This window comes from Sphingomonas sp. RS2018 (assembly GCF_054489605.1).
In genome coordinates, this window is the sequence record NZ_JBTMWL010000002.1 from 786,099 (window position 1) to 842,304 (window position 56,206).

Sequence of the window (56,206 nt, forward strand, 5' to 3'; positions counted from 1 at the left end):
CGCACGCGCACCTTCTCGGCATTGGCGAGATAGCCGCGCAGCACGTTGCTGCCGCTGACGTTGCTGATGACGCTGGCCTGAAAATCCTTGATCTCGGTCCAGTAGCCGCTGAGGTTGAAGGTCGCGCGACGGTCCCAGAATTGCGTCTTCAGCCCGGCCTCGAAATGATCGACCTTCTCCGGGCGGATCTGCGCCACGTCGAGCGACGGCGTGCCGTCCGCCCGGCTGGGTACGCCGTTCAGGTTGATGCCGCCCGTCTTGAACGACCGCGCATAGGTCGCATAGCCGAGCACGTCGCGCGCGATCTTGTATGAGAGGTTGAGATCGTAGGAGAGGTTCCAGCCGCTGAACTTCGGCTCGAAGAACTGTGACGCCTGCACCCCGCGCTGCGCCGCCGTCCACGGATCGTTATACGAGGCGCTGGTCGGGTCGGAACTGACGATCTGGCGCGTGCCGTTCGACGCCGTGCCGGTGACGACCGAGTTGTAGAGCCCGTCCTTGCGATCATAGTTGACGCGGATGCCGGGCGAGATCGTCAGCGCATCGGTGACGCGCCAGTTGAGCTTGCCGAAGGTCGCGAGGCTGAGGTTGTCGAGGCGGATGTCGTTTTCGGCGAGCACACCGTTCAGCACGGCCGGGTTGCGTGAGAGCGCACTGCTCGGCGCCAGCAGCCAGGCGCTCGCGGCGGTCCCGGTCTCCTGCACGCCGGTGGTGTGGATCTTCTGATAGAAGGCGAAGCCGCCGAGCACGAAATCGAAGCGGTTCGCCTCGTACGCGTAGCGAAGCTCCTGCGTATACTGGTTCTGCTTCGTCGGATTGTTGACGCGGGTATAGACTGGCAGGCCGGTGAAATCGCGATCGTTCTTCGGGCCCCAGTCCCAATAGCGCCACGCGGTAACCGAGGTCAGCGTACCGCCGCCGACATCCCATTCGGCGCGTAGCGAGGCGCCGCCGATCTCGTTACGCGCCGCGAGCGCGGCGTCGAGGTCGGTCAGGCGATCGAACGGATCGGTGCTGGGCACGCGATAGCCGGGGAAGAGGGCAGTGAGCGCGGCATATTGCCGGTTGGCGGCGCGCTGGGTCGTGCCGACGCGGGCATAGATCTGGCCGCAGCAGATCGGGTCCTGCAGGTTCCAGTCACCCGACAGCGTCAGCCGAAGGCCGTCGAGCGGCTTCCACAGCAAGGCGCCGCGCAGACCGAGATTGTCCTGCGAGTTGATCCACGTGCTGGTCTTCACGTTATAGACCGTGCCGCGCCGATCGGTGCTCGAGACGCTGATCCGCGCGGCGAGCTTGTCGGTCAGCGGTCCGGATACCGAAGCCTTCGCCTGCTTGAAATTATAGTTGCCGACCGAAACCTCCGCCCGCCCCTCGAAATCGAACGACGGCGCACGGGTGGTGACGTTGATCGCGCCGGCGGTGGTGTTCTTGCCGTACAGGGTCCCCTGCGGCCCGCGCAGCACCTCGACCTGTTCGACATCGACGAAGTCGAGCGTCGCGGCAGCGATGCGGTTGTAATAGACCTGATCGATGTAGAGGCCGACGCCCTGTTCGAACCCGTCGTTGGTCAGGCCGAATGGCGCACCGATACCGCGGATGTTGATGAAGGTGTTGCGCGGATTGGTCGAGAAGAACTGTAGTGTCGGCTGCAGCTGCGTCAGGCGGTTGAGATTATAGGCGCCCGTCGCTTCGATTTGGCCGGCATCGACCACCGAGATGGCGACGGGCACATCCTGCACATTCTCTTCACGGCGGCGCGCGGTGACGGTGATCGTGCCGGCATCGGCGCTGCCCTGCGCGAGATTGCGGGCGGCCTGGGTATCATCGGCGGCGACCGGCGTAGTGGGATCGGGAACGGCTGGCAGGGCGGTCGTCGTCTGGAGCAGGATGGCAAGCGGCAGCAATGGCGTCATCGAGAAATCTCTCCTTCGCCATCATATTCCTACTCAATTACTCTGTTTTGGTAGCAAGAAGCACTTTCGTTGCGAGAAGCGCCGCTTCGTATCGTGCGTTTGCAGGGACTTGGCCCCTTGACAGCCGGGTGAGCCGTTCCAAAATCGAGGCCACGCGGCGCCATATGGGCCGCGATGATCCGCCATCGCCCGCGTCGTCGGCCGGGGCGGATCGCCGTGACGAAACGCTCAAACAAGAGGCTTTGACATGCGACAGATCGACTTCACCCCATACCGCCGTTCGACCATTGGCTTCGACCGGTTGTTCGACCTGCTGGAACAGGGCACGCGCGGCCCCGCCCCCGACAATTTCCCGCCGTTCAATCTCGAGCGGCTGAGCGAGGATCGCTATCGTATCACGCTCGCCGTGGCGGGCTTCCGTCAGGACGAGATCGACATTACCGCCCAGCAGAACCTGCTGACGGTCGCCGCCCGCAAGGCGGAGACGCAGGACAATGCCGCGCAGATGCTGCACCTCGGCATCGCCAACCGCGGGTTCGAACGGCGCTTCGAATTGGCCGACTTCATCCGGGTCGAGGACGCGAACCTGTCGGACGGCCTGCTGGTCGTGACGCTGGTGCGCGAAATCCCCGAGGCGATGAAGCCAAAGAAGATCGCGGTCGGCGGTGCCACTCCCGCCACCCCCGCGGTCGAGCACCGCGACGCCGCATAAGCGGCCCGCCCGAGCTGACGACGGCGGTTATTCCCTTTCTCGCCGTCGTTGGAGGGGCGCCCGGACCTGTGGTTCGGGCGCCCTTTCTATATCTTAATCAGACCAGCCGGCTCTTCTTCACCGCCGCCTCGATAAAGCTCGCGAACAACGGGTGCGGCTCGAAGGGCTTGGACTTGAGTTCCGGATGGAACTGCACACCGACGAACCATGGGTGTTCGGGCCGTTCGACGATCTCGGGCAGCGTGCCGTCCGGCGACATGCCCGAGAACAACAGCCCGCCAGCCTCCAGCCGGTCGCGATAATGGACGTTCACCTCGTAGCGGTGGCGGTGGCGCTCGCTGATGTCGGTCGTGCCGTAGATGGCCGCGACGCGGCTGTTCCCGGCCAGGGTCGCGTCATAGGCGCCGAGTCGCATCGTGCCGCCCATGTCGCCGCCCGCCTCGCGCTTCTGGAGCCCCTCGGCGGTCATCCATTCGGTGATGAGGCCGACGACCGGTTCGTCGGTCGGGCCGAACTCAGTGGTCGAGGCGCCTGCGATCCCGGCGGTGTTCCGCGCCCCCTCGATGCAGGCCATCTGCATGCCGAGACAGATGCCGAAATAGGGCACCCCGCGTTCGCGCGCGAAGCGGACGGCAGCGATCTTCCCTTCCGATCCGCGCTCGCCGAAGCCACCGGGAACGAGGATCGCGTGGCACGGCTCCAGCTGGGCGGCGACGTCGTCGGGGTCTTGTTCGAACAGTTCGGCGTCCAGCCAACGGATGGTGACTTTCACCCGGTTCGCGAGGCCGCCGTGGACCAGCGCCTCGTGCAGCGACTTGTACGCATCCTGCAGGCCGACATACTTGCCGACCACGCCGATCGTCACCTCGCCCTCGATATTGGTCAGGCGGTCGATGATGTCGTCCCAGCGACCGAGATCGGGTGAGCCGTCGACATCGATGCCGAACGATTTCAGCACCGCGGTGTCGAGCCCTTCGGCATGATATTGCAGCGGCACGCCGTAGATCGACTTCGCGTCGAGCGCGGGGATCACCGCCTCCTTCGCGACGTTGCAGAACAGCGCGATCTTCGCACGGTCGCTGTCGGGCAGCGGGCGTTCGCAGCGGCAGACCAGCACGTCGGGCTGGATACCGAGCGCGGTCATGTCGCGCACGCTGTGCTGCGTCGGCTTGGTCTTCAATTCGCCGGCCGCGGCGATGTACGGCACCAGCGTCAGATGGACGAAGCAGGTGTTGGCGCGGCCGATGTCGTTCCGCAGCTGGCGGATCGCCTCCATGAACGGCAGCGATTCGATGTCGCCGACGGTCCCGCCGATCTCGCACAGCACGAAATCGAGGTCGTCGGTCTGGTTCCGGGCGAATTCCTTGATGGCATCGGTAACGTGCGGAATGACCTGCACCGTCGCGCCCAGATAATCGCCGCGACGTTCCTTGGCGATGATGGTCTGGTAGATGCGACCCGAGGTGACGTTGTCGCTCTGCCGCCCCGCCACGCCGGTGAAGCGCTCGTAATGGCCGAGGTCGAGATCGGTTTCCGCCCCGTCGTCGGTCACATAGACCTCACCGTGCTGATACGGCGACATCGTGCCCGGATCGACGTTCAGATACGGATCGAACTTGCGGATACGGACCCGATAGCCGCGCGCCTGAAGCAGCGCGGCGAGCGATGCGGCCATGAGGCCCTTGCCAAGCGACGAGACCACGCCGCCGGTGATAAATATATACCGCGCCATGGGAGAAGACGCCTAACCTTGAACATGCGGGAAGGGCAAGCGCGGATGTGTCCGCGCCTGTGTGAACAGCCAGCCGAACCGGCCGAAGCTTACTGCTGGAGCGGAACGCCCGACTGGTTGGCGGGGGCAGCAGCGTTGCCGCCCTGCGCCGCCGCGGCAGCCGCCGCCTTCAGCGCATCGTCATTCACGGGTGCGCCCTGCTGCGTCGCCGGGACCGGTGCGGTGCGGGCGAGCGAGGTGTCGATCGTCGTCGAGCGGTGAGTCGCGGCGATGAACGCCAGCGTGATCGACATCAGGACGAAGGCGGTCGCCAGCACCGCGGTCGCGCGCGTCAGGAAGTCAGCGGCGCCGCGCGCCGACATCAGGCCGGACGGGCTGCCGCCCGTCGTCAGGCCGCCGCCCTCCGAGCGCTGCATCAGGATGACGGTGACCAGCAGCGCGGCGATGATCGCCTGAACGACGAGGAGGAAGGTGAACATGGGCGGGCACATAGGCGACGCCGTGCCCGCGATCAACCGCCGGCCGCGCGCATGTCTGCCGGACATTTCGCAACCGCACTGAAACCCCGGGCGTGCGGAGGCGTTAATGATTTCAACAGCTCCGGTCCCCCGCCGGTGCCCGAATGTGCAAGTGGACACCGGACAGTGAATGCAATTCCGGAAAAGAAATCCCTCTTCTCGTGGATGCACACGCTCGTCGATTACGTGCGGTCCGGCGAGCCCGACCTGACCAACCGGCAGATGGCGCTGCTGATGCTGGTCTACCTCGATCCCGGCCCCCATACGGTGCGCGGTCTGGCCCGCGCGCTCAATGTCTCGAAACCGGTCGTCACTCGCGCCTTGAACAGGCTGGGGGCGCTGGGCTATCTGCGGCGCCAACGCGACGATGCCGACAAACGCAATATCTTCGTCGCCCGTACGCCTAAGGGGGCAGATTTTCTTGACGAGTTCGGGCAGTTCCTCTCCGGTGACGGACCACCGGCCAACGCCGGTGCCGGCGCGCGCCACGCCATCGCGTAAGCGGTTCGCGCTCACCGGGCGCAGCCTCGATTTCGATCCGCGCGTCACGGCGGCGCGCGGGGACCTGGCGGACCTGCGGCTGGCCGACCGTATCTTCGCCCCCCATTATGCTGCCGCCGTCGCCCGCACCGCAATCGAGCGTACGCCGCTGCTGGCGCAGCATGGCGGCGAGCCAGTGTCCGAACTGTTGCGCGGTGAACGGTTCGATGTGCTCGAACTGTCGCATGGCTATGCCTGGGGCATCGCCGCGGTGGACGGCGCGGTCGGATTCGTCGCGATGGATGCGCTCGGCGCGCCGCGCGAGATGACGCATGTCGTGTGTGCGAATGGAGGCGAGGCCCCGGTCGGCACGTGCCTGACCGCGGACGAGGCGCAAGCCGGTGATTCGGCGACGATGCGGCCGCTCGACAAGCCGGCGGGCGATTTCGTGGCGCTGGCGGAAGGGCTGGTCGGCACTTCCACCGTCGCCGGCGGGCGGTCCAGCGGCGGTGTGGATTCGGGCGGGCTCGTGTCGCTTACCCTTTCGCTCGCGGGAATCCGCAGCCCGCGCTACCCCGATCTTCAGGCGCAGTCGCTGGGGCACGAAGTGTCGAACGACGCGCCGGTCCTGCGCGGAGACCTGTTCTTCACCGACGACGGCAACGTCGCGATCGCCACCGGCGACGGGTCGGCGATCCGGGTCGGCGCGACGGCGGTCGAGCGGGTCGGCGTCGATGCGATCGGCCCGGTCGCGATCCGGCGGCGGCTGCCATGAAGCGTAGCGTCTTCATCGACGGCGGCGCCGGCACCACCGGTCTGGAAATCCGCGAGCGGCTGTCCGGGCGAGACGAGATCGAACTTGTCACGCTCGACGGCCACCGGCGCAAGGATCCTGCCGCGCGCCGTGCCGCGCTGAACGACGCCGATTTCGTCGTGCTGTGCCTGCCCGACGATGCGGCGCGGGAGAGCGTGTCGCTGATCGACAATCCGCGCACCCGCATCATCGACGCCTCCACCGCGCATCGCACGGCGGAGGGCTGGACTTACGGCTTCCCTGAACTCGAGCCGGCGCAGGCGGCGGCGATCGCCGAATCGGCGCGCGTCACCAATCCGGGGTGCTACCCCACCGGTTTCCTGGCGCTCGTCCGCCCGCTGGTGCGCAGCGGTCTGATTCCGGTCGACCTGACGCTGAGCATCAACGCGGTGTCGGGCTATTCGGGCGGTGGCCGCTCGATGATCGAGACGTTCGAGGGCAGCGGGAAGCCGACCGTGTGGCAGGGTTACGCGCTGTCGCTGGCGCACAAGCATGTGCCGGAGATGCAGCGTCACGCCCGGCTGGAGCATCCGCCGATCTTCCTCCCTTCCGTCGCGAACACCTATCGCGGCATGGTGGTGCAGGTGCCCCTGCCCGTCGCCGCACTACCGCGATCGGTGACGGCGGAAGGAATCGCGGACGTCTGGGCCGGCGCGTATCGCGACAGCCGCATCGTCACCGTCGGCTCGCCCGACACCGCGACGATCGAGATCGAGGCGGATGCCGGCACCGATCGGCTGACGCTGCGCGCCTTCGGCAACGCCGCGCGCGGGCACGTCCTGCTCGTCGCGACGCTGGACAATCTGGGCAAGGGTGCGGCGGGGGCAGCGGTGCAGAACCTGAACGTAATGGCGGGGTTCGATCCTGCCGCCGGGTTGGTGCTGTAGGGCGCATCGAAGTCCACCGCCCGATCGACACCGTGCTCCCGCGCAGGCGGGAGTCCAGGGTAACACGCGGCGCCCTGCGCGGCTCTGGACTCCCGCCTGCGCGGGAACAACGGTCGTAGGCACGCCCGCCGCCCCCCACCATTTTCGCCCCGCCGCCTTGCCCCCCGCCCCTCAGTCGCTAGGAAGCGGCGGACGCCGAGTGCCCGAGGGAATGCAATGACCGACGCCGTTGGCAAGCTGCTGCTGTTCGGAGCGACCGGGGATCTGGCGCAGCGGATGCTGATCCCTTCGCTCTATGGCCTGCATGCAGATGGCTTGCTGCCGACCGGCCTGACGATCACCGGCACCGCGCGGTCCGAACATGACGACGCCGGCTATCGCGACTTCGCCCGCGCCGCGCTCGATGAATTCCTGCCCGAGGATCGCAAGGACGCGGGCGCTATCGCCAGCTTCCTCGACCGGGTGTTCTATCAGGCGCTCGACGCCTCGACGCTCGACGGATTTCCGGCACTGGCGGAGAAGGTCGGCGATGTGGCTGGCGGGCTCGCCATCTTCCTGTCGACCGCGCCGTCGCTGTTCGAACCGACGATCAAGGGGTTGCAGTCGGTCGGACTGGCGGGATCGACGGTGCGCATCGGGTTGGAGAAGCCGCTCGGCCACGACCTCGCCTCCAGCCGCGAGATCAATGACGCCGTCGCCGCCGCCTTCCCCGAGGAACGGACGTTTCGCATCGACCATTATCTGGGCAAGGAAACCGTCCAGAACATCCTCGCGCTGCGCTTCGGCAACTCGCTGTTCGAGCCGGTCTGGAATGCGCGCGGGATCGACCACGTCCAGATCACCATCGCCGAGACGGTCGGCTTGGAGGATCGCGCCGGCTATTACGAGGGCGCGGGCGCGCTGCGCGACATGGTGCAGAACCATATCCTGCAACTCGTCGCGCTGATCGCGATGGAGCCGCCGGCCCGGTTCGACGGCACCTCGATCCGCGACGAAAAGGTGAAGGTACTGCGCTCGCTGCGCCGGATCGAGGCGAAGGACACTGACCAGTTGACCGTCACCGGTCAATATGGCGCGGGAGCGGTGGGCGAGAAGGTTGTGAAGAGCTATGCCGACGAGCTCGGCAAGCCATCAACGACCGAGACCTTCGTCGCGATCAAGGCGCATGTCGACAACTGGCGGTGGCAGGGCGTGCCCTTCTACCTGCGCACCGGCAAGCGGCTGCCCGCGCGTCAGAGCGAGATCGCCATCCAGTTCAAGCCGGTGCCGCATTCGATCTTCGCCGATCGCGGTGGGAAGCTGCAGCCGAACACGCTCGTGATCCGGCTCCAGCCGGAGGAATATGTCCGCCTGCTGGTCATGGCCAAGCAACCGGGCCTCGATCGCGACGGCGTGCGCCTGCGCGAGGTGCCGCTGAACCTCAGCCTGGAGCATGAGTTTGCGGGTGCCAGGCGGCGGATCGCCTACGAACGGCTGCTGCTCGACCTGATCGAAGGCGATCCGACGCTGTTCGTCCGCCGCGACGAGGTCGAGGCGCAGTGGCAGTGGATCGATTCGATCCGCGCCGGCTGGAGCGCGAACGACGTGAAGCCGAAGCCTTATCCGAGCGGCAGCTGGGGGCCGTCGGCGGGCATCGCGCTGACCGAGCGTGACGGGGTGACGTGGACGGAGTGATCGCAACCGGAGCCTTACATTCCCCGTTCGTGCTGAGTAGAGACTGAGCGAAGTCGAAGGCTCGTATCGAAGTACCGCGAGCCACCTGTCCTTCGATACGCCGCTTCGACTTCGCTCAGCGGCTACTCAGGACGAACGAATAGAAAGCAGCTCATGACGACCGAAATCGAATGGTGGGATTACGACGACGCGGCCGAGATGGCGCAGGCGGTGGCCGGCGACATCGGCTTCATCATCGAAAGCGCGATCGACGCACGCGGCGGGGCGGTGATAGCGCTAGCCGGCGGGCGCACGCCGCTGCCGATCTACGAACACCTCGCCAAGACGAAGCTCGACTGGAAGCGCGTGACGATCGTGCCGGGCGACGAGCGCATCGTTCCGCTGGGCGATCCGCTGTCGAACGTCACTGCGATCGGCAAGGCGTTCCTGCCGAAGGGCGCGCGGGTGATCCCGCTCGTCTCGGCGACCGCGCCCGATCACAAGGCGGCGGGCCGCGCGGCGGATGCGCTGTTGCAGGACCTGCACTGGCCGCTGGACCTGTGCCTGCTGGGCGTGGGCGATGACGGCCATGCCGCCTCGATCTTCCCCGGCCCCGATTTCGACGAGGCGCTGAACGGCCCGCGCGAACGCCGCGCGCTCGGCGTGCTGCCTGAACCGATGCCCAAGGATGCGCCGGTCGCGCGCGTGACGCTCAGCAAGGCCGCGATCGCCTCGGCCCGCGCGCTCATGATCGCGGTGACGGGCGATGCCAAGCGTGCGGTGATCGAGGAAGCGGTGAAGGCGGGCCAGTCCTCGCCCTATCCGATCGGGCGCATTCTGGCGGACGTCGAATTACCGGTCGATATCCACTGGGCGCCTTGAGCACGATCACCCTCACCCTTCCCACCGGCTGCGCCGGCGGGCACCTTCCCTCTCCCATCGGGAGAGGGAGGGAGGCGCGAAGCGCCGGAAGGGTGAGGGTGACAAACTGGATCTGATGATGACCAACATGCACCCCGACGTCGCCGCCGTCACCGACCGCATCATCGAACGGTCGCGGGAGAAGCGCGCCGCCTATCTCGCGCTGATCGCCGCGGAACGGGAGGGCGGGGTCGATCGGCCGATGCTGGGCTGCGCGAACCTCGCCCACGGTTACGCCGGGACCGACGAGGACCGCGAGACGATGCGGCGCGGGGGTCGCATGAACATTGGCATCGTCAGCGCGTACAACGACATGCTGTCGGCCCACGCGCCCTACTATCGCTACCCCGAGCAGATGAAGGTCTGGGCGCGCGAGGCGGGGGTGACCGCGCAGGTGGCGGGCGGCGTGCCGGCGATGTGCGACGGCATCACGCAGGGCTATCCCGGCATGGAGCTGTCGCTGTTCAGCCGCGACACCATCGCGCTGTCGACCGCGGTGTCGCTGAGCCACGGCATGTTCGAGGGCGCGGCGCTGCTCGGCATCTGCGACAAGATCGTGCCGGGCCTGCTGATCGGCGCGCTGCGGTTCGGGCATCTGCCGATGGTGCTGATCCCAGGCGGGCCGATGCGGTCGGGCCTGCCCAACAAGGACAAGGCGCGCGTCCGCGAACTCTATGCCGAGGGCAAGGTCGGCCGCGAGGAACTGCTCGATGCGGAGATTGCCGCCTATCACGGCAAGGGCACCTGCACCTTTTACGGCACCGCCAATTCCAACCAGATGATGGTCGAGGCGATGGGCCTGCACATGCCCGCCGCCGCCTTCGCCAACCCGGGCACGAAGCTGCGCCAGGAACTGACCCGCGCCGCCGTCCACCGGCTGGCGAAGATCGGCTGGGACGGCGACGACTATCGCCCGATCGGGGCGTGCGTGGACGAGAAGGCGGTGGTCAACGCCGCCGTCGCGCTGCTCGCCACGGGCGGGTCGACCAATCACCTGATCCACCTGCCCGCCATCGCGCGGTCGGCCGGCATCCTGATCGACTGGGAGGATTTCGACCGGCTGTCGCGCGTCGTGCCGCTGGTCGCACGGGTCTATCCCAACGGTTCGGCCGACGTGAACGCGTTCGAGGATGCCGGCGGCACCGCCTTCGTGATCCGCGAGATGCTGCGCGGCGGGCTGATGCACGGCGACATCCTGACGGTCGCGGGCGAGTTCGCCGATTACGGCCGCAAGCCCGAGATGGACGGCGACGCGCTAGTATGGCGCGAGGTGGCAGAGGCGCCGGGCGACGACACCATCCTGCGCCCGGTCGGCACGCCCTTTTCAGACGAGGGTGGCTTCCGCATCCTCGCCGGCAATCTCGGTCGCGCCTGCATCAAGGTGTCGGCGGTCGAGCGCGACCGCTGGATCATCCAGGCGCCGGCGCGCATCTTCTCCGACCAAGCATCGGTGCAGGCGGCGTTCCAGGCGGGCGAGCTGGACCGCGACGTCGTCGTCGTCGTCCGGTTCCAGGGACCGCGTGCCAACGGCATGCCCGAACTGCACAAGCTGACCCCGCCGCTGGGCGTGCTCCAGAACCGGGGCTTCCGCGTGGCGCTGGTCACTGATGGGCGCATGTCGGGCGCCAGCGGCAAGGTGCCGTGCGCGATCCACCTGTCGCCCGAGGCGCTGCACGACGGCCCGATCGGCAAGCTGCGCGATGGCGACATCGTGCGGCTGGATGCCGAAGCCGGCGTGCTCGCCGCGCTGGTCGATCCGGCCGAATGGGACGCGCGCGTCCCCTTCGACGCACCGCCGCCGGCGCAGGGCACCGGCCGCGAGCTGTTCGCGATGATGCGCGCCGGCTGTTCGACCGCGGAGAAAGGCGCATCGGCAATGCTCGCGGCGGCCGGGCTGTGACCGCGGTCGTTGCCGTCGATATCGGCGGCACCCACGCCCGCTTCGCCATCGCCGAGGTCGAGGGTGGCCGCGTCGTGACGCTGGGCGAACCGGTGACGCTAAAGACCGCCGAACACGGCAGCCTGCAACTGGCGTGGGAAGCGTTCGCCGAGACGCAGGGCGGCACCCTGCCCCGCGCCGCCGGCATCGCGGTCGCATCGCCGATCGGCGGCGAGCTCATCAAGCTGACCAACAATCCATGGATCATCCGGCCCGCGCTCATCAGCGACCGGCTGCGCGTCGATCGCTGGACGCTGGTCAATGATTTCGGTGCGGTGGCGCATGCCGTCGCGCAGGTGCCCGACAGCGACTTCGTCCATCTGTGCGGGCCCGACGGCCCCCTGCCCACGTCGGGCATGCTGACCGTCTGCGGACCCGGCACGGGCCTCGGCGTCGCGGGCGTGCTGCGGCTGGCGAGCGGCGGCTATCACGTCGTCGAATGCGAGGGCGGCCACACCGATTTCGCACCGCTCGACCGGATCGAGGACGCGCTGCTCCAGCATCTGCGCCAGACCTACAACCGCGTGTCGGTGGAGCGCATCGTCGCCGGCCCCGGCATCGTCGCGATCTACGAGACGCTCGCGGCCATCGAAGGACGCGCGGTGGCGCGGCTCGACGACAAGGCGATCTGGACCTTGGCGCTGGATGGCAGCGACAGTCTGGCGATGGCGGCGCTCGACCGCTTCTGCCTGTCGCTGGGCGCGGTCGCGGGCGATCTCGCGCTGTGTCACGGGCCGAAGGGGGTCGTGATCGCAGGCGGCCTCGGCCTGCGCCTGAAGGATCATCTGCTGCGCTCCGGCTTCGGCGAGCGCTTCGTTGCCAAGGGCCGCTTCCGCTCGCTGATGGCGAGCATCCCCGTCAAGCTCATCACCCATCCCCAGCCCGGCCTCTACGGCGCCGCGGCCGCCTTCGCGCAGGAGAATCCTTCATGACCGACATCGAAACCATCATGCGCACCAGCGCGGTCATCCCCGTGCTCGTCATCGACGACGCCGCGACCGCACGACCGCTGGCCGAGGCGCTGGTGGCAGGCGGGCTGAAGGTGCTGGAAGTGACGATGCGCACCCCGGCCGCGCTCGACGCGATCCGCGAGATGAAGCAGGTGACCGGCGCCATCGTCGGCGCGGGCACGGTGGTATCGACCGAACAGTTCGCACAAGTGATGGATGCGGGCGCCGAATTCATCGTCTCGCCGGGCCTTACCGAAACGCTGGGCCGTGCGATCGTGGACAGCGGCGTGCCCTTCCTGCCCGGCATCGCAAATGCGGGCGACATCATGCGCGGCTATGAGCTGGGTCTCCGCCACTTCAAGTTCTTCCCCGCCGAAGCGAACGGCGGCCTGCCCGCGCTGAAGGCGCTGGCGGCGCCATTCTACGAGGCGAAGTTCTGCCCGACCGGCGGTATCACCGCCGACAGCGCGCCGACCTATCTCGGCTTCGATCCCGTGCTGTGCGTCGGCGGCAGCTGGGTAACGCCCAAGGGTGCTTCGATGGCTGAGGTCGAGCAGCTCGCTCGCGCCGCCGCCGCGCTGGCCCGATGACCCACGCCCCCCTGCATGTCGCGGGCGACCGCGCGCAGGGGGACGGCAATTTCGACGCCACGCTGGGAAGCGATGGCATAATGGAGATCGTCATTCGCGGAGTCTGGAGCACGGCGCAGGCCGACCGTTTCTTCATCGCGCTGATGCCGCTCTACCTGACCTGCCGCACCCACCATGGCACCGTCCGCGCGCTGATCCGCGTCGAGAGCGTGCAGATCCCGACCGTTGCGATGCACGTGCGCGAACGCATCCTGGCGATGAAGATGGCGGGCGACCGCAACGCCATCGTCGTCGCGAGCTTTCTGTCCCGATTGCAGATCAACCGGTTGGCGAGCAACGACAATTTCGGCCTGTTCACGGACGCCGCGACCGCGCGGGCGTGGTTGCTGGGGTAACGCAACGCCTCCTCCGTTAGCCCCGAGCGAAGTCGAAGGGTCGGTCGGCGAACTCTACATCTCACCCCGCGCCCGCCGCAGCGCATACCATTTCGCGACGTTGGCGTTGTGCTGCTCCAGCGTGTCCGCGAACACGTGTCCGCCGCTACCGTCCGCGACGAAGTACAGCGCGTTCGACTGCGCCGGATCGAGCACTGCATCGATCGATGCCCGCCCCGGATTGGCGATCGGCCCGACCGGCAGGCCGGGCATAGCATAGGTGTTGTAACCGTTCTTCGCCTGCAGTTCGGACCGCAGGATGCGCCGGCCGAGCGGGCGGCCCTTGGTGATCGGATAGATCGTCGTCGGATCGGCCTGCAACGGCATGCCGCGGCGGATGCGGTTGGAATAGACCGCGGCGACGGTGCGACGTTCGGCGGGCTTGCCGGTTTCCTTCTCGACGATCGACGCGAGGATGATAGCCTCCTGCGGCGTCTTCGCGACCGTCGTCGACTTACGGCGCGCCCAAGCCTGCGCGAGATACGTCTTCATCGCCGCCTCCATCCGCGCCAGCACCGCCGCGCGCGGTTCGTCGCGATCATAGCTGTAGCTGTCGGGCAGGACGCTGCCTTCGGCCGGCACTGCCACTGTGCCCGTCAGCTGCGGTGCGGCCATCAGCAGGTCGTGGACGACGACGGCGGGGCGCCCCTCTGGCACCGTAACGAAGCGCTGCAAGGTCCGGCCGCTCTGAAGCATCTTGAGAATATCGGACTGGCTGGCCCCCGCCGGGATGCGATATTCGCCGGCATGAATGGCGGCGCCATCGCCCAGGAACTTGGCGAGTAGCAGGAAGCGCGACGACGATCCGATCGCTCCCGCCTTCTCCAGCTCGCCCGCCGCCGCGGTCAGCGTCGCCCCCTCCGGGACGACGAGGCTGACGGTACGCGTCGCCGGCCCCGCTCCGCTCCAGCTCTGCGCGACGAGGAACACGCCCGCGATCGCCAGCAGCGCCGCGACCAGTCCGAGACATCCGAGCTTACGCATGACCTTTTCGTTCCTCGCCGTGCTCCCGCGCAAGCGGGAGCCTAGAGCCAAATGCGCTGTGCCCGGCAACCTGGGCTCCCGCCTGCGCGGGGGCACGATGCCTCAAACCGGCTTCATCACCAGCGACGCATTCGTGCCGCCGAAGCCGAACGAGTTGTTCAGCACCGCCTTGATCTTCCGCTCCTTGGCGACGTGCGGCACCAGGTCGACGCCCGCGCAGCCCTCGCTGGGATTGTCGAGGTTGAGCGTCGGCGGGGCGATCTGGTCGCGCATCGCGAGGATGCAGAAGATCGACTCGACCGCGCCCGCGCCGCCCAGCAGGTGGCCGATCGCCGACTTGGTCGATGACATCGACAGCGTGTCGATGTTGCTGCCGAACAGCCGCCGCACCGCGCCCAGTTCCAGCTCGTCACCGAGTGGGGTCGAGGTGCCATGCGCGTTGATGTAGTCGATGTCGGACAGGTCGAGGCCCGACTTGCGCACCGCCATCTGCATGGAGCGGAACGCGCCCGATCCTTCGGGGTGCGGCGCGGTGACGTGATAGGCGTCGCCCGACAGACCGTAGCCGATGACCTCGGCATAGATCTTCGCGCCACGCTTCTTCGCGCGCTCATATTCCTCGAGCACGACGACACCGGCGCCCTCGCCCATCACGAAGCCGTCGCGGGCGATGTCATAGGGGCGGCTCGCCTTTTCGGGCGTGTCGTTGAACGCGGTCGACAGCGCGCGCGCCTGTGCGAAGCCGGCGATGCCGATCGGGCACACCGTGCTTTCCGAACCGCCGGCCAGCATCACGTCGGCATCGTCCATCGCGATCATCCGCGCGGCGTCGCCGATCGAATGCGCGCCGGTCGAGCATGCCGTGACGACCGCGTGGTTCGGCCCCATCAGGCCGTATTTGATGCTGACCTGACCCGAGATCAGGTTGATGAGCCGGCCGTGGACGAAGTGCGGCGACACGCGGCGCGGGCCCTTCTCGGCCAGCACCAGCGATTCGCTCTCGATACCCGGCAGGCCGCCGATGCCCGACCCGATCGAACAGCCGGCGCGAAACCGCTCCTCCTCGGTCATGTCGGTCAGGCCGGCATCCTCAATCGCCTGCCCCGCCGCGTCGATGCCATAGACAATGAACGGATCGACTTGCCGCTGCACCTTATGATCGACACGCTTGGAGGGGTCGAAACCATAGGGGTGATCGGCCGGCTTCACTTCGCAGGCGATGCGGCAGACATAGTCGCTAGCGTCGAAGCGCGTGATGTGCCCCGCTCCGGACTTGCCGGCGATGATGTTCTGCCACGCGGTTTCGACCTCCGCGCCCAGCGGGGACACGATGCCAAGACCGGTTACGACGACGCGGCGCATATCACTCTCCGTTACTCAAAGGCGGCCTTCGCTCGACAGAGGACCACATATGAAAGCGGCTCCCGGCCCCGGAGCCGGGACGGGGAGCCGCTGTCACCGGCCGCCCGCGGATGCAGGCGGCGACGGCATGGGGCGTATCAGCCCTTGTGCTCGTCGATGTAGGTGATCGCGTCCTTGACGGTCGTGATCTTCTCGGCGGCATCGTCCGGGATCTCGACGCCGAATTCCTCTTCGAACGCCATGACGAGTTCGACGATGTCGAGGCTGTCCGCGCCCAGATCGTCGATGAAGCTCGCATCCTCGGTCACCTTGTCGGCTTCGACGCCCAGATGCTCGACGACGATCTTCTTAACGCGGTCGGCGGTCTCGCTCATACCATATTCCTTCCAGGTGAACCGTGAATTCCTGAACGCACCTATAACGGCCCTCGCCGGTGCGCAAGGGCGCCCGACACCTCATCCGCGTCAGCGCGGCGCGGTAGAGGCGAAGAGCTTGGCCAGCCGCACCACATTGAATGCATAGGCGCCGAGCAGGCGCGAGCCCGCCTGATCGGTAGTCGGGATCTTGGCCATCGCCAGCAGTTCCTTGCCCATCGCATCGGTCTGCGCGTTCCGCTTCTGCGCGAGCAGCGCATCGAGCGTCGTCGGGGGCGTCCTCGCTATCTTCGCGTTGATGGCGGGCGTGTTGACGCCCTTCGCCTGCAGCGCCGTCGACAGCGATTCGACCGCGACGCTGGTGATGGCGATGTCGGCGGCGCGCAGATCGCTTTGCCCCCCGCCGGGGTTGCACGATGCCGCGCCGTTGCGCAGCACGTTCAGCAGCCGCTCGGTCGCCGGCGTCGGCTTCGTCCCCGCGGCGACGCCTGCCACCATCTGCCGTTGCAACGCGGTCACATCCGCGCGCGGCATCTTGCTGATCGCGCAGCGCACCATCGCGCCGTCGCTCTGCGGACTGGAGGTCTGGGCGGCGAGCGCCGCCAGCATCAAAATCATGGTCATAGCATCGCCATCCCGCCGTTTACGTGAACCGTCTGGCCGGTGACGTACCCGGCCTCCTTCGAGGCCAGATAGACGACCGCGGCGCCGATGTCCTCCCCAGTACCGAGATCGCCCGCCGGGATGCGTCCGAGCAGCGCCGATTTCTGCGCCTCGGACAGCACATCGGTCATCGCCGAACGGATGAAGCCCGGCGCCACGCAGTTCACGGTGATGTTGCGGCTGGCCAGTTCCTGCGCCAGCGCCTTCGACATGCCGACGAGGCCTGCCTTGGACGCGGCATAGTTCGCCTGCCCCGGGTTGCCGGTCGCGCCGACGACGGAGGTGATCGACACGATCCGGCCGAACCGCGCCTTCATCATCGGACGCGCCGCGGCGCGGCAGAGGCGGAATGCGGCCTCCAGATTGACGCGGATCACGTCGCTCCACTCCTCGTCCTTCATCCGCATGGCGAGGTTGTCGCGGGTCACGCCGGCGTTGTTGACGAGGATATCGAGCCGCCCGCCCAAAGCCTCCATGGCCTGCGGCACCAGCGCATCGACGGCGGCGGCATCGGACAGGTTGGCGGGTACGGCGACGTGATCCCCGCCCAGCGACGCACGAAACGCCTCGAGCTTCTCCGCATTCGAGCCGCTCACTGCCAGCCGCGCACCCTGCGCCGCCAGCGCCTGCGCAATGGCGGACCCGATGCCCCCCGAAGCGCCGGTCACCAGCGCGGTCATGCCTGTCAGGTCGAACATGTCAGTCTCCAGAAGATTGTTGGTTCACGCGGAGACGCGGCGACGCGGAGGGGCGATGGTCGTTTACGACCCGTCTTATCCCCTCCTTCAGCGTAGCCCCGCCAAAATTGATGAGCAGCCCAACGGGCTGCCGCGAAAGTCTCAGATATGTCAGCAATTGCTTGGCGTGGACGACGGTAAGCCGCTCGACCGATTTGATCTCCACGATCAGGCGATCTTCCACCAGCAGGTCGATCCGAAATGCGGCCTCGAAGCGAAGTCCGTCGAACTCGATATCGATTGGACGCTGGCGCGCAACAACGTATCCAAGTTCGACGAGTTTCGCGGCAAGTACCGCCTCGTAGACGCTTTCCAGCAGGCCCGGTCCCAATTCGCGATGCAATCGCAACGCTACATCGAGAACGTCACCGCTGATCTCGTCGATGTCCTTCACATCTTCTCCGCGTCTCCGCGCCTCCGCGCGAAAAGATATCTTCCTAAAACCCCTTCAGCACCGCCTCGATGTGGTCCATCGTTACCACGCTGGTCGTCGTCGAATCGGGAGCGGAGCGTTTCACCATCGGGCCGAGCAACTTGCCGCCCAGTTCGACATAGTCGTGCACCCCCGCGTCCCACATCGCGATCACCGATTCGCGCCAGCGGACCATGCCGGTGACCTGTTCGACCAGCAGCGCGCGGATGACGGCGGGGTCGGTGGCGGGGGCGGCGGTGACGTTGGCGTAGACGGGGACCAGCGGCGCGCGCAGGTCGGCATCGGCGAGTGCTGCCTCCATCGCGTCGGCGGCGGGCTGCATCAGCGGGCAGTGGAAGGGCGCCGACACCGGCAACAGGATGGCGCGCTTCGCTCCCATCTCCTTGGCGAGCGGCAGCGCACGCTCGACCGCGGCCTTCGCGCCCGAGATCACGACTTGCGACGGGTCGTTATCGTTGGCGACGGTGCACACACCACCCTCGGCCGCGGCGTCGGCGATCGCCTGCGCCTTCTGGCGGTCCGCGCCCAGAATTGCCGCCATCGCGCCCTCGCCGACCGGCACCGCGGCCTGCATCGCCCGACCGCGCAGTTTCAGCAGACGCGCGGTCGTCGCCAGATCGAGCGCACCCGCCGCACACAGCGCCGTGTATTCGCCGAGCGAGTGCCCCGCGACGAAATGGGCCTTGTCGGCCAGGCGGATATTCCCCTCCCGCTCCAGCACGCGCAGCACCGCGATCGCGTTCGCCATGATCGCTGGTTGCGCGTTCTCGGTCAGCAACAACTCCGTATCCGGGCCCTCCGCCATCAGCACCGACAGCTTCTGGCCGAGCGCGTCGTCGACCTCCTGGAACACCTCGCGCGCATGCACGCTGGCGGCGGCGAGGGCGCTGCCCATGCCGACCGATTGGCTGCCCTGTCCGGGAAAGATGAATGCGCGCATCGGCCAAACCCCTGATCTGATAAGGCGCGCGGCCTAGCGCCGGGCGGACCGGTCGCGCAAGCTTCCCCGCTCACTGACATTGGTGTAAGCAGACATGCGTGATCGACCTGCCGAACCCCGTCACCATCGCGATCCCCGCCTTCATCGCGCTGATCCTGGCGGAGATGGTCTTGGCGCGGATGCGGGACCGGCAGCGTTACTGTCCGCACGATACGCTGACGTCGATGACGCTCGGGCTGGGCAGCACGATCGCGGCGGTGCTGTCGGGCGGCGCGGTGCTGGCGCTGGCGATGTGGATCTGGCGGTTCCGCCTGTTCGACATCGGCTATGCGTGGTGGGCGTTCGCGCTCGCCTTCGTGCTCGACGACCTGGCCTATTACTGGTTCCACCGCACCGCGCACCGCGTCCGCTGGTTCTGGGCGAGCCATGTCGTCCATCATTCGAGCCAGCACTATAATCTGTCGACTGCACTCCGGCAGACGTGGACGAGCTTCTTCAGCCTCGCCTTCCTGTTCCGCCTGCCGCTGTTCCTGATCGGTTTTCCGCCGCCGATGGTCTTCTTCGTGGCGGGACTGAACCTCGTCTATCAATTCTGGATCCATACCGAGGCGGTACGCCAGCTGCCCCGCTGGGTGGAGGCGGTGATGAACACGCCGAGCCACCACCGCGTCCACCACGCGACCAACCCGCGCTATCTCGACCGCAACTATGCCGGGGTGTTCATCGTTTGGGACCGGCTGTTCGGCACCTATGAGGCCGAGCGCGACGACGAGCGCCCGCGCTACGGCATCGTGCGCGATCTCGGCAGCTTCAACATCATCTGGGCGGCGTGCCACGAATGGGTCGGCATCGCGAAGGACGTGTGGGCGGCACCCGGCTGGCGCGCAAAGCTCGGCTACATCTGGCGTGAACCCGGCTGGAGCCACGACGGCAGTCGCGAGACGTCGGACATGATACGCGCACGGTGGGAGGCGACCCGTATGGTCAGCCCACCCGCTCGATCAACGCCTGCGCCGCCGCCGGATTGCGCACCTTCGCTCCGGAAATGAAGAACACGAAGGTGTCGCGCGCTGTCTTCGCGGCGTCGTTCGAGACATAGGGCAGGCCATCGGGCTCGCGCCCCGCCGCCCAGTCCTTCGCCACGTCCGCCCAGTGGTCGAGCTGCTTCGGCGTATAGCCCAGCGGATGCGACGCCGCCGCCGTCTCCAGCCGCGCGTAGACGAAGTCGCCGGTCACATCGGCGATGGCGGGATAATCGTCCGATGCCGCATAGACGATCGCGACCCCGGCCGCGCGGCACATCGCGACGAATTCGGGCACCGCGAAACTCTCGTGCCGGACCTGTACCGCGTGGCGCAGCGCGACGCCGTCGTGCTTCGCGGGCAGCAGCTTCAGGAAGGCGGCGAAGTCGTCGGCGTCGAATTTCTTCGTCCCCATGAACTGCCACAGGATCGGCCCCAGCTTGTCGCCCAGCTCGACGATCCCCTGCCCCACGAATTTCTCGATCGACGGCCCCGCCTCCGCCAGTATCTTGCGATTGGTGCAGAAGCGCGACGCCTTCAGCGTGAAGACGAATCCGTCCGGAGTTTGCTCGCGCCACCCGGCGAAGGTCGCGGGCTTGAACCCCGAATAGTAGGTGCCGTTGACCTCGATCGCGGTCAGCTTGCTGCTCGCATATTCCAGCTCGCGCTTCTGCGGCCACTTCTCCGGATAGAAAGCGCCGCCGCGCCAGGGTTCGAAGGTCCAGCCGCCGATGCCGATTCGAATGGGTGTGGTCATGCTGACGAGGGTAGCGCAGCCGGGGGCGAACGTGCCAGTCTGCCGCTTCCCCAGAAATGCTCAGAGAAGACCGCCCATGTCCATCGCCGCCCTGATGCTCCTTCTGGCGCAGACCGCACCCACCGACGCCGCCACCATGCGCCGGGTGGAACGCGTGCTGGCCCGCGCGCCGATCGTCGACGGGCACAACGACCTGCCATGGGAAATCCGCGAGCGGCATGAGGCGAAGGTCGAGTCGGTCGACCTCAAGCGCGATACCGCGACGATCCCCTATCCGCTCCAGACCGATATCCCGCGGCTGAAGGCGGGCGGGGTCGGTGGGCAGTTCTGGTCGGTCTATATCCCCGCCTCCGTCACCGGGCCGCGCGCGGTGGAGATGACGATCGAGCAGATCGACATCGCGCGGCGGCTCGTCGCCGCGAACCCGCAGGCCTTCCGCATGGCGAAGACCGCCGCCGACGTGCGCGCGGCGATGAAAGCGGGGCGGATCGCGTCACTGATCGGGATCGAGGGCGGACACCAGATCGACGGACGGCTGGCGGTGCTGCGCCAGATGCGCGAACTCGGCGTCGGCTATATGACGCTAACTCACGGCAAGAGCCTGACCTGGGCCGACAGCGCCACCGACGCGCCGCGCGCCGGCGGGCTCGACGAATTCGGGCGCAAGGTGGTGGCGGAGATGAACCGCATCGGCATGATCGTCGACGTTAGCCACATCGCCGACACCACGATGGCGGCCGCGCTCGACGTATCGAAGGCGCCGGTGATGGCCAGCCATTCGTCGGCGCGGGCGCTGGCGGACAGGCCGCGCAACATCCCCGACGCGCTGCTGGCGCGGATCGGCGCGGGCGGCGGCGTGGTGATGGTCAATTTCTACCCCGCCTTCCTGTCGAAGGCCTGGAACGACTGGGACAACGCCCGCTCGGCCTATGCGCGCTCGGTCGGAGTGCCGACCGACTATGGACCAAAAGCGGCGGCGCCGCTGGTCACATGGGACGCGGCGAACCCGATGCCGCGCGTCGATGCCGCGACGGTCGCCGACCATATCGAGCATGTCGCCAAGGTCGCGGGCAAGGGCGCGGTCGGCTTCGGCGGCGACTATGACGGGATCAGCGGGACGGGGCCGGAGGGGATGCGCGGCGTCGACGGCTATCCGCTGGTACTCGCCGAATTGGTGCGGCGCGGGTGGAGCGACGCCGACCTCGCCGGGCTGACCAGCGGCAACATCCTGCGCGTGATGGAGCGGGTGGAGGCGGTGTCGGCAGGCATGAAGGATCAGCCGCCGATCGACGCGACGGCGCGGGACTGAGGCGCGGCATCACAGCCCGCTCAGGAAACTCGCAACGTTCGCGCCGAGCGATTCGACCGCATAGCCGCCCTCCATCACCGTGAGCACCGGCCAGCCGCAGCCGGCGATGTCGCGCGCCAGCACCGCATAGTCGGCGGTGGTGAGCGCGAAGCCGCTGATCGGATCGCCCTCCCACGTATCGACACCCAGACTGACGATCAGCAGGTCCGGCGCGAAGCGGGCGATGGCCTCCAGCGCGACGCCCTGCGCGCGGCGGAAGGGGTCGATCGTGGTGCACTGCGGCAGCGGCAGGTTCAGCGTCGCGCCGTGGCCCGCCCCCTCCCCGACCTCGTCCGCATGGCCCCAATAGAAGGGAAAGTCGGTCGCCGGATCGGCATGGACCGAGGCGTAGAACACGTCCTCGCGCCCCCAGAATATGTCCTGCGTGCCATTGCCGTGGTGATAATCGATGTCGAGGATGGCAACGCGGCCAACGCCCGCATCGCGCGCCGCCTGCGCGGCGATGGCGGCGGCGTTCAGGTGGCAATAGCCTCCCATATAGTCCGCTCCGGCATGGTGCCCGGGCGGACGGCACAGCGCGAAAGCGGGATCGCCGGCGAGCACGTGGTCGAGCGCCGACAGCGAGGTCTGCGCGCTCCAGTAGCTTGCGCGCCAAGTATCCGCGGTGACCGGCGTCACCGCATCCATGCTGTAGCGCCCCGCCAGCGCGTCGATGCGCTCCAGCGCGAGCGGTCGCCGCCGCGCGATCGGCCAGGCGTAGGCGAGCACGTCGCCGTCCCTCCCCGCCGCGCGCCAACGATTATGGGCCGTCTTCAGATAATCGACATAGCCGTCGTCATGCACCGCGCGAATCGGTCCCTCGCCATGATCGGACGGCACCTCTGACGGGCCGATCGTGGCTAGGATGGCGTCGGCCCGCGCGGGAACCTCGGCATAGGGCGCCCAACCCCCGTTGTGGAATTCGCGGGCGGGCGCGTGAGAAAGCTGCCGGGGATCGAAGACGATACGCATGGGCGCGACGATGCCACCCGTCGCGCCCCCCGCCTACCCCGCCTTCACCTCGGCGCGAAACCGATGCAGCAATGGTTCGGTATAGCCGCTCGGCTGCGTTTCCCCGTCGAACACCAGCGCGTGGGCGGCGCGGAAAGCGATGCTGTCGGGTGCTAGCGTGCGATAGGCCGCGTCGCCGGCGTTCTGCGCATCGACCTTCGTCGCCATCCGCGTCAGCGCCGCATCGACATCCTCGGGCGTCACGATGCCATGACGCAGCCAGTTGGCGATATGCTGCGACGAAATACGCAGCGTCGCGCGATCCTCCATCAGGCCGATATCGTGGAGGTCCGGCACCTTCGAACAGCCCACCCCCTGATCGATCCAGCGCACGACATAGCCGAGCAACCCTTGCGCATTGTTGTCCAGCTCCTCGCGAATCGCATCTTCCGACCAGTCGCGACCGGTGGCGACGGGCAAGGTCAGCAGGTCGGTGAGCGCCGCGACGGGTTCGTCCGCGCGCGTCGCCTGCCGCTCCGCCACATCGACGAGGTGATAGTGCGTGGCATGCAGCGTCGCCGCGGTCGGCGACGGCACCCAGGCCGTGCTGGCGCCCGCCGTCGGATGCGCGGCCTTCTGCGCCAGCATGTCCGCCATCCGGTCGGGCGCCGCCCACATGCCCTTGCCGATCTGCGCGCGTCCGCCGAGACCGCAGGCGAGGCCGATCTGCACGTTGCGATCCTCATACGCCTTGATCCAGGCGGCGTCCTTCATCGCCGCCTTGCGCACCATCGGCCCGGCACGCATCGCGGTATGGATCTCGTCGCCCGTGCGATCGAGGAAGCCGGTGTTGATGAACGCGATCCGCCCGCGCACGGCGTGGATGCACGCGGCGAGGTTGGCGCTCGTGCGCCGCTCCTCGTCCATCACCCCGACCTTGATGGTATGGCGACTCAGGCCGAGCATATCCTCGACCGCGTCGAACAGCCGGTCGGTGAAGGCACATTCCTCCGGCCCGTGCATCTTGGGCTTCACGATGTAGATGCTGCCCGTCGCGCTGTTCCGCCCGCGGTCGTGCAGCGCGATCAGGCTGACGATCGCGGCATCGACGATCCCCTCCGGCGCGTCGCCGCCACCCGGCAGGCGGATCGCGGGCGTGGTCATCAGATGACCGACGGTGCGCACGAACAACAGACTGCGACCGGGGAGCGTCAGCGCCTCACCGTCGAGCGTGCGATACGCTCGATCCTCCGCCAGCGTCCGCGCGATCCGCTCTCCCCCCTTGTCGAAGCTGGCCGACAGGTCGCCACGCATCAGCCCCAGCCAGTTGGCATAGCCCGCGACCTTGTCCGCGGCATCGACCGCGGCGACCGAATCCTCCAGATCGACGATCGCGGTGATCGCCGATTCGAGCAGCACATCGGCAAGCCCCGCCGGATCGTTGCGCCCCACAGGGTGGGTGCGATCGATCACCGGTTCGATATGCAGGCCATTGTGGCGCAGCAGCCAGTTGTCACCCACGCGCCCGATCACCTCTCCCGCCACCAAGTCCGGCAGCCCACCGTCCCAGTCCGTCCACGACCCGCGCGCCAACGGCACCGCACGATCGAGGAAATCGCGCGCCCAAGCCACAACCTGCGCCCCGCGCGCGGCGTCGTAGCCGCCCGGCGTGGGCGTACCGGGAATAGCGTCTGTGCCGTACAGCGCGTCGTACAGGCTGCGCCAGCGCGCATTCGCGGCGTTCAGCAGAAAGCGGGCGTTGAGCGCAGGAACCACAAGCTGCGGCCCGGCGATGCGCGCGACGGCGTCGTCCACATCGCTCGTCTCGATCGTAAAGGCTGCAGGCTCATCGACCAGATAGCCGATCCCGCGCAGGAACGCTTCCTGCGCCGCGCCATCCGCCGCTCCCGCACCGCTGTCGTACCAAGCGTCGATCTGCGTCTGAAGCGCGTCACGTTTCGCCAACAGCGCGGCATTCTCCGGCGCGAGCCGTCCGAGGATATCGGCAAGCCCTCCCCAGAACCGATCGGCGTCGATCCCCGTACCAGGCAACACGCGATCCTCGACGAACGCCGCCAGCGGTGCCGCGACCGACAGCCCGGCCCGGTCCAGATATGCGTCGTCGCGCGCCATGTCGTCACCCCGGGCCATCATTTCACCTCTTCTATATCGTGACAAACGGGCGGCGCACCTGCGCCGCCCGGTCGCTCATCCCAGCCGGCCGAGCCGGTGGAACAGGTTGCTGTACTTCACCGAATCCGGTCCGTTCTGAATCTCCGGGCGCTGGAGGTGCGCCATGACCGCGACGCGGAGCAGGCCGAAATCCTCGTTGGAGAAGACCGCGCGGGCGCGGGCGGGTTCGCGGGTGATGGTGTCGGTCGTCATCGTCTTTCTCCTCAGGCGAACTGGTTCATGGTGTTGTGAATGCCGCCGGCCTTCAGCGCGGCGTCTCCGGCGAAATAGTCCTTGTGGTCGTCACCGATGTCGCTGCCCGACATGTTCTGGTGGCGGACGCAGGCCAGCCCCTCGCGGATCTCGCGGCGCTGAACCCCGGCGACGTAACCCAGCATCCCCGCCTCGCCGAAATAGTCCTTGGCGAGTGCATCGGTGCTGAGCGCCGCGGTGTGATAGGTCGGCAGGGTGATAAGGTGGTGGAAGATGCCCGCCCGCGCCGCCGAATCCCGCTGGAAGGTGCGGATACGCTCGTCCGCCTCCGCCGCCAGCGGCGTCGCGTCGTAGATGACGCTCATCAGCGCCGGTCGCTCATAGGCCGACAGGTCGCGTCCCTCCGCCGCCCAGGCGTCGAACACCTGCTGACGGAAATTCAGCGTCCAGTTGAAGCTGGGCGAATTATTGTAGACCAGCTTCGCGTCCGGCACTTCCTCGCGGATACGGTCGACCATGCCGGCGATCTGCGCGATGTGCGGCTTCTCCGTCTCGATCCACAGCAGGTCGGCGCCGTTCTTCAGCGACGTGATGCAGTCGAGCACGCAGCGATCCTCGCCGGTGCCGGCGCGGAATTGATAGAGGTTCGACGCCAGCCGCTTCGGGCGCATCAGTCGCCCGTCGCGCTCGATGACGACGTCGCCGCGCAGACTGGCAAGATCGGTCACCTCCTCGCAATCGAGAAAGGCGTTGTACCGGTCGCCGAGATCACCGGCCTCGCGGCTGTAGGCGATCTGCTTGGTCAGCCCCGCACCCAGCGAGTCGGTCCGCGCGACGATGATGCCGTCGTCGATGCCGAGTTCGAGGAAGGCGTAGCGGCACGCACGGATCTTCGCGATGAAGTCCTCGTGCGGCACCGTGACCTTGCCGTCCTGATGCCCGCACTGCTTCTCGTCGCTGACCTGGTTCTCGATCTGCAGCGCGCAGGCGCCCGCCTCGATCATCTTCTTGGCGAGCAGATACGTCGCCTCGGCATTGCCAAAGCCGGCGTCGATATCGGCAATGATCGGCACGACGTGGCTCTCATATCCGTCGATCGCCGCGGTCAGTTCGGTCTCGCGCGCAGTGTCGCCGGACACGCGTGCCTCGTCGAGCGCGCGGAACATGCCGCCGAGTTCGCGGGCATCGGCCTGCTTCAGGAAGGTGTAGAGCTCCTCGATCAGCGCGGGGACGCTGGTCTTCTCATGCATCGACTGGTCGGGCAGCGGGCCGAACTCGCTGCGCAGCGCCGCGATCATCCAGCCCGACAAGTAAAGATAGCGTCCCTTGGTCGTGCCGAAATGCTTGCGGATGCTGATGACCTTCTGCTGCGCGATGAAGCCGTGCCAGCACCCCAGCGACTGGGTGTAGGCCGAAGGGTCCGCGTCATAGGCCGCCATGTCGGCGCGCATGATCTTCGCGGTGTGGCGCGCGATGTCGAGGCCGCACCCGAAGCGGTTCTGCAACCGCATCCGCGCGACGGCTTCGGGCGCGATGCCGTCCCAGTTGCTGCGATCGGCGATCAGCGATCCGGCGGTGGCGATGGTGGTAGCGTAGGTCATCGAACGTCCCTTTCGATCGTCATGCCACCCACTTGAGCGATCGCGATGGTGTGCGGAAGGACGATCAGTGACGCCTTGTATCATCACAACTTGTCAATCTTGTATAGTCATGACAGATTGACTTATGGCCCAGTCACCCAAGCCCGCCGGCGATCGCAAGCTCTACCTCGGCCCCCGCCTGCGCATGCTGCGCCGCGAACTCGGGCTCAATCAGGCGCAGATGGCGGACGAACTCGGCGTCTCGCCCAGCTATCTCAACCATCTCGAGCGCAACCAGCGTCCGCTGACCGCGCAGATGCTGTTGCGGCTCGCCCAGACCTACGACCTCGATGTTCGCAGCTTCGTTGCGGGCGCGAGCGAGGCGACCGCGACCGACCTGCACGAGATTTTCGCCGATGCACTGGTCCACGATATCGGCGTGCCGCGGCAGGAAATCCTGGAGGTGGCAGAGAATTATCCGGGCGTCGCAGAGGGACTCCGCCGCCTCTACCGCGCGATCGGCGATCTGCGACAGGTGCCCGACCGGATCGAATCGGCCGGAAGCGGCGGTGCCCGCCTCGCCTCCCCGCTCGCCTGGCTGCGGGATTGGCTGGAGGCGAAGCGCAACCATTTCGCCGATATAGACGCGGCGGCGGAAGAACTGTCCGCATCGCTCGGCACCGGGCCGGAGGCATTGCGCGAGGGCATGGTCCGCCACCTCGCCGACGAACATCACATCTCGGTGCGCGTGGTCGCCGCCGACGTGCTGGCGGGCGGCCTGCGCCACTACGACTATCACCGTCGCCGGCTGATGCTGTCCGAACGCCTGAACCCGGCCAGCCGCGCGTTCGGCATCGCGGTGCAACTGGCGCTCGTCGCCCTCGCCGAGCCGATCGGCGCCGCCCTCGACGCCGCCGCCCCGCCCGATGCCGAGGCACGGCGACTGGCGCATCAGGCGCTCGCCAATCACGCCGCCGCCGCGCTGCTGATGCCCTATGCCGCCTTCCATGCGGCGGCGGTGCAGAGCCGCTACGACATGGAGCTGCTCTGCGACCGGTTCGGCGTGTCCTACGAACAGGCCGCGCACCGCCTGACCACGCTCGACCGGCCGAGCGCGCGCGGCGTACCGCTGTTCCTGCTGAAGATCGACGCGGCGGGCAATGTCGCGAAACGCTATGCCCCGGATCAGCTTCCCCTCGCGCGCTACGGCGGCGGCTGCCCGCGCTGGCGCGTCCATCGCGCCGCCAGTCATCCCGGCGAAACGGTCGTCGATCGCGCGGAGATGCCGGACGGGTCGCGCTATTTCAGCTGGTCGCGGACCGTCCCGTCACGATCCGGCGGCGCGCCGATGACGCTGGTGCTGGGCTGCGCCGCATCGGCGGCGGATGCGATCGGACTGTCTGCGGCGGTGAGCGAAGTGACGCCGATCGGCCCGGCCTGCCATTTGTGCGAACGCCCCGCCTGTCCCGACCGCGCCCTGCCCCCGATCACGCGCGCACTGGCGATCGACCCACACCATCGCGGCGTGGCGCCCTACCCGTTTCGGGCGGTTTAACTGGCGATGTCGGGGAACGACCGCGATGCCTGCGCACACGCGTGAAGGCGGTCGTGAAATCCATGGCGCGCCCGGAACGATTCGAACGTCCGACCCTCAGATTCGTAGTCTGATGCTCTATCCAGCTGAGCTACGGGCGCGCAATGGAAGTGGGCTGATAGAAGGGGTTTGCGGGGCATGCAACCCCGTTGCGCATGCAAATTTGCGCGCCTACGTCATCGCCATGTCGAAGCCCGTCCTTGCGCTGCCGTTCGCCGTCCTGCTGCCGCTCATCGCCTGCACGTCCGAGCGGGCGAGCGCGCCGTCGCTGGCGCATCGCGCGGTCGAGGACGGCAGCTTCGCCGAGCCCACCCGCCCGGTCGCGGTGGCGACGCCCGACGCCACGCTTGATGCAACGATCGCCGCGCGTTCGGCCGCAGTCGATACGGCGGTTCGCGGCTTCGAGACGAGCGTGCGCGCGATCGAACCGCGCATCCTACGCGGCGCTAAGGCGCGCGAGGGATCGGAGGCGTGGCTCGATGCGCAAAGCGCGGTCGGAGAGCTGGGCCAGGCGCGCTCGGCGGTCGATACCGCCCTCGCCGCGTTGGAAGAGCTGGCCATCGCGCGCGAATCGTCGCTGGCACCCCGCTATCCCGCGCTCGTCGCCGCGCTCACCTCGGCACAGGCAAAGGTCGACGCGGTAGAAGCGACCGAGAACCGGCTTCGCGCCCGCCTGCCCTAACGTAGCGGGCGCAGCAGCGGCAGGATCGTCGCATAGTCGTCGGTCCAGCCTGCAAAGCCGGGCTTGTCGCGCAACCTTCGCCATTCGCCCCCGCTCGCGACCATGCGGTCGAGCACCGCCGGATCGCGGGTCAGCACGATCCAGTCCGACACCGCCGACCACGCACCTTCTTCGTCACCGGGATGATAGGTGATGCCCGCAGCATGCCAGCCCCCGGCGCGCGCCGCGACGCTGACGACCGGTTCCAGATCGAGGAAGCGGTTCGAGATGTGGACGAGCAGCAACCCTTTCGGCTGCAGCACCCGCGCGTAGGAGGCGAACGCCTCCTTCGTCATCAGGTGCATCGGCACGGCGTCCGATGAAAAGGCGTCAAGCGCCAGCACGTCGAAGCTGTCTGACGGCTGCTCCGCCAACCGCCGCCGCGCGTCACCGATGACGATATCGGCGTTCGGCAGACAGGCGGACAGGAAGCGGAATTTCGCCGGATCGCGAGCGATGCGCACCACCGCCGGGTCAATCTCGAAGATGCGCCAGTCCTGCCCCGGCTGCGCATAGCAGGCGAGCGTCCCCGTCCCCAGCCCGACGACGCCGATCCGCGCGGCGTTGCCGTAGAGGTTCGGCGCAAGCGTCAGCGCGCGGCCGACGCCCGAACCCGGCACGTAATAGCTGGTCGGCTGGCGCTCGCGCTCGGGCGATCCGGTCAGTTGGATGCCGTGCAGCGTGGTGCCATGCGCCAGTGTGCGGACGCCCGTATAATCGCGGATCGTGTAGACGCCGAAGTAGCTGCGGGTGCGCTCCCCGCCCTTCCACGTCACGTCCAGCGCGCGATAGCCGCCGAACACGAACAGCGCGCCGGCCAGAACGATCAGATAGGCGACGCGCGATCCGATCGCGACGATGCCGAGCCCGCACAGTGCCAGGAACGCGACCGCCTCAGGCTTCGCGCCGAACACGCCATTCGGATTGCGCAGGCCGAGCAGCACCAGCGCGACGACGAGCAGCGCTATCGTGAGCACGCGAATGCGCAGCCGCTGCCCCTCCACCCGCCAAAGCCGCGCGATGGGCGGCAGCAGCAGCGCCTGCGGCGTCAGCGCGCCCGCCGCCAGGATCAGCAGCGGATATTCATACGTCCAGTCGAACACCACCGGCGCGATCAGCGCGGCGAACACCCCGCCCAGCGCCCCGCCGACCGACATCGCGAGATAGAAGCCGGTCAGCCGATCCGCCGCCGGACGCAGGTCGAACATCCGCGCGTGCAGCGACACCGCGACCGTGAACAGCAACAGCAGCGCCATCAGCGCATCGAGATAGGCGTTGTTGTGCTGCCCCGAGATCATCACCCCGCCGAACAGCAGGATGGTGACGGTGGCGAAGCGCGTGACCGCCTGCGCGATCGCGCGATTGTCGGCGAAGGCGACCGAGAAGCTGAGCAGATAGAGCCCGAGCGGCAGCACCCACAGTAGGGGCACCGCGACGATATCCGTCGTCAGGAACGTCGAGGTGGCGAGCATCAACCCGGACGGCACGAACGCCAGCGCGATCCAGTGCAGCACGCGGCGGCGACCAGGTGGATGGCTTACGATGGCCTCGCGCGCCCGCGCATCGATTCGACGCGGCAGGACCCAGGCACACGCCGCAACCAGCACGAACAGCAGGACGTAGAGCGCGCTCCACATGACGCTCTGCGCGTGGAGCGCCAGCGCGGGCTCGACGACCAGCGGATAGGCGAGCAGCCCGCCGAAGCTGCCGATGTTCGACGCAGCATACAGCGCATAGGGGTCGCGCCCCGGCTCGACCGCGGCATACCAGCGCTGCATCAGCGGCGCTTGTGCGGAGACAGCGAAGAACAGCGGGCCGATCGACGCGCCGAGCAGCCACGGGACCCAGATCGCGGGCTCCGCATCGGCCGGCATTGCCGCACCCGACAGGCCGATCGGCAGCCACAGTGCCGCGATGGCGAGCACGCCCAGATGGATCGCTCCCGCTCGCCGCAGCGATAGCCGCCCCAGCGCATGGGCATAGGCATAGCCGCCCAGCAACAGCGCCTGATACACCAGCATCGCCGAGTTCCAGACCGCGGGCGCGCCGCCCAGCTTGGGCAGCGCCATCCGCGCGATCATCGGCTGGACGAGGAACAGCAGGAACGATCCGGCGAGGATCGTGACGACAAACAGCGGGCGGCGGTTGCCCGTTTCGGCAGACTCGTCGGCAATAGTCATTGCGGACGATCGATCGTGTAGACCAGGTGACGGCTCAGCATATGATCGGGCGTAAACGCCGGATGGTTAAAGTCCAGTTCGGGACGATGGATCATCCCCAGCCGAAGCATCAGACCCCACGACGACGCATTGGCGGGCACCGTCCATGCCGCGATACGTTCGTCGGCCAGATGAGCCCAGCCCCACGCGATCGACGCCGCCGCCGCCTCGCGCGCATAGCCCTGCCCCCACGCGGATCTGGCGAAGCGCCAGCCGGCCTCGAGCTCGGCCAGCACCGGCGTTCCCGCATGGCCGCCCCGCCGAATGCCGCAGATGCCGAGCAGCACGCCATCGGCGCGCCGCTCGACCGCCCAGAAACCACGACCGTCACGCTCGATTAGCGCGCTTTGGCGATCGATGATGGCATCGGCCTCAAGACGGCCGGTCGGGCCGCCCAGATGGCGCATCACTTCTGCGTCCGCTGCCATCGCCGCAAAGGGCGCCCGATCCTCATCCCGCCACGGCCGCAACACCAGCCGCTCGGTCTCGATCATGCGCCCAGCAACCGCGCGGCGTGCGCCGCGTGATAGGTCAGCACGCCCGAACAGCCAGCCCGCTTGAACGACGTCAGCGTCTCCATCACCATCGCATCGCGATCGCCCGCGCCTGCCGCCACGGCTGCCTCGATCATCGCATATTCGCCCGACACCTGATACGCGAACACCGGCACGCCGAACCGCGCTTTCACGGCCGCAACGATGTCGAGATAGGGCAGGCCCGGCTTCACCATCACACTGTCGGCCCCCTCGGCCAGGTCCAGCGCGACCTCGCGCAGCGCTTCCTGCGCGTTTGCCGGGTCCATCTGGTACGTCGTCTTGTCGCCCTTCAGCAGGCTGCGGCTGCCGACCGCGTCGCGGAACGGGCCGTAGAAGGCGCTCGCATATTTCGCGGCATAGGCCATGATCTGGACATTGTGGTGGCCCGCGGCCTCCAGCCCGCTGCGGATCATGCCGACGCGCCCGTCCATCATGTCGGACGGCGCGACGATGTCCGCCCCGGCGTCCGCCTGCACCAGCGCCTGTCGCACCAGCACGTCGGCGGTCGCATCGTTCAGCACATAGCCGCTCGCATCGACCAGCCCGTCGTGGCCGTGGCTGGTATAGGGGTCCAGCGCGACATCGGTCAGCACGCCGATGTCGGGCACCGCATCCTTTATCGCGCGGATCGCACGGCACATCAGATTGTCGGGATTGAATGCCTCCGCCCCGTCGTCGCTGCGCAATTCGGCCGGCGTGTTCGGAAAGAGCGCGATGCACGGGATGCCGAGCGCGGCAGCCTCGCGCGCGCGCTCGATCACCTGAGCCACTGACCAGCGCGACACGCTCGGCAGGCTGGCGATCGGTTGTTCTTCGTCGCCCTCCGTCACGAACAGCGGCCAGATCAGGTCGGCGGGCGTCACCATCACCTCGGCGTGCAGGCGACGGCTCCAGGCGGCGGCGCGCGTCCGGCGCATGCGAAGGGCGGGGTAGCTCGACATTGCATGCCTGTGCGCGAGCCCGCGCATCCGATCAAGCGTTACGCACCCGAAACCGCCACCCGCGCGTTGCGCCGACCATGACCCGGTTCACCTCCGCCGCCCTGATCGTCAACGCGAAGTCCCGACGCGGACAGGCGCTGTACGAGCAGGCGTGCAATGCGCTCGCCGGCGTCGATTTCGCCGTCGACGCCCATGCGGTCGAGGACCCCAACGACCTCGACGCGACCGTGAAGCGCGCACTCGCGAAGAAGCCGGAACTCGTCATCTTCGGCGGCGGCGACGGGACGGTCAGCGGACTGGTCGACCATCTGGTGGGCAAGGGCGTGACGCTCGGCGTCCTGCCGCTGGGTACCGCCAACAGCTTCTGCCGGACGCTCGGCATCCCGCTCGACGTGGCCGGCGCGGTTGATGTGCTGAGCAACGGCGTGCCGCGCCGCATCGATCTTGGCATGATCGACGGCGATTATTTCGCCAACGCCGCGACGATGGGCATCGCGCCGAAGATCGCCGAGACGGTGCCGCACAATCTGAAGAAATGGCTCGGCCGTGCGGGCTATCTCAGCTGGGCGGCGATCCAGTACGCCAAGTTCCGCCCCTTCCCGGTCTCGATCGACGACGGATCGGGCGCGCGCCTGCTTCGCGCGGTGGAGGTCCGCATCGCCAACGGTCGCTTCCACGGCGGGCAGGAGATGATGGAGGACGCGCAGATCGACAGCGGAGAGATCGTCGTCGAGGTCGTGCGCGGCCATCTGAAGAGCCGGCTGATCTACAACTGGGTCGCCAACGTCCTGCACCTGCCGCAGCGGCGGGAGAAGGTCACCAGCTTCCGCGGCCAGTCGATCCGCATCGACAGCGACAAGCCCCGCGCCATCTCGATCGACGGCGAAGTCCTCGCCCGCACGCCCGTCACCGCGAAGATCGCCGCGGGCATCATCGACGTGATGGTGCCGGCCTAAGTATCTCCCCTCCGTTGCAAGGGAGGGGTGGGGATTGGGTCGGTGTGAGGCGGACGCCCGGCCACACCCACCCCGTTCGCCCTGAGCCTGTCGAAGAGCTGTCCTTCTTCGTCCCGAACGCCCGCAGATCGGAGGACAAAGCCCGGCCCGAACGGTTGGGTTACCCCAACCGCGCCAGCGCCGCCGCCAGTCGCTCGGCCTCCGCACTCTTCTCGGCATGGTCCGCCCGCGCCTTCTCGACCGCCTCGGGCTTCGCACGTTCGACGAAGCTCGGATTGCCCAGCCGCCCGGCCAGCGCATCACGCTCCTTCTCCGCCGCAGCTATGCCCTTGGCCAGCCGCGCGCGCTCCTCGCCCAGATCGATTACATCGCCCAGCGGTAACACGAAGGTCGCCTCGTCCACCACGATCTGCAGCGCCCCGCCCTCCGGCGCCGCACCCTCGGCGCGGTCGAGCCGCGCCAGTCGCGCGATCAGCGGCGCCTGCCGATCCAGCCGCGCCAGCGTCTCGGGCGAGGCATCGCGGACATGCACCGGCAGCCGCGCGCCCGGCGGCACGTTTAGCTCGGTGCGGCCGCTGCGCACCTCGCTCACCAGCCGGATCAACCAGTCGACCTCCGCCGCCGCCGCCGGATCGAGCACGCGGGCATCCGCCATCGGCCACTCAGCGACGATCAGGTCATGCTCGCGGCTCCCCATCGCGTGCCACAGTTCCTCGGTGATGAACGGCATGAACGGGTGCAGCAGCACGAGGATCTGGTCGAACACCCAGCCCGCCACCGCGCGCGTCTCGTCGGCATCCGCGCCGCCCTCGCCCTGCAATACGGGTTTTGACAGTTCCAGGTGCCAGTCGCAGAACCGGCTCCACACGAATTGGTAGATCGCGTCCGCCGCCCCGTCGAAACGATAGTCCGCGAGCGCCAGATCAACCGCCTGGATCGTCTTCACCGTCTCGCCCACGATCCAGCTGTTGATCGCCAGCGTCGTCTTTGGCGGCTCCAGCCCAGTCGATGCGACGATGCCGTTCGACTGGCAGAAGCGCGCGGCATTCCACAGCTTCGTCGCGAAGTTGCGATACCCCTCGACCCGCTTCTCATCCATCTTGATGTCGCGGCCCTGGCTCTCCATCGCCGCCATGAAGAAACGCAATGCGTCCGCGCCATAGGTGTCGATCAGGCCGAGCGGATCGACCGTATTGCCCTTCGACTTCGACATCTTCGCGCCATCGGCGGCGCGGACGAGGCCGTGCAGGTAGAGCGTGCGGAACGGCACGTCCTCCAGGAAATGCATCCCCTGCATCATCATCCGCGCATCCCAGAAGAACAGGATGTCGAAACCGGAGATCAGCACGTCGTTGGGATAGCGGCGCTGCCATTCGGCATCCATATCCGGCCATCCCATCGTGGCGAACGGCCACAGCGCGGAGGAGAACCATGTGTCGAGCACGTCGGCATCGCGTTCCAGCGCCACGCCTTCACCGGCCTGCGCCTGCGCTTCGGCCTCCGTTTCCGCGACATAGGCGTTGCCCTCGGCATCGAACCACGCCGGGATCTGATGTCCCCACCACAATTGCCGCGAGACGCACCACGGCTGGATGTTCTCCATCCAGTTGAAGAACGTCTTCTCCCAGCTTTTCGGTACGATCTGGATGCGCCCGTCGCGCACCGCCTCGATCGCCGGCTTTGCCAGCGTCGCGGCATCGACATACCATTGGTCGGTCAGCCACGGTTCGATCACCACGCCCGACCGGTCGCCGTACGGCGTCTGAATCACGCGATCCTCGACCCGGTCAAGAAACCCAGCCCCGTCGAGCATGTCGACGACGCGCTTGCGCGCCTCGAACCGGTCGAGGCCGAGCAGCTCCTCGGGGATGTCCCCGCACTGGACGATGCGCCCCTGCCCGTCGAGCATGTTCAGCATGTCGCGCGCGGCGATGCCGGCGCGGCGGCCGACCTCGAAATCGTTGAAGTCGTGCCCCGGCGTGATCTTCACCGCGCCCGATCCCAGCTCGGGATCGGCATGTTCGTCGGCGACGATCGGGATCAGCCGCCCGGTGATGGGCAAGCGAACCTGCTTGCCGACCAGCGCGGTGTAACGCTCGTCGGCCGGGTTTACCGCCACCGCCATGTCGGCCAGCATCGTCTCGGGCCGCGTCGTCGCGACCGCGATCTCGCCCGAACCGTCCGCCAGCGGATAGCGCAGGTGCCAGAACTTGCCGTTCACCTCGCGCGTCTCGACCTCCAGGTCGCTGATCGCGGTGCCGAGGCCCGGGTCCCAGTTCACCAGCCGCTTGTCGCGGTACAGCAGCCCCTGGCGGTGCAGCTCGACGAACACCTTAAGGACGGCTTTCGAAAAGCCCTCGTCCATCGTGAAGCGTTCGTTGGCCCAGTCCATCGAACAGCCCAGCCGCCGCAGCTGGCGGGTGATCTCGCCGCCGCTCTCGGCCTTCCAGTCCCACACCTTGCGGACGAACTCGTCGCGGGTGAAGTCGGTGCGCTTCTCGCCCACCGCGTTCATCCGCCGCTCGACCACCATCTGCGTCGCGATGCCGGCATGGTCGGTGCCGACCACCCACAACGCGTCCTTGCCCTTCAGCCGGGCGTGGCGCACGAGGATGTCCTGCAACGTGTTGTCGAGCGCATGGCCGATATGGAGCGAGCCGGTGACGTTGGGCGGCGGGTTGACGATCGTCCACGGCTCCGCACCCGGACGATCCGGCCTAAACTGGCCGCTCGTTTCCCAATGCGCATACCAGCGCGTTTCGATGGCGGCGGGATCGAAGGTCTTGGGAAGTTCGCTCATGTGGACGGCTTTACCCGCCCGCACCGCCTGCGCAACACCCCCTTAGCGCGCGGCCTTCCCAGTCCACCGGTCCAGCCAGCCCAGCACCTCGCCGTACCATTGCCGCGAATTCTTCGCCTTCAGCACCCAGTGGTTCTCATCCGGAAAGACTACCAGCCGCGACGGGATGTCGCGGCGCTGGAGCGCGGTGAAGCTCGCCAGACCCTGGGTGTAGGGAATGCGGAAGTCCTTCTCGCCGGTGATGACCAGCATGGGCGTCTTCCACTTCGCGACATGGTTCACCGGGTTCCAGCGTTCGAACGCGTCGGGATCCTCGAAATACGCCTTGCCGCCATGCTCCCACTCGTCGAACCACAGTTCCTCGGTCTCATACGCCATCGCACGCGCGTCGAAGACGCCGTCGTGCTGCACCAGGCACTTGAACCGGTCCGGCCAGCGGCCCGCGATCCAGTTCATCATATAGCCGCCATAGGACGCACCGAGCGCACAGGCATTGTCGCCGTCGAGCCAGCCGAAGCGGTCGGTCGCCGCCTTCAGCCCCTTTTGCAGATCCTCGAGCGGCCAGCCGCCCCAGTTGTTGCGGATCGCATCGGTGAAGCCCTGCCCGTATCCGGTCGAACCGTGGAAATCGACCGCGACCAGCCCGTATCCGGCGCCCGCGAACACCGCCGGGTTCCAGCGATAGGACCAGCTGTTGTTGCTCGAACCCTGCGGTCCGCCGTGAACCATGAACGCGACCGGCACCTTGCCCGTGCTGCCATAGGGCCGCACCGCATAGCCCCAGACGGTGTCGTTGTTCGCGCCGCGAAAGTTGAAGCGCTCGACGGTCGGCAGGTCGATACCCGCCAGCTTCGCGGCATTGACGCTGGTCAGCCGCTCGGGCTGAGCGCCGGCGCCGATTCGGTAGAAATCGTCCGGTGCGGTCAGGCTGTTGAGCGCATATACCGCGCCGCCGCCCGGCGTCGGCACGACCATGCCGACGTGGCCCGTCTGCGTCAGGCGCGTGACGCGACCGTTGGTCGGATCGACCGACCACAGCGGCACCTCCTGCGTATCCTCTGCAGTGATGAGGATGCGGCGGCTGTCGGGTGACCAAGCGATCGACCCGACCGAACGATCCCAGTTGTCGGTCAGTGCGCGGACCTGACCCGTGCGCAGGTCGCGCAGCATCAGCGTCATCTTGTCCGCTTCATAGGTCGGCCGCTTCATCGCGGCATAGGCGAGCCAGCGGCCGTCGGGCGACACGGCGGGGAAGTTGTCGGTCGCCTGATTGCCCGCGGTCAGGTTCGTCGGTGCAGCCGATCCGTCGGCGGGGACGGAGAAGATGTCGAGGTTGGTAGAGGTCGGTTCGATTCGCCCGGCCTCGCGCAACGTGAAGAAGACGGTGCGGCCATCGGGCGACCACGCCAGTTCCTCAGCGCCGCCGAACGGCTTGGACGGCGTGTCGCCGACCAGCCGCCCGACCAGCGGCACCGCGCGTGCGCCCGCCGCCTTGCCCATCACGAACAGTTGCGACCGCGTGCCGTTCGCCCACGTATCCCAATGCCGCACGAACAACTGGTCATAGGTGCGCGCCGAACCGGCGTTCGGATCCTTCTTCTCCATCGCCGGCTCGATGGTCGGCGCGCCGGGCTTGCGGTCCGCCCAGATCAGGAAGCGGTCGCCGGTCGGCGCGAGCAGGAAGCCGCCGAAGCCGCCCGGCACCACCCAGCGCTGGACGCCGCGCCCGTCGATGCCGACCGAGGCGATGGCGTCGTTGCCGCCGGCATCGGTCTGGTAATAAACTCGGCCGTCCGGCCCGAACTGGGGCGACGTTTCGTTGGCGGCAACATCGGCGACCAGCTTCTGCGGCGTCGCACCGCGCGTCTTCAGGTCGAGCTTCCACAGGTCGAACCGGCCACGATTGGCGGCGAGATCGGTCTCGCGCTGCTGCCACACCAGCCAGCGACCGTCGCGCGACACGGTGGGGGCGCCGACGCGCGACATCATCGTCACGTCGTCGATCGTAAGTTGACGAGCGGCAGCGGGTGACGCGGCGAGGATCAGGCCGGCGGCGGCAAGGGGGATGTGCTTCATGGGTGCAGGTGTATCAGCCACGTTTCGCTACGCAATGGGGCGTCCGCCGACGTGCAACGGTGACTTCGGCCGGAGAGGTTTTGAAGGTTCCGGGAAATGCGCCCATCTCTGAACTTTCGCCCGCCTTGCGCGCCGGCTTCGAGAGATATGTGCAGCGATCGGCGCGTGTAGGACAGGGATTTTGGAACGGTGGCGGAGCCCCGTCCCCTTTGTCACCCGGACGTATTCGGGGGGACGGAAGCCTTTGACTGCTCCCACCGACTTCAGCCGTCGTTGCGTCCTGAAATCCGCGCGATCTCACGCGACACCATCGTCTCGACGATCGCGGGCAGGTTCGAATCGAGCCAGTCGCGCAGCATCGGGCGCAGCATCTCCCGCACCAGCCCTTCCAGCGTGTCGCTGCCCGCCATCTCGGGCTTGACGATCATCCGCGACAGCGCCGCGAGCGGCTCGCGGCTCGCCTGCGCGGCGTCGGCGGACACCAGCGAATCGTCGCGCGATGCGGGCGCCGGGGCTGCGGGCGCGGGCTCCGGTTCGGCCTTTACGGAATGGTCGACGAACCGCTCCGACACGCGCGGCGTCGCAACCGCAGCGGGCGGCGTCAGCGGCTCGGCGGCGGGAAACGGTACGCGTTCGTTCAGTTCCAGTATCTCGTCGTCGCCCGGTCCGGCGATCGGGCGCGGGGCACGGCGGCGGGCCGGCGCGCTGTCGCTTTCCTCGATCACGCGTTTGATCGAGGACAGGATTTCCTCCATCGACGGTTCGCTACTGACGTCCCCCATATCGAACCTCGTGCTCGCGGCAGGCCGTGCGAACGACGCACGGCAACGTGCTTAACGCCTCACACCTGTGCGATTGCCGGGGGTGCTGTCAACCGGGCGCTGGCCCGGCAGCGTCTCGACCGGCCGTTGCAGCGCCGGGTCCGACAGCGTCGGATCGGCGGTGACCGACGGGGTCTGTGCCGGCGTCTCGTTGGTCCGCGTGCCAACCGCTTGCGGATCGGGATCGTCGGCGAAGTCGCTGATCCGGTCGCGCACCCGCTCGTAATTCTTCGCCGGATCGTAGAGCGCGCCGCCCTCAAGGTTCAGGTCACGCGCCTCCGCCCGCCCCATCGCCGCCAGCAGCGCGAAGCCCGCGACATAGGCGTTGCGCCGCGCGCTCACCAGCGTGACCTGCGAGTTCAGCAGTTCCTGTTCGGCGTTCAAGATGTCGAGGATGGTGCGCGTCCCGACGCTGTTTTCGGCGCGCACGCCCTCGAGACTCAGCTTGTTCGCCTCGACCGCGACTTCGCTCGACGTGATGACCTGCTGCGCCGACTGCCAGCTGGCATAGGCCGAGCGGGTCTGCGCGATCACGCCGCGCTCGGCATCGGTGACCTGCTCGATCGCCGCCGATCGCCGCGCCTCCGCCTGTCGCACCAGCGCCGACGGGCGCCCGCCCTGGAACAGCGGCAGCGAGACGTTCAGCCCACCGGTCAGCCCCAGCGAATCATTGCGAAAGCCCGCCAGCGCCGCCTGGTTGCCGACCGAGCCGAGATAATTGGAATAGGCCGTGCCGATCGTCGCGCTGACGCGCGGCAGGCGGTTGGCCTTCGCCACGTCGATGTCGTAGCGGGTCGCGTCGCGCGTCTTCTCCGCGGCGGCCAGCGCCGGATTGTTGTCGACCGCGATGCCGACCGCCGCCTGCGGATCGCGCGGCAGGTTGGGGAGCGGCGGCGGCGGCGCCAGTTCGCCCGGGGGCGTGCCGACGAAACGGATATAGGTTTCTCGGCTGCCGACCAGATTGGCCTCGACCCCGCGCAGCTGCGCCTCGGCCAGCGCCAGGCGCGCCTCCGACTGGGCGACATCGGTACGGGTCAGGTCGCCGACCTCGAATCGGTCCTTCGCGGCGCGCAGGTTCGTCTGCAGCACGCGCACGTTCAGCTGGTTGAGGCGGACGATCGCCTCGTCGCGGATCACGTCGTTGTAGGCCGCGACCACCTGCACGAACAGATTCGCCTCCGCGCTGCGCAGATTCGCCTGCCCCGCCTCGACCCGCGTTTCCGCCGCGCGGACCGAGCCGCGCACCGCGCCACCCTGATAGATCGGCACGGTCAGGTCGATCCGCTCGACGGTCGAGCGCGTCGGGCCGGAGCCGGCGGTCTGGTACAGATTCTCGTTATAGCCCGCACCCGTCGTCACGCCCGGCAGGCCGGACGACCGCGCGATCGGCACGTTCTCGTCGTTAGCGCGCTGCGTCGATCGCGCGGCCGTGATCGTGGGGTTGGACTGATAGGCGCGCAGCAGCGCCTCGCGCAGCGTGTCTGCATGAGCGGAAGGCGCTGCCAGCACGACGGTGACGGCAACGGTGGACCTGAGGAAATCGCGCATCGTCATCCCGGAAATTGAAAGCCGCGTGCCTTGCCGAACCCAGGCAGGACCACGCAATCGATGTCGGCGAACGGCTCCAGCGCGAAGCCGCCACCGGTCCGCACGCCCGACGCCAGCCGCGTCACGCCACGCTCGACCACGCCGGACACCACACGGCCGCCCGGCCGCACCTGATCGACCAGCGCCTGCGGCAGTTGCTCGACCGCGCCGTCGATAATCAACACATCGAACGGCGCCGCGTCGGCCGACCCGGCCTCCAGCGGCCCCTCGACCAGCGTCACGCCGGCGATGCCCGCCAGCGCATCACGCGCCGCACCGGCCAGCGTCGCGTCCGATTCGACCGCAACCACTGTCGCCGCCAGCTGCGCCAGCACCGCCGCGGTGTATCCGCCCGCCGCACCGATCAGCAGCACGCGATCACCCGCCAGAATCTCCGCGCGCGTCAGCAGCCGCCCGGTCGCCAGCGGCGAATTCTGCTCGCGCCCGCCGCCCAGCGGCAGCGGCCGGTCGCGATACGCCGCCTCGGCATTGCCCGCGCCCACGAACGCCTCGCGCGGCACCTCGGCCATCGCCGTCTGCACGCGCACGTCGCTGACCGCGCTGGTGCGCAGCTGGCTCGCCACCATCGCGCGCCGCGCGGTCTCGCTATGATCGGGAGAAATCGTCGCCATCATGTCCCCGCTTTCGCACAAGCGTCTTAGCCGTGCAATACACTAGTGTCGTCGCGCCAGCCCTATCGCGGGCGCGGCCTGACGCCAAGCGGGGGACCAGCGACAATGTCGGGAAATGCACCGCTGGAGGCCCGACCGGGAATCGAACCCGGGTGCAAGGATTTGCAGTCCTCTGCGTCACCACTCCGCCATCGGGCCTCGATGCGGTGGCGGGCAGATGCGTCGCGCCGCCCGCGCTGTCAACCATGACCGCTCTTTCGTGACACGGAAGTCTTGCGTAAGCGCAGCGCCATGACGACGCATCCCCTGACCCTGTTCAACAGCCTGACGCGCAAGGCGGAGCCGTTCACGCCGATCCATCCCGGTGAGGCGCGGGTCTATTCGTGCGGGCCGACCGTCTATAATTACCAGCACATCGGCAACATGCGGGCGTTCATCTTCGCCGACACGCTGGGCCGCGTGCTGCGCTGGCAGGGCTATGCGCTGACCCACATCATCAACATCACCGATGTCGGCCACCTGACCAGCGATGCCGACGCGGGCGAAGACAAGATGGAGAAGGCCGCGGCTGGGCAAGGCATGTCGATCTGGGAGATCGCCGCGCATTATACCGACGCCTTCAAACGCGATGTCGCCCGGCTGAACATCACCCCGCCCGCCGACTGGACGGTCGCGACCGATTATATCGAGCAGATGATCGACTTCGCGAAGATCATCGAGAAGGACTGCTATCTGATCGACGGCGGCCTCTACTTCGACACGTCGCGCGTGCCCGATTATGGGGCGTTGGCGCGTCAGGTGTCGGACGATGGCGAGAGCCGGATCGAGCCGGTCGCGGGCAAGCGCAACCCCGCGGACTTTGCGATCTGGCGCACCTCGCCGCCGGGCGAGCAGCGCCAGATGGAATGGGATTCGCCCTGGGGCCGCGGCGCGCCGGGATGGCATCTCGAATGCTCGGTGATGAGCCGCGCGAAGCTGGGCCACCCGTTCGACATCCACACCGGCGGGATCGATCACCGCGAGATCCACCACCCGAACGAGATCGCGCAGAACCAGTCGCACTGCGGCTGCGCCGATCCGGGCGCGCGAATCTGGATGCACAATAACTTCCTCGTAGACCGCGGCGGCAAGATGTCGAAGTCGACCGGCGGCTTCCTGACGCTGCAGACCCTGGTCGACGCCGGCGTGCACCCTCTCGCCTATCGGATGATGTGCCTGCAGGCGCATTATCGCAGCGAGCTGGAATTCACCTGGGACAATCTCGCCGCCGCGCTGACCCGGCTGAAGCGGCTGGTGCAGGCGGTCGAGCGCCTGCGCGCCCGCGCCGAAGCCGAGCCCGGCGGTACGCTGTCGGTCGGCGAGGTGGAGGAGGTCCGCACCGCCGTCGCCGAGGATCTGAACACATCGCGCGCGCTGGTGCTGCTGGAGAGCGTCGTGTCCGGCAAGCGCCACGCCGCCGACCGGCTGGCGGCGGCGATCGAGATCGATCGCGTGCTGGGGTTGCAGCTCGATACCATCACCCGCACGGACCTGCGCGTGCGGCCCGGCTCGGCGACGATCGATGCAGAGGCGATCGAGGCGCGCCTGTCCGACCGCCGCGACGCCCGCGCGGCGAAGGATTTCGCCCGCTCCGACGTGCTGCGCGATGCGCTGGCGGCGGACGGGGTCGAGGTGATGGACGGCGACCCGCTGGGCTGGGAGTGGAAGCTCGGGTTTTAGGTGCGTGCGACTGCTTCTTTCCGCTTCATCATCAATTCCCTCCCTCCCGTTCGTGCTGACTGCCCCCTTCCGTTCGCGCTGAGCGCGCCACGCCCCCACCGCCCCTGTCCTACACACCACCCCGTCGCTACCCCGAAAACCGGTTTCGCAAAGCTCAACCGACCGGTTGAGCTTCCGGCCCGTTTCACGAGGGAAAACACACGCGTTTTCGTCTCAACGTTCACGCTCAACAATCCGGTTGAATAACGATGTCGACACCTGTCATCCTTGCATCATGATCGCCGTCCTCCCCGCCCTCGCCCGCCCGCTGCTCGAACCGCACCTGCCCGCCGACCTCGACGTGCGCTGGTTCGCGACTCGCGACGAGGCGCTGACGCTCGTCGCCGATGCCGACATCGCCTGGGTCGATATGCAGAAGCCCGCCGACACCGCCGCCGTCATCGCGGCGGGGGAACGACTCCGCTGGGTGTCGACCATCTATGCCGGCGTCGATGCGTTCGACATCGATCTGCTGCGCGAGCGCGGGACGGTGCTGACCAACGGGTCGGGCATCAATGCGGTCGCGGTCGCCGAATACGCGGTGATGGGCGTGCTCGTCGCCGCCAAGCGTTACGACGCGGTCGTGCGGCAGGCGGCGCAGCACGAATGGACCACCGCCCCACCCGGCACGACCGAGCTCGACGGCACCGCGGCGCTCATCATCGGCCAAGGCACGATCGGGCGGGCGATCGGCACGCGCCTGTCCGTTTTCGGCGTCTCGGTCACTGGCGTGACGCGCACCGGGCACGATGGCACGCTGACCCCCGATGCCTGGCGGGCGCGTCTCGGCGACTTCGACTGGGTGATCCTCGCCGCCCCCTCCACGGCACAGACCAGCGCGATGATCGGCGCGGACGAGCTTGCCGCGATGAAGCGATCCGCCTGGCTCATCAACGTCGCGCGCGGCGACATGGTCGATCAAGCGGCAGTGATCGACGCGCTCGGCCGCCGCGCCATCGCCGGGGCCTTTCTCGACACCGTGACGCCCGAACCGCTGCCCGCCGACGATCCGCTATGGACGACGCCCAACGCTCTGCTGACGCTCCACCTGTCGGGGCGCAGCCAGACGACGATGTTCACCCGCGCCGCGACGCTGTTCCTCGACAATTTGGCGAAGTTCCGCGCCGGCCAGCCGCTTGCGAACACGGTCGATCTGTCCGCGGGATATTGACGGACCGGCCGCTTACCGGCCACGGCACGAGCGGCATTTGGGGGACATGATGCGCGGACAGATTCTGGGTGTCGATCGCAGTTCGGGCGAGGGACAGATCGCCGGCGACGACGGTCGCCGCTATCGTTTCCGTCAGGACGACTGGAGCGACGCGGTCGGCCCGGCCGTTGGCGCGATGGTCGATTTCGACGCGAACGAGAGCCGCGCAATCAGCATCTATCGCGTGCCCGGCCTAACGCCCGCCACCATCGCCAGCCCCGCCACGCGACCGACCCGCCCGGTCGCGCGTCGTAGCAAGATCGGCGCGGCGGTGCTCGCCTTCTTCTTTGGCGTGATGGGCATCCACCGCTTCTACCTCGGCCGCACCGGCAGCGGCATCGCCATGCTGCTTCTCACCTGCACGGTCGTCGGCATCGTCGCGAGCTTGATCTGGTCGTGGGTCGACATCTTTCGCCTGCTGTTCATGACCAATGCCGACTTCGCCAACCGCTATGACGTCGAGCCCGTCTGAATTTACCCTGATCGGGAAATGAGGCTTGCGCCGCTTACCCTTGCCGGGTAAGCGCGCATCCATGATGACGATCGCCGGCACCAAGATCCGCAAATTCCGTCAGGACCGCGGCCTCAGCCGTGCCGCCTTCGGCGCGTGGTTCGACGCGCCGGGCAGCACGGTGCAGGGCTGGGAAGAAGACGGCAAACGCGCCAATGCCAAGGTCGCCAACCAGATCGCCGCCAACGGCATTGCCGATCACGCCGACTGGTTCGTCGGCGCCAAGGAGAATGACATGAGCCCCTGGTCGCCCGACAGCTGGACCGCCGCCGACGCGCGCCAGATGCCCGACTATCCCGACGCCGCGGCACTCGACGCCGCGACCGACGAGCTGGGGCGCTTTCCGCCGCTGGTCTTCGCCGGCGAGGCGCGCGACCTGACCGCCGAGCTGGCGCAGGTCGCCGCGGGCAAGGCGTTCCTGCTGCAGGGTGGCGACTGCGCGGAAAGCTTCGCGGAGTTCCATCCCAACAATATCCGCGACACCTTCCGCGTCATCCTGCAGATGGCGATCATTCTCACCTTTTCGTCCAAGCTGCCGGTGGTGAAGATCGGTCGCATGGCCGGCCAGTTCGCCAAGCCGCGATCGGCACCGATGGAGAGCGAGAACGGCGTCGAGCTGCCCAGCTACCGCGGCGACATCGTCAACGACATCGCCTTCACGGCGGAGGGCCGCGCGCCCGATCCCCAGCGGCTGATTCGCGCCTATTCGCAGTCGGCAGCCACGCTCAACCTGCTGCGCGCCTTCGCCAGCGGCGGTTATGCGAACCTGCATCAGGTCCATCGCTGGACGCACGACTTCATGGGCCGCAGCCCGTGGGCGGCGCGCTATGCCGACATCGCCGATCGCATCGGCGAGGCGCTGGACTTCATGGCGGCGTGCGGCATCGATGCCGACCGCGTGCCGCAGCTGAAGGCGACCAGCTTCTACACCAGCCACGAGGCGCTGCTGCTCCGCTACGAACAGGCGCTGACCCGGCAGGATTCGCTGACCGGCGACTGGTTCGACACCTCCGCCCACATGCTGTGGATCGGCGACCGCACTCGTTTCGACGGGTCGGCGCATGTCGAGTTCCTGCGCGGTATCGGCAACCCGATCGGCCTGAAATGCGGGCCGAGCTTGGAGCCCGACGCGCTGCTGCGCCTGATCGACACGCTCAACCCGTCGCGCATCCCCGGCCGGATGACGCTGATCACCCGCTACGGCCACGACCAGGTCGAGAAGCACCTCCCCCGCCTCGTCCGCGCTGTACAGCGCGAGGGGCATCCGGTGGTCTGGAGCTGCGATCCGATGCACGGCAACACGGTGAAGGCGGCGACCGGTTACAAAACGCGTCCATTCGAGCGGATTCTGGGCGAAGTCCGTGGGTTCTTCGCGGTACACCGCGCCGAGGGGAGCTTCGCCGGCGGTATCCATTGCGAGATGACCGGGCAGAACGTCACCGAGTGCACCGGCGGCGCGATTGCCGTGACGGAACAGTCACTTGCCGACCGCTACCACACCCACTGCGACCCCCGCCTCAACGCCAGTCAGAGCCTGGAACTCGCGTTCCTGCTCGCCGAAATGCTGAACACCGAAATGACCGAACGGAGGCGTGTCGCCGCCTGACCGAACAGCGCTTGACGGTTCGAGGCGGCGCCCGTAAAGCGCCGCCTCCACGTGCTTCAAGGCCCCTTCGTCTAGCGGTTAGGACGTCGCCCTCTCACGGCGAAAACACGAGTTCGATTCTCGTAGGGGTCACCAACCACGCGTTATCTGAGATAGTCGCAGTGTGCGGTTGGGGCGGTGTCGATAAATTGGCGGATTTGCGTCGGTTTTGGGCTCGTTTCGCGTGAGCGTTTTACCCAGAGAACCTTTCGATACGGGCCGGGATAGCGAAACGGACCGCGTTTCTCCCGCGGCCCGTTTTCGTGTCTCGAGTTGTGCCGGTACGCGGCTTCAACCAAGAAGCAGCTGTTCTTGTTCTGTCCAGAGTGTGGGCAGCCCGTTGAGGTGCTGCAGAAACCGATTGGTGAGGTGCGCGGGCTGCCGCGCTTCGATCATGGCGGTGATAGCGGTCGGTGACAGGTAGCTCAGACGCACGAGACGTTTGTAGCGCTCGGTCGAACGTCCGAACTTGGTCGCGAGTTGGTCGATACTCAGCCTGGGCTTCGCCAGCGCGAGCGCGCGTGCCCGATACGCTTCTTGCAGCAATATGATGAGCTGGGGGTCAGGCCTGGAACGATCGACTTGCGTGTTAGTGCACTCTGCGATCACGAGCTTGGCATCGTTGCCATGTCGGACCCGCTCGAACGCTTGTTCGAGCATCGATCCATCGGCGGTGTGGACGATCAACTGCCCATCGCCGATAATCACCTTTCGAACATGCTGCACCAGCAGATCGCGTCGATCGTCCTGCGACCCGTCGCGGAGGACCGCTGCCAATCGCTGCGCCTCGATATGTCCATCGACGCAGTCGACCTGCTTCGCGATGTGATCGGCCAGCAACGAAGTGCAGTGTCGTTCCAGATCGTTGGCGGCCAGTCGGTACGGCGCTGGGGCGTTTTCGACGATCGTCCGGGGATGCGTAACATAATAGCGGAACCGCTGGCCGCCTCGGGTGGTGTGCACCGGCCCCATGGTCCGGCCATGGCAGTCCAGCAACAGACCTTGAAGGAGGCTGCCCGACACGAGCCGGGGACCACGCATCCCTTCGCTAATGAGTGATGCCAGAACTACCTGCGCCTGATCGAACAGCTCTCGTCCCACGATCGCTTGATGCTGCCCTTGGTGGATCTTACCCTTATGCTCGATCTCGCCAACGTACGTCCGGTTGCTCAGAACACTACGTAGCGCGCCGTAATGGAACGGGGCACCACCGACCTCCCTGCCCTGCCGCAGGCGACGCTTGGTGGTAAGACCGTCCGCATGCGCCCAGCGCAGCGTCGCTGGAACTGACTTCAACTCGACAAACTTTGCAAAAATGGCAGCGATCGTTGCCGCCTCGCCCTCGTTCACCACAAGCTTCTTGTCGACCACATCATAGCCAAGCGGAACTGTGCCACCCATCCACAAGCCCTTGGCCTTGGACGCCGCGATCTTGTCTCGCACCCGTTCGGCGCCAACCTCGCGCTCAAACTGCGCAAACGACAACAGAACGTGCAGCATCAACCGCCCCATACTGGTCTTGGTGTTGAACGACTGGGTGACGCTAACGAAGCTGGCACCGTGCTTCTCCAGCACCTCGACGATCCGCGCGAAATCGGCGAGACTGCGGGTCAGTCGATCAATCTTGTAGATGACCACGACGTCGATCTTCCCGGCAACGACGTCGGCTAGCAGCGCGTTCAATCCGGGCCGGGTCATGCTTCCGCCCGAGAAGCCGCCATCGTCATAGCGCTCGCGGGTTGCCGACCAGCCTTCGTGCTTCTGACTGGCTATGTAGGCAAGGCATGCCTCGCGCTGTGCGTCGAGGCTGTTGAACTCGAGGTCGAGCCCCTCCTCGCTCGACTTGCGGGTGTAGACCGCGCATCGAACCTTGCTCATGCGACCAACCCGAAGAACTTGGGTCCTGACCAGCGCGTGCCGGTGATCTTGCCGGCGATGACGCTCAGCGACGAGAAGCGCTCGCCTTCATATAGCATACCGTCCTCGACGACCTCTACAACGTAGGTGCGGCCGCGCCAGCGGCGCACCAGGCGGTTGCCGGGCTTAAGAGATCGGCCAGACCGCCCCGCGTATCCCCCTCCCCCAGTGTCGCTCACCACGCGTCGCGCATTTGGCGAAAGACCTCCCAGCGCCTTCTCCTGCATCCGCCAGGCGATGCCGCGAGCGAGCAGGTCCGGTGTGAAGGCCACCGGTGGCCCAGCCTTGTACAGGTCACGCCACAAGCCGGTCAGCTGTTGGCGACTCATCTCGTTCAGGCCGTGCACCTGTTGCTCCAGCGCGCCGCTCATTCTGGCGCAACCGCACGGTAGGTGCGCACGCCATCGACCTTGTCGCTGTCGATCACATAACCGGCCTTGCGCAATCCGCTGAGGGCAGCGCGAGTCGTATGCGGCAACCAGCCAGTCGCGGCGATCATCTGGTCCAGCGTTGCGCCTTCGTCGCAGACGAGCATCGCGGCGACTTGATCACGCTTGGAAGGCTGGGTCGGCGAAGCAGGCGCCAATGTCGAAGGTCCGTCGGAAGCTGGCGATACGGCGAGTCCTCGCGTGCGGATGCTGAGCTTGGTCATGAGTAGTCTCCTGGCGGAGCGACCTTGCGTCGCTCCCACCACCTAAAGCCCGGTCAGGCAGGCAGACCGGGCGCTGGGGCTGCCTGTCCGCAACCCACGAGCAAACCAATGCTCCGTTCCAACACGAAGTCGAATGGATTGTACGCACTGCCCGGCGGGCACTTAAGTAGGAGCGCGCTGCGGGATATCTGCCGTTAGCTCGTGCTGTTGCTAAGACCCATACCCAGACGTTCCCGGGCATTCTTCAGTCACCCAGGAGCCGACGTTCGTTCATGTCGTAAAAGCCGTCTTGTACATGCCGATAGCGACCATGCGGACAGGATATCCTCGCAACCAGACAGCACTGAAGGAACTGCGACGGGAGGGCTTAATTCTGCGCGGGCATATGGGTTTGCACGGCTGCCGCTAGCGAGTTAGCAACGAACATCATAGGCGCGACCTTGGCGACGGCTCGGGTGCAATCATGCCGCAGAAGGCGAGGTCCCGTGTCACGAAACCGATATCTCCTCGTGGGCGTCTCCGCCTTGGCACTGAACGCAGGCGCCGGGGCGTTGTACGTCGGGCCGCTCGCGGCTGACCCGAACGGGCCCAAGGACTGCGCGGACGTTCTACCCCACCTGCCCGGGATTTCGGCATCGACTGCATCGGCCCCTGTCGCCGAGCCGCGCTGGTCGCAACGCGGCGGCACCGTCAACGACGCGAGCTGCCTAAGCCGCACCGCCGTGGCTGGTATCGTCCGTCCGCGCAGCGAGGCCGATGTCGCGACCGCGCTCGCCTATGCGCGGGCACATCGCCTGCCGGTATCAGCGGCGGGCGTGAAGCATTCGATGGGCGGACAGGCATTCCGCGCGGGCGGCGTCGTGCTCGACATGCGGGGGATGCAGGCGATTCGGCTGGACGAAGCCGCGCGGACGGTGACCGTCGGCGGTGGCGCGACCTGGCATGCGATCCAGCTTGCGGTGCATCCCCGCTTCGCGGTGAAGGCGATGCAGTCGACCGACATCTTTTCGGTCGGCGGCTCGATCTCGGTCAACGCGCACGGCATGGATCATCAGGCGGGCGCGGTGATGGGATCGCTGCGCAGCCTGCGCGTGATGCTCGCCGATGGCCGAGTCGTCACCGCCTCGCGCGACGAGAATACTGATCTCTTCCGCCACGTCGTCGGCGGCTACGGGCTGTTTGGCGTGATCCTGTCCGCGGTGCTCGATGTGGTGCCAAACGACATCTACCGCTCCGAACGCCAGCTCATCGACTATCGCGCGTTCCCAAACACGTTCGCGCGGATCGCCGCCGACCCCAGCGTGGCTTTGAGCTACGTCCACCTCTCGACCGCGCCCAAGACGCTGCTGCAGGAAGCGCTGGTGTATGAGTATCGGCGCTTCCCCGAGGACCAGGCGCTGGTGCGACAGCCATTGGGCGAGGTCGCGTCAACCAAGGTCCGGCGGCTGACGGTCAACCTTGCCAAGAAGAACGACCTGTTCAAGTCGCTGAAATGGTGGAGCGAGAAGAACGTCGAGCACCGGATCGAGACATGCACCGTGACGCGAGCGCAGGCGCAAGGGTCGGGCGAAGCTTGCCTGGTCGCGCGCAACGACCCGATGCATGATTCGGTCGCCTATCTATTCAACAATCTTCCCGGCGAAACCGATATTCTCCACGAATATTTCGTACCGCGCGACGGGATCGTGCCGTTCATCGACGGCATGCGGCGAATTTTCCGCGCGCAGGACGCCAACGTCGTCAACGCCTCGATCCGCGCGGTCGGGGTCGAGGACAATGCGCTGTCCTATGCGCCTGCCCCCGCCTTTTCGGTCGTGCTTTACCTCAACCAGCCGACCACCGCGGAAGGGACCGCGCGGATGCGGCGGCTGACCAGCGACCTGATCGACCTGACCTCGAAGGAGGGCGGGCGGTTCTTCCTGCCGTATCAACTCCACTATTCGCCCGCGCAGCTCGAACGCGCTTATCCCGAGATCGGCGCGTTCTTCGCCACCAAGCGTGCCTGGGACCCCGATGGGCTCTTCAGCAATACATGGTACGCGCGCTACGCGCCCGCCTTTGCGAAACAGCCGGCGGCTACCCGACCCTCGATCACGAGCGGCGCGCCCTCGGCGTAGAGCCCCGCGACGAAGCCGGGGTTGGCGGAGCGCGCCAGCGTCGCACCGGGTCGGACCTCCACGACGGTGCCGCCCGCCGCCACGATCGTCCGCACCGCTGCGGCGCCTTCGCCGATCACCGCGACCTGTCGTCCCGCAGGCCCGACGAACGGCATCGCGATCATCACCGACGTCCACACCCCAAGAACAAGCGCCACCAGCGCCGCACCACGCGCGGCCCTAGTAATCATAAACATGCTCGATCGCGGCGCCCGATGCGCGGGAAGCGGCGATGCGTGCGGTCAGCTCGGCCACTGGCACGGTGACGCCGTAGCGTGACCAACCAGGGCGATCGCCGAGCGGTATCGTGAGCAGCGCCGCCTTGGGCACCAATCTGGTCGGCGCAAGGATCGTCATGAAGATGGTGTGGTTGCCGGCAATGCTCTCTACCGCGATGCGATGCTCCGCCAGCTTAACCAGCAAGTCGGTAAACTGCCCGTAACGCGGTGCGCTCACCCGCGTGCGCCCGTCTCCCGTCGCCAGGGGACGCAGCCGCGGATCGACTGCGACGATGACCTGTGGCGACTCATGCACGGTCATGATCAGCGTTGTGGCGTCGGGCTGCATCGCCGCGAGCGCGCCGATACCCCTCGCATATACCGCCTTCACGCCATATTCCGTGCTCAGCGCCACCCGTCGCTCGGGGCGGCGGACGATCGACCAGCCACCATGCGTGCGCCAAAGGCCGGCAAGCGTGCCCACGAAATCGAAGCCGTACCACGGCACCTCGTGCATGAACGCGCCATAGCGTTGCTGAACGCCGGCCGCGTAACGATCCTCCGGGCTGTGCCAGCCGCCCAGCCATTCGCTGACCCGGCCGATCGTCGACTCCCAGCCCGCCTTGACTGCCATCTCGACGGTGAAACTGATGCCGATGACGTAGATCATCTGCTTGGCGTCGGCGGCGCCCGGCTGTGCCCCGGCGACGCGATTGATCGCGCAATAGCTACGCCAGAAGCCGGCGACATCCGCACCATAGTCATACCCGCTCGGCCGTTCGCCCTTGCCAAGATAGCGCCCCAGGCTCTCGGCCGAATAGACGATGTGCCATTCGGGATAGGTCAGCCATGTCCGCGCCTCCGGCCGACGCGCAGCAGGCGGAACTTGGCTCTGGTCTGGCCGCGTCATGGTGGCACCCGGCACCGCGGGGCAGCCCAGTTCGATCCCGCCGACCGGCACGAGCACCAGCGTGGCGGCGATCGCGCCGAGGCCCGCGAGGAGACGCCAGCGACGCTTCACGCGACGGCTGTAGGTCGCCGTGCGGCCAGTCGGTAGCCGACCCAGATCGCGTAGCCGCCGATCAGCAAATGCGGCAGATTGGCAAAGACGTGTGCGTAGAGCGACTGTTTGATGGGCCCGTACAGGTAGATGCCGCCATCGAGATAACCGCTGCCCAGAAATAGCCCCATCACTCCGTCAGCAAAATAGAGCGGGCCGAACAGCCGGAAATAGGTTCGCGTCGCGCCATAGGACCACCACGCCGCGACGCCAGCCCATATCCCCGAAAAGGCATGCAGGCTGTCGTCGTACAGATCGAGCTTGAACAGCCCGAACAGGTTGCCGTCGGCATCGTGGAATGCGGGAACGTAGCCGATCGCGACGACCGCCATGAACCCGATGAAATAGAACCAGCCAATCCGCCGCACCGTGTCCATCGCGCCTCTCCCCCGACTAATCCTGGCAGGCAAGCCGACCCGTTTCAACCAATAGCCCGCCGCACTCAATGCGTAAGCCGCGTTACAACGACCCACAACCGGTCACTCAGCAGACGTAAGCCGCCATCCAATTCCGGCCATTCGTTCATTCTGGATCGACGTCAAATCAGAGCTCGCGCCCGCGCGCGTCTACCTGATAGTTGGTGAGCAGATCCCTCTTCCGCGCATCTTTCTGTGATCGCGCTTGCCAACTATCGCTCTATCGGAGACCATCATTTCGTAGCGGACCTGCCGTCGCGTCCACGCTTCGGTTATCCGCAAATAAGGTGACCCGAACAGGGATGCAGCAGATGGACGCCACCGGAGAAGATGACGGTTGCCTGTCGGGAGTGACACGTCGGACAGCGCTAGGCAGCACCGCCGCAATCGCTTCCTCCTTCGTACTATTCGATGCTGAGGGCCGGGCAGCGCCCCCCGAGCCCCCGATCTCCGCACTCGCGCTCGACATCGTTCCCGTCGTCAACGGGCGGGCGATGCCTGTCACGATTGACCCCCGCACCTCACTGCTAGACCTGCTTCGTGAACGGCTCGGGCTCACCGGCGCGAAGAAGGGTTGCGACCATGGCCAGTGCGGCGCGTGTACGGTGCATGTCGACGGGCGCCGCGTGGCATCGTGCCTAACACTTGCCGCCAAGACTGACCGGAGAGACGTAACTACAATTGAGGGGCTCGCTGACGGCGACCGTCTCCATCCTATGCAGCAGGCATTCATCGATCACGATGCACTGCAATGCGGCTATTGCACGCCCGGGCAGATCATGGCGGCGGTTGCGTGCGTCCGCGAGGGCAATGCTACCACCCGCGCTTCCATCAGGGAGTATATGAGCGGCAATATCTGCCGTTGCGGCGCCTATGTCGGGATCGTCGCCGCGATCGAGGACGTGGCTGGCAAGGGGCGGCGAGGCTGATGCGTTCGTTTCGCTATACCCGGCCCGACACTCAGCAGGCGGCCGTCGAGGCCTTCGCCGCGGCGGGCGCCGGCGCGCGCTACATCGCCGGCGGCACGACGCTCTACGACCTCATGAAGCTTTCCATCGAGAGCCCGGCACACCTAATCGACGTCACCGCGATTCGTGGGCTCGACGCGATCGAGACCGGCGGCGAGCAGCTGCGCTTCGGGGCGATGGCACCGATGAGCGCGGTCGCAACCGATCGCACAGTGCTGCGCGACTATCCGGTATTGGCCGAATCGCTCAGCAAGGCGGCGTCGCAGCAGTTGCGCAACATGGCGACGGTCGGCGGCAACTTGTTCCAGCGTACGCGCTGCCTTTACTTCCGCAACGGTGCCGGCGGCACGTCCGCGGGAACCACCTACCCTTGCAACAAGCGCGAGCCCGGGTCGGGGTGCGCGGCGATCGGCGGGCTCGATCGCGGCCAGGCTGTGCTCGGCCAGAGCGCGTCGTGCACGGCCGTATCGCCCGGCGATTGGCCGGTCGCTTTGGTGGCGCTCGACGCCCAGGTCGAAATCCTTGGCGTTCAAGGCAAGCGGTCGCTGCCCGTCGCCGATCTCTACCGGCTTCCCGGCAGCACCCCGCACTCGGAGTTCACGATTGCGCCCGGCGAATTGGTCACCGCTATCGTCGTGACGAAAACACGCGCCGGCCGGCGATCGACCTACCACAAGATTCGTGATCGGGAGAGCTACGCCTTCGCGCTCGCCTCCGCCGCGGTCGCCATCGACATCGACGGCGACATGGTTCGGCAGGCGCGCATCGCGCTAGGCGGCGTGGCGACGAAACCTTGGCGGGCTACGGCGGCAGAGGCCGCACTGGCCGGACAGCGGCTGACCGCCGAAAATGCGCTCGCGGCCGGCCGGGCTGCGCTCACCGGCGCCACGCCTGGGCGGCACAATCGCTTCAAGATCGAGCTCGCCGCGCGTACCGTCGCTGACGCACTGATGATAGCCGCGCGGAGGACTTCGGCATGACCAGCGCACCCTTCCCTGACCGCCCACGTGTCGACGCCCACGAGAAGGTACTTGGTGCCACCCGTTACGCGGCCGATTTCGCCGCGGCCGGCATGCTCCACGCGATGCAGGTGCCGGCGACGATCACGAAAGGCCGCATCACCGCGCTCGCGACCGAGGCGGCGATGCGCGTCGGCGGTGTCGTGCGCGTGTTAACAGCCGCCGACTTCCCGCCACCCCCGGCCGGTGGACCGGGCGGTCCGCCCCCGCCACCGACGATTCCCACGGACATAGGTTATCGCGGCCAGCCCATCGCCCTCGTCGTCGCCGAGAGCCTCGAGGCCGCGATCGAGGGCGCCGAAGCCATCCGCGCGACCTATGCCGCCGCCGAATTTACCGCGACGATCGACGATAAGGGCGCCTTGCTCCAACCCGTCGAGCCGACGACCGGTGGCGATGCAGCCAAGGCGATGGCGCGCACCGTGACCCGTCACAAGGCCGAGTACGTCAGCCCTCCGCAGCACCATAATCCGATGGAGATGCTGTCGACTACCGCGATCTGGCAAGGCGGCGTGCTCACCGTGTACGAGGGCACGCAAGGCAGCAACATGGTCAAGGGCGCGCTGATGCGCACGCTGCACCTCACCTCCGAGCAGGTCGTGGTGAAGAGCCCGCAAGTCGGCGGCGGCTTCGGGCAAAAGGGCGGGCCGCAGAGGCAGACCGCGCTCGTGGCGCGGGCAGCCATGCTGACCGGGCGGCCGGTAAAGCTGGTGG

The 56,206-nt window shown here is 67.3% G+C and carries 52 protein-coding genes and 3 tRNA genes (2 of these 55 only partly in view); 24 read left to right on the plus strand and 31 right to left on the minus strand.

Annotation, left to right across the window (positions count from 1 at the left end):
* On the minus strand, positions 1 to 1,913 hold the 5' portion of the coding sequence (locus tag ACX40P_RS08925) for a TonB-dependent receptor (protein ID WP_459125955.1). It extends 562 nt beyond the left edge of the window; only the first 1,913 of its 2,475 coding nucleotides appear in the window; the start codon lies at positions 1,911 to 1,913; the stop codon falls past the left edge of the window.
* A 247-nt stretch (positions 1,914 to 2,160) separates the two neighbouring features.
* On the opposite strand from ACX40P_RS08925, the gene ACX40P_RS08930 reads away from it, so the two are divergent.
* Entirely contained in the window at positions 2,161 to 2,625 is a 465-nt protein-coding gene (locus tag ACX40P_RS08930; protein WP_459125956.1) for an Hsp20 family protein, read from the plus strand.
* 97 nt (positions 2,626 to 2,722) lie between these two features.
* Here the strand turns inward: ACX40P_RS08930 and ACX40P_RS08935 are convergent, their stop codons facing one another.
* Both ACX40P_RS08935 and secG read right to left on the minus strand, forming a co-directional pair.
* Positions 2,723 to 4,357: a CTP synthase gene (locus tag ACX40P_RS08935; protein ID WP_459125957.1), complete on the minus strand. Its 1,635-nt coding sequence runs from the start codon at positions 4,355 to 4,357 to the stop codon at positions 2,723 to 2,725.
* Between the two features lie 89 nt (positions 4,358 to 4,446).
* Positions 4,447 to 4,836 carry a preprotein translocase subunit SecG gene (gene secG / locus ACX40P_RS08940; protein WP_459125958.1) on the minus strand — a complete coding sequence of 130 codons (390 nt, stop codon included), beginning with the start codon at positions 4,834 to 4,836 and terminating at the stop codon, positions 4,447 to 4,449.
* 204 nt (positions 4,837 to 5,040) lie between these two features.
* Between secG and ACX40P_RS08945 the strand changes: the two genes are divergently transcribed.
* The 9 genes from ACX40P_RS08945 (at position 5,041) to ACX40P_RS08985 (ending at position 13,504) form a co-directional block, all read left to right on the plus strand.
* Entirely contained in the window at positions 5,041 to 5,376 is a 336-nt protein-coding gene (locus tag ACX40P_RS08945) for a MarR family transcriptional regulator (RefSeq protein ID WP_459126050.1), read from the plus strand.
* On the plus strand, positions 5,348 to 6,130 hold the full coding sequence (locus tag ACX40P_RS08950; protein WP_459125959.1) for an NlpC/P60 family protein: 783 nt from the start codon (positions 5,348 to 5,350) through the stop codon (positions 6,128 to 6,130). The genes ACX40P_RS08945 and ACX40P_RS08950 overlap by 29 nt, the downstream gene beginning before the upstream one ends.
* A complete protein-coding gene (gene argC / locus ACX40P_RS08955; RefSeq protein WP_459125960.1) occupies positions 6,127 to 7,056 on the plus strand; it encodes an N-acetyl-gamma-glutamyl-phosphate reductase in 930 nt (309 codons plus the stop codon). Before ACX40P_RS08950 ends, argC begins: the two co-directional genes overlap by 4 nt.
* A 216-nt stretch (positions 7,057 to 7,272) precedes the next feature.
* Complete coding sequence (zwf, locus tag ACX40P_RS08960) at positions 7,273 to 8,730, plus strand: glucose-6-phosphate dehydrogenase (RefSeq protein ID WP_459125961.1); 1,458 nt, start codon at positions 7,273 to 7,275, stop codon at positions 8,728 to 8,730.
* Between the two features lie 153 nt (positions 8,731 to 8,883).
* The gene (pgl, locus tag ACX40P_RS08965; protein ID WP_459125962.1) at positions 8,884 to 9,591 is read left to right on the plus strand and encodes a 6-phosphogluconolactonase; all 708 of its coding nucleotides are present in this window, start codon (positions 8,884 to 8,886) and stop codon (positions 9,589 to 9,591) included.
* A gap of 127 nt (positions 9,592 to 9,718) precedes the next feature.
* A complete protein-coding gene (edd, locus tag ACX40P_RS08970) occupies positions 9,719 to 11,530 on the plus strand; it encodes a phosphogluconate dehydratase (RefSeq protein WP_459126051.1) in 1,812 nt (603 codons plus the stop codon).
* Positions 11,527 to 12,501: a glucokinase gene (gene glk / locus ACX40P_RS08975; RefSeq protein WP_459125963.1), complete on the plus strand. Its 975-nt coding sequence runs from the start codon at positions 11,527 to 11,529 to the stop codon at positions 12,499 to 12,501. The genes edd and glk overlap by 4 nt, the downstream gene beginning before the upstream one ends.
* Positions 12,498 to 13,109, plus strand: a complete 612-nt coding sequence (eda, locus tag ACX40P_RS08980) for a bifunctional 4-hydroxy-2-oxoglutarate aldolase/2-dehydro-3-deoxy-phosphogluconate aldolase (protein ID WP_459125964.1) — start codon at positions 12,498 to 12,500, stop codon at positions 13,107 to 13,109. The genes glk and eda overlap by 4 nt, the downstream gene beginning before the upstream one ends.
* Positions 13,106 to 13,504: a hypothetical protein gene (locus ACX40P_RS08985; RefSeq protein ID WP_459125965.1), complete on the plus strand. Its 399-nt coding sequence runs from the start codon at positions 13,106 to 13,108 to the stop codon at positions 13,502 to 13,504. The genes eda and ACX40P_RS08985 overlap by 4 nt, the downstream gene beginning before the upstream one ends.
* Positions 13,505 to 13,558: 54 nt before the next feature.
* Here the strand turns inward: ACX40P_RS08985 and mltG are convergent, their stop codons facing one another.
* The 7 genes from mltG to fabD form a co-directional block, all read right to left on the minus strand.
* Positions 13,559 to 14,527 carry an endolytic transglycosylase MltG gene (mltG, locus tag ACX40P_RS08990; RefSeq protein WP_459125966.1) on the minus strand — a complete coding sequence of 323 codons (969 nt, stop codon included), beginning with the start codon at positions 14,525 to 14,527 and terminating at the stop codon, positions 13,559 to 13,561.
* Between the two features lie 102 nt (positions 14,528 to 14,629).
* Complete coding sequence (gene fabF / locus ACX40P_RS08995) at positions 14,630 to 15,889, minus strand: beta-ketoacyl-ACP synthase II (RefSeq protein WP_459125967.1); 1,260 nt, start codon at positions 15,887 to 15,889, stop codon at positions 14,630 to 14,632.
* Positions 15,890 to 16,026: 137 nt separating this feature from the next.
* Positions 16,027 to 16,263 (minus strand): acyl carrier protein, encoded by a 237-nt coding sequence (locus ACX40P_RS09000; protein WP_019515010.1) that lies wholly within the window; start codon positions 16,261 to 16,263, stop codon positions 16,027 to 16,029.
* Positions 16,264 to 16,353: 90 nt separating this feature from the next.
* Positions 16,354 to 16,887 carry a hypothetical protein gene (locus ACX40P_RS09005; protein WP_459125968.1) on the minus strand — a complete coding sequence of 178 codons (534 nt, stop codon included), beginning with the start codon at positions 16,885 to 16,887 and terminating at the stop codon, positions 16,354 to 16,356.
* Positions 16,884 to 17,624: a 3-oxoacyl-[acyl-carrier-protein] reductase gene (gene fabG, locus ACX40P_RS09010; protein WP_459125969.1), complete on the minus strand. Its 741-nt coding sequence runs from the start codon at positions 17,622 to 17,624 to the stop codon at positions 16,884 to 16,886. The genes ACX40P_RS09005 and fabG overlap by 4 nt, the downstream gene beginning before the upstream one ends.
* Before the next feature lies 1 nt (position 17,625).
* Positions 17,626 to 18,057 carry a GxxExxY protein gene (locus tag ACX40P_RS09015; protein WP_459125970.1) on the minus strand — a complete coding sequence of 144 codons (432 nt, stop codon included), beginning with the start codon at positions 18,055 to 18,057 and terminating at the stop codon, positions 17,626 to 17,628.
* A 43-nt stretch (positions 18,058 to 18,100) separates the two neighbouring features.
* A complete protein-coding gene (gene fabD, locus ACX40P_RS09020) occupies positions 18,101 to 19,036 on the minus strand; it encodes an ACP S-malonyltransferase (RefSeq protein WP_459125971.1) in 936 nt (311 codons plus the stop codon).
* Between the two features lie 98 nt (positions 19,037 to 19,134).
* On the opposite strand from fabD, the gene ACX40P_RS09025 reads away from it, so the two are divergent.
* Positions 19,135 to 20,085 (plus strand): sterol desaturase family protein, encoded by a 951-nt coding sequence (locus ACX40P_RS09025; RefSeq protein WP_459125972.1) that lies wholly within the window; start codon positions 19,135 to 19,137, stop codon positions 20,083 to 20,085.
* On the opposite strand, the gene ACX40P_RS09030 is transcribed toward ACX40P_RS09025, so the two are convergent.
* Positions 20,021 to 20,815, minus strand: coding sequence for a DUF72 domain-containing protein (locus ACX40P_RS09030; RefSeq protein ID WP_459125973.1), 795 nt, complete (start codon positions 20,813 to 20,815; stop codon positions 20,021 to 20,023). The two genes, ACX40P_RS09025 and ACX40P_RS09030, sit on opposite strands and share 65 nt — an antisense overlap.
* 76 nt (positions 20,816 to 20,891) lie before the next feature.
* Here ACX40P_RS09030 and ACX40P_RS09035 point away from each other — a divergent pair, with 76 nt between their 5' ends.
* On the plus strand, positions 20,892 to 22,124 hold the full coding sequence (locus ACX40P_RS09035) for a dipeptidase (RefSeq protein ID WP_459125974.1): 1,233 nt from the start codon (positions 20,892 to 20,894) through the stop codon (positions 22,122 to 22,124).
* A 9-nt stretch (positions 22,125 to 22,133) separates the two neighbouring features.
* Here the strand turns inward: ACX40P_RS09035 and ACX40P_RS09040 are convergent, their stop codons facing one another.
* Genes ACX40P_RS09040 through ACX40P_RS09055 form a run of 4 tightly spaced genes read right to left on the minus strand, consistent with a single transcriptional unit; the run spans position 22,134 to position 27,100 of the window.
* The gene (locus tag ACX40P_RS09040) at positions 22,134 to 23,135 is read right to left on the minus strand and encodes a histone deacetylase family protein (RefSeq protein WP_459125975.1); all 1,002 of its coding nucleotides are present in this window, start codon (positions 23,133 to 23,135) and stop codon (positions 22,134 to 22,136) included.
* A gap of 33 nt (positions 23,136 to 23,168) precedes the next feature.
* Positions 23,169 to 25,265 carry a malate synthase G gene (locus ACX40P_RS09045; RefSeq protein WP_459125976.1) on the minus strand — a complete coding sequence of 699 codons (2,097 nt, stop codon included), beginning with the start codon at positions 25,263 to 25,265 and terminating at the stop codon, positions 23,169 to 23,171.
* A 57-nt stretch (positions 25,266 to 25,322) separates the two neighbouring features.
* Positions 25,323 to 25,499 (minus strand): hypothetical protein, encoded by a 177-nt coding sequence (locus ACX40P_RS09050; RefSeq protein WP_459125977.1) that lies wholly within the window; start codon positions 25,497 to 25,499, stop codon positions 25,323 to 25,325.
* Between the two features lie 11 nt (positions 25,500 to 25,510).
* Positions 25,511 to 27,100, minus strand: coding sequence for an isocitrate lyase (locus tag ACX40P_RS09055; protein ID WP_459125978.1), 1,590 nt, complete (start codon positions 27,098 to 27,100; stop codon positions 25,511 to 25,513).
* Between the two features lie 124 nt (positions 27,101 to 27,224).
* Between ACX40P_RS09055 and ACX40P_RS09060 the strand changes: the two genes are divergently transcribed.
* Positions 27,225 to 28,634 carry a helix-turn-helix domain-containing protein gene (locus tag ACX40P_RS09060; RefSeq protein WP_459125979.1) on the plus strand — a complete coding sequence of 470 codons (1,410 nt, stop codon included), beginning with the start codon at positions 27,225 to 27,227 and terminating at the stop codon, positions 28,632 to 28,634.
* 63 nt (positions 28,635 to 28,697) lie between these two features.
* Here ACX40P_RS09060 and ACX40P_RS09065 read toward each other — a convergent pair.
* A tRNA-Arg gene (locus tag ACX40P_RS09065) sits at positions 28,698 to 28,774 on the minus strand.
* A gap of 83 nt (positions 28,775 to 28,857) precedes the next feature.
* On the opposite strand from ACX40P_RS09065, the gene ACX40P_RS09070 reads away from it, so the two are divergent.
* Positions 28,858 to 29,355 carry a hypothetical protein gene (locus ACX40P_RS09070; RefSeq protein ID WP_459125980.1) on the plus strand — a complete coding sequence of 166 codons (498 nt, stop codon included), beginning with the start codon at positions 28,858 to 28,860 and terminating at the stop codon, positions 29,353 to 29,355.
* Here the strand turns inward: ACX40P_RS09070 and ACX40P_RS09075 are convergent.
* Genes ACX40P_RS09075 through hemB form a run of 3 tightly spaced genes read right to left on the minus strand, consistent with a single transcriptional unit; the run spans position 29,352 to position 33,090 of the window.
* Complete coding sequence (locus ACX40P_RS09075; RefSeq protein WP_459125981.1) at positions 29,352 to 31,574, minus strand: fused MFS/spermidine synthase; 2,223 nt, start codon at positions 31,572 to 31,574, stop codon at positions 29,352 to 29,354. The genes ACX40P_RS09070 and ACX40P_RS09075 overlap by 4 nt on opposite strands.
* Positions 31,571 to 32,107 (minus strand): GNAT family N-acetyltransferase, encoded by a 537-nt coding sequence (locus ACX40P_RS09080; protein ID WP_459125982.1) that lies wholly within the window; start codon positions 32,105 to 32,107, stop codon positions 31,571 to 31,573. The genes ACX40P_RS09075 and ACX40P_RS09080 overlap by 4 nt, the downstream gene beginning before the upstream one ends.
* Positions 32,104 to 33,090 (minus strand): porphobilinogen synthase, encoded by a 987-nt coding sequence (gene hemB, locus ACX40P_RS09085; RefSeq protein WP_459125983.1) that lies wholly within the window; start codon positions 33,088 to 33,090, stop codon positions 32,104 to 32,106. The genes ACX40P_RS09080 and hemB overlap by 4 nt, the downstream gene beginning before the upstream one ends.
* Positions 33,091 to 33,167: 77 nt before the next feature.
* Between hemB and ACX40P_RS09090 the strand changes: the two genes are divergently transcribed.
* The gene (locus tag ACX40P_RS09090) at positions 33,168 to 34,046 is read left to right on the plus strand and encodes a diacylglycerol/lipid kinase family protein (RefSeq protein WP_459125984.1); all 879 of its coding nucleotides are present in this window, start codon (positions 33,168 to 33,170) and stop codon (positions 34,044 to 34,046) included.
* Between the two features lie 160 nt (positions 34,047 to 34,206).
* On the opposite strand, the gene ACX40P_RS09095 is transcribed toward ACX40P_RS09090, so the two are convergent.
* The 6 genes from ACX40P_RS09095 to ACX40P_RS09120 form a co-directional block, all read right to left on the minus strand.
* Entirely contained in the window at positions 34,207 to 36,846 is a 2,640-nt protein-coding gene (locus tag ACX40P_RS09095; protein ID WP_459125985.1) for a valine--tRNA ligase, read from the minus strand.
* Between the two features lie 42 nt (positions 36,847 to 36,888).
* Complete coding sequence (locus tag ACX40P_RS09100; protein ID WP_459125986.1) at positions 36,889 to 38,922, minus strand: dipeptidyl-peptidase 5; 2,034 nt, start codon at positions 38,920 to 38,922, stop codon at positions 36,889 to 36,891.
* Between the two features lie 263 nt (positions 38,923 to 39,185).
* Positions 39,186 to 39,704 carry a DUF2497 domain-containing protein gene (locus ACX40P_RS09105; protein ID WP_459125987.1) on the minus strand — a complete coding sequence of 173 codons (519 nt, stop codon included), beginning with the start codon at positions 39,702 to 39,704 and terminating at the stop codon, positions 39,186 to 39,188.
* Positions 39,705 to 39,755: 51 nt separating this feature from the next.
* Positions 39,756 to 41,291 carry a TolC family outer membrane protein gene (locus ACX40P_RS09110; RefSeq protein ID WP_459125988.1) on the minus strand — a complete coding sequence of 512 codons (1,536 nt, stop codon included), beginning with the start codon at positions 41,289 to 41,291 and terminating at the stop codon, positions 39,756 to 39,758.
* A gap of 2 nt (positions 41,292 to 41,293) precedes the next feature.
* Entirely contained in the window at positions 41,294 to 41,962 is a 669-nt protein-coding gene (locus ACX40P_RS09115) for a protein-L-isoaspartate O-methyltransferase family protein (protein WP_459125989.1), read from the minus strand.
* Between the two features lie 124 nt (positions 41,963 to 42,086).
* Positions 42,087 to 42,160, minus strand: a tRNA-Cys gene (locus tag ACX40P_RS09120).
* 93 nt (positions 42,161 to 42,253) lie between these two features.
* Between ACX40P_RS09120 and cysS the strand changes: the two genes are divergently transcribed.
* The 5 genes from cysS (at position 42,254) to ACX40P_RS09145 (ending at position 47,182) form a co-directional block, all read left to right on the plus strand.
* The gene (cysS, locus tag ACX40P_RS09125) at positions 42,254 to 43,681 is read left to right on the plus strand and encodes a cysteine--tRNA ligase (protein WP_459125990.1); all 1,428 of its coding nucleotides are present in this window, start codon (positions 42,254 to 42,256) and stop codon (positions 43,679 to 43,681) included.
* A gap of 274 nt (positions 43,682 to 43,955) precedes the next feature.
* Positions 43,956 to 44,891, plus strand: a complete 936-nt coding sequence (locus ACX40P_RS09130) for a D-2-hydroxyacid dehydrogenase (protein ID WP_459125991.1) — start codon at positions 43,956 to 43,958, stop codon at positions 44,889 to 44,891.
* Between the two features lie 49 nt (positions 44,892 to 44,940).
* Complete coding sequence (locus ACX40P_RS09135) at positions 44,941 to 45,402, plus strand: TM2 domain-containing protein (RefSeq protein ID WP_459125992.1); 462 nt, start codon at positions 44,941 to 44,943, stop codon at positions 45,400 to 45,402.
* Between the two features lie 61 nt (positions 45,403 to 45,463).
* Positions 45,464 to 47,047, plus strand: coding sequence for a class II 3-deoxy-7-phosphoheptulonate synthase (locus tag ACX40P_RS09140; RefSeq protein WP_459125993.1), 1,584 nt, complete (start codon positions 45,464 to 45,466; stop codon positions 47,045 to 47,047).
* 60 nt (positions 47,048 to 47,107) lie between these two features.
* Positions 47,108 to 47,182 (plus strand) — tRNA-Glu (locus ACX40P_RS09145).
* Between the two features lie 195 nt (positions 47,183 to 47,377).
* Here ACX40P_RS09145 and ACX40P_RS09150 read toward each other — a convergent pair.
* From ACX40P_RS09150 to ACX40P_RS09160, 3 genes are read right to left on the minus strand one after another with little or no spacing between them, the layout of a single operon-like run.
* Positions 47,378 to 48,964, minus strand: a complete 1,587-nt coding sequence (locus tag ACX40P_RS09150; RefSeq protein ID WP_459125994.1) for a recombinase family protein — start codon at positions 48,962 to 48,964, stop codon at positions 47,378 to 47,380.
* On the minus strand, positions 48,961 to 49,374 hold the full coding sequence (locus ACX40P_RS09155) for a DUF2924 domain-containing protein (protein WP_459125995.1): 414 nt from the start codon (positions 49,372 to 49,374) through the stop codon (positions 48,961 to 48,963). The genes ACX40P_RS09150 and ACX40P_RS09155 overlap by 4 nt, the downstream gene beginning before the upstream one ends.
* Positions 49,371 to 49,655 (minus strand): DUF3489 domain-containing protein, encoded by a 285-nt coding sequence (locus ACX40P_RS09160; RefSeq protein ID WP_459125996.1) that lies wholly within the window; start codon positions 49,653 to 49,655, stop codon positions 49,371 to 49,373. The genes ACX40P_RS09155 and ACX40P_RS09160 overlap by 4 nt, the downstream gene beginning before the upstream one ends.
* Positions 49,656 to 50,179: 524 nt before the next feature.
* Here ACX40P_RS09160 and ACX40P_RS09165 point away from each other — a divergent pair.
* Positions 50,180 to 51,772, plus strand: coding sequence for an FAD-binding oxidoreductase (locus ACX40P_RS09165; protein ID WP_459125997.1), 1,593 nt, complete (start codon positions 50,180 to 50,182; stop codon positions 51,770 to 51,772).
* On the opposite strand, the gene ACX40P_RS09170 is transcribed toward ACX40P_RS09165, so the two are convergent.
* The 3 genes from ACX40P_RS09170 to ACX40P_RS09180 are packed head-to-tail and all read right to left on the minus strand — an operon-like array spanning position 51,700 to position 53,466.
* A complete protein-coding gene (locus ACX40P_RS09170) occupies positions 51,700 to 52,002 on the minus strand; it encodes a hypothetical protein (protein WP_459125998.1) in 303 nt (100 codons plus the stop codon). The genes ACX40P_RS09165 and ACX40P_RS09170 overlap by 73 nt on opposite strands.
* Positions 51,992 to 53,050: a hypothetical protein gene (locus ACX40P_RS09175; RefSeq protein WP_459125999.1), complete on the minus strand. Its 1,059-nt coding sequence runs from the start codon at positions 53,048 to 53,050 to the stop codon at positions 51,992 to 51,994. The genes ACX40P_RS09170 and ACX40P_RS09175 overlap by 11 nt, the downstream gene beginning before the upstream one ends.
* Positions 53,047 to 53,466, minus strand: a complete 420-nt coding sequence (locus ACX40P_RS09180) for a DUF4383 domain-containing protein (protein ID WP_459126000.1) — start codon at positions 53,464 to 53,466, stop codon at positions 53,047 to 53,049. The genes ACX40P_RS09175 and ACX40P_RS09180 overlap by 4 nt, the downstream gene beginning before the upstream one ends.
* Before the next feature lie 350 nt (positions 53,467 to 53,816).
* Between ACX40P_RS09180 and ACX40P_RS09185 the strand changes: the two genes are divergently transcribed.
* The 3 genes in view from ACX40P_RS09185 to ACX40P_RS09195 are tightly spaced (each overlapping or abutting the next) and all read left to right on the plus strand, a layout consistent with a single transcriptional unit that may run on beyond the window.
* Positions 53,817 to 54,434 (plus strand): (2Fe-2S)-binding protein, encoded by a 618-nt coding sequence (locus ACX40P_RS09185; RefSeq protein ID WP_459126001.1) that lies wholly within the window; start codon positions 53,817 to 53,819, stop codon positions 54,432 to 54,434.
* Positions 54,434 to 55,453, plus strand: coding sequence for an FAD binding domain-containing protein (locus tag ACX40P_RS09190; protein ID WP_459126002.1), 1,020 nt, complete (start codon positions 54,434 to 54,436; stop codon positions 55,451 to 55,453). Before ACX40P_RS09185 ends, ACX40P_RS09190 begins: the two co-directional genes overlap by 1 nt.
* Positions 55,450 to 56,206, plus strand: the 5' end (the start) of a protein-coding gene (locus ACX40P_RS09195; protein ID WP_459126003.1) for a xanthine dehydrogenase family protein molybdopterin-binding subunit. Its footprint extends 1,397 nt past the window's final position; only the first 757 of its 2,154 coding nucleotides appear in the window; the start codon lies at positions 55,450 to 55,452; its stop codon lies beyond the right edge, outside the window. Before ACX40P_RS09190 ends, ACX40P_RS09195 begins: the two co-directional genes overlap by 4 nt.

Coding starts and splice junctions, on each gene's coding strand:
- ACX40P_RS08930 (WP_459125956.1), top strand. CDS start 2,161: ATGCGACAGATCGACTTCACCCCATACCGCCGTTCGACCATTGGCTTC.
- ACX40P_RS08935 (WP_459125957.1), bottom strand. CDS start 4,357: ATGGCGCGGTATATATTTATCACCGGCGGCGTGGTCTCGTCGCTTGGC.
- secG (WP_459125958.1), bottom strand. CDS start 4,836: ATGTTCACCTTCCTCCTCGTCGTTCAGGCGATCATCGCCGCGCTGCTG.
- ACX40P_RS08945 (WP_459126050.1), top strand. CDS start 5,041: ATGCACACGCTCGTCGATTACGTGCGGTCCGGCGAGCCCGACCTGACC.
- argC (WP_459125960.1), top strand. CDS start 6,127: ATGAAGCGTAGCGTCTTCATCGACGGCGGCGCCGGCACCACCGGTCTG.
- zwf (WP_459125961.1), top strand. CDS start 7,273: ATGACCGACGCCGTTGGCAAGCTGCTGCTGTTCGGAGCGACCGGGGAT.
- pgl (WP_459125962.1), top strand. CDS start 8,884: ATGACGACCGAAATCGAATGGTGGGATTACGACGACGCGGCCGAGATG.
- edd (WP_459126051.1), top strand. CDS start 9,719: ATGCACCCCGACGTCGCCGCCGTCACCGACCGCATCATCGAACGGTCG.
- eda (WP_459125964.1), top strand. CDS start 12,498: ATGACCGACATCGAAACCATCATGCGCACCAGCGCGGTCATCCCCGTG.
- ACX40P_RS08985 (WP_459125965.1), top strand. CDS start 13,106: ATGACCCACGCCCCCCTGCATGTCGCGGGCGACCGCGCGCAGGGGGAC.
- mltG (WP_459125966.1), bottom strand. CDS start 14,527: ATGCGTAAGCTCGGATGTCTCGGACTGGTCGCGGCGCTGCTGGCGATC.
- fabF (WP_459125967.1), bottom strand. CDS start 15,889: ATGCGCCGCGTCGTCGTAACCGGTCTTGGCATCGTGTCCCCGCTGGGC.
- ACX40P_RS09000 (WP_019515010.1), bottom strand. CDS start 16,263: ATGAGCGAGACCGCCGACCGCGTTAAGAAGATCGTCGTCGAGCATCTG.
- ACX40P_RS09005 (WP_459125968.1), bottom strand. CDS start 16,887: ATGACCATGATTTTGATGCTGGCGGCGCTCGCCGCCCAGACCTCCAGT.
- fabG (WP_459125969.1), bottom strand. CDS start 17,624: ATGTTCGACCTGACAGGCATGACCGCGCTGGTGACCGGCGCTTCGGGG.
- fabD (WP_459125971.1), bottom strand. CDS start 19,036: ATGCGCGCATTCATCTTTCCCGGACAGGGCAGCCAATCGGTCGGCATG.
- ACX40P_RS09030 (WP_459125973.1), bottom strand. CDS start 20,815: ATGACCACACCCATTCGAATCGGCATCGGCGGCTGGACCTTCGAACCC.
- ACX40P_RS09035 (WP_459125974.1), top strand. CDS start 20,892: ATGTCCATCGCCGCCCTGATGCTCCTTCTGGCGCAGACCGCACCCACC.
- ACX40P_RS09040 (WP_459125975.1), bottom strand. CDS start 23,135: ATGCGTATCGTCTTCGATCCCCGGCAGCTTTCTCACGCGCCCGCCCGC.
- ACX40P_RS09045 (WP_459125976.1), bottom strand. CDS start 25,265: ATGGCCCGGGGTGACGACATGGCGCGCGACGACGCATATCTGGACCGG.
- ACX40P_RS09050 (WP_459125977.1), bottom strand. CDS start 25,499: ATGACGACCGACACCATCACCCGCGAACCCGCCCGCGCCCGCGCGGTC.
- ACX40P_RS09055 (WP_459125978.1), bottom strand. CDS start 27,100: ATGACCTACGCTACCACCATCGCCACCGCCGGATCGCTGATCGCCGAT.
- ACX40P_RS09060 (WP_459125979.1), top strand. CDS start 27,225: ATGGCCCAGTCACCCAAGCCCGCCGGCGATCGCAAGCTCTACCTCGGC.
- ACX40P_RS09070 (WP_459125980.1), top strand. CDS start 28,858: ATGTCGAAGCCCGTCCTTGCGCTGCCGTTCGCCGTCCTGCTGCCGCTC.
- ACX40P_RS09075 (WP_459125981.1), bottom strand. CDS start 31,574: ATGACTATTGCCGACGAGTCTGCCGAAACGGGCAACCGCCGCCCGCTG.
- ACX40P_RS09080 (WP_459125982.1), bottom strand. CDS start 32,107: ATGATCGAGACCGAGCGGCTGGTGTTGCGGCCGTGGCGGGATGAGGAT.
- hemB (WP_459125983.1), bottom strand. CDS start 33,090: ATGTCGAGCTACCCCGCCCTTCGCATGCGCCGGACGCGCGCCGCCGCC.
- ACX40P_RS09090 (WP_459125984.1), top strand. CDS start 33,168: ATGACCCGGTTCACCTCCGCCGCCCTGATCGTCAACGCGAAGTCCCGA.
- ACX40P_RS09095 (WP_459125985.1), bottom strand. CDS start 36,846: ATGAGCGAACTTCCCAAGACCTTCGATCCCGCCGCCATCGAAACGCGC.
- ACX40P_RS09100 (WP_459125986.1), bottom strand. CDS start 38,922: ATGAAGCACATCCCCCTTGCCGCCGCCGGCCTGATCCTCGCCGCGTCA.
- ACX40P_RS09105 (WP_459125987.1), bottom strand. CDS start 39,704: ATGGGGGACGTCAGTAGCGAACCGTCGATGGAGGAAATCCTGTCCTCG.
- ACX40P_RS09110 (WP_459125988.1), bottom strand. CDS start 41,291: ATGCGCGATTTCCTCAGGTCCACCGTTGCCGTCACCGTCGTGCTGGCA.
- ACX40P_RS09115 (WP_459125989.1), bottom strand. CDS start 41,962: ATGGCGACGATTTCTCCCGATCATAGCGAGACCGCGCGGCGCGCGATG.
- cysS (WP_459125990.1), top strand. CDS start 42,254: ATGACGACGCATCCCCTGACCCTGTTCAACAGCCTGACGCGCAAGGCG.
- ACX40P_RS09130 (WP_459125991.1), top strand. CDS start 43,956: ATGATCGCCGTCCTCCCCGCCCTCGCCCGCCCGCTGCTCGAACCGCAC.
- ACX40P_RS09135 (WP_459125992.1), top strand. CDS start 44,941: ATGCGCGGACAGATTCTGGGTGTCGATCGCAGTTCGGGCGAGGGACAG.
- ACX40P_RS09140 (WP_459125993.1), top strand. CDS start 45,464: ATGATGACGATCGCCGGCACCAAGATCCGCAAATTCCGTCAGGACCGC.
- ACX40P_RS09150 (WP_459125994.1), bottom strand. CDS start 48,964: ATGAGCAAGGTTCGATGCGCGGTCTACACCCGCAAGTCGAGCGAGGAG.
- ACX40P_RS09155 (WP_459125995.1), bottom strand. CDS start 49,374: ATGAGCGGCGCGCTGGAGCAACAGGTGCACGGCCTGAACGAGATGAGT.
- ACX40P_RS09160 (WP_459125996.1), bottom strand. CDS start 49,655: ATGACCAAGCTCAGCATCCGCACGCGAGGACTCGCCGTATCGCCAGCT.
- ACX40P_RS09170 (WP_459125998.1), bottom strand. CDS start 52,002: ATGATTACTAGGGCCGCGCGTGGTGCGGCGCTGGTGGCGCTTGTTCTT.
- ACX40P_RS09180 (WP_459126000.1), bottom strand. CDS start 53,466: ATGGACACGGTGCGGCGGATTGGCTGGTTCTATTTCATCGGGTTCATG.
- ACX40P_RS09185 (WP_459126001.1), top strand. CDS start 53,817: ATGGACGCCACCGGAGAAGATGACGGTTGCCTGTCGGGAGTGACACGT.
- ACX40P_RS09190 (WP_459126002.1), top strand. CDS start 54,434: ATGCGTTCGTTTCGCTATACCCGGCCCGACACTCAGCAGGCGGCCGTC.